Below are 57671 nucleotides of genomic sequence, written 5' to 3' on the forward strand. Positions count from 1 at the left end.
TTGCGGACAGCGAGCAAATCTTGGCGATCCAGAAGCAGGTCAAGCAGGTGCATCTCGACGAAGCGGTAGCCGCTTATCTGGTCGCTGTCGCCCGTCTGACGCGCGAGCATGGCTCGATCTATCTCGGCGCCAGCCCGCGGGCGACACTTGCGCTCGTGCAGGCCTCCAAAGCGCTTGCATTAATTCAGGAGCGGGACTATGTCATCCCGGACGATATTAAATTTTTGGTGCCGTACGTGCTCGGCCACCGCATTTTGCTGACGGCCGAAGCCCGGATGGAGGGGGCTACGGTGCAATCCGTCCTGCAATCGGTTGTGCAGCAGGTGAAAGTGCCGGTGCGTTGGGAGAAGTGAGCATGATGAAACCTTCCTTCGCTCACAGGCTTCCGTCCCGGCTACGGTTCAGCCGCAAATTTTGGGCGGTGGCGACGGCTTTTGCCGGAAGTCTCGGCTTCTTGCTGTTTCAGGGCGGCAAGCTCGCTTTAATGCTGTTCGTGATGATGACGATTTTGAGCGTTTATTTGCTGCTGGGGCAGTGGAGCGGCATTAAGCGGACCCAAGGGGTACGCACGCTGTCCGGCGGCGATTACGGCTCTCTGCTGCCGGCGGGCAGCTCGCTTGGGATAACGATTCAACTGCAAATTCCGGGCATATGGCCGATCCCCTATTTGTTTATCAAGGATCGCTTGTACCATAAAAGCGGGCGCGAGCTGACGTTTGAAGCAACGGTCGTTCCCGACTGGCGGCGGCGCGCGGAATGGGAATACCGGACTCCGGCGATGCGCCGGGGCCGCTATACGTTCGGACAGACGGAATGCGTGACGGAAGACGTCTTCGGCTTGTTCGAGCACAAGGGCAGTCTGGAGCTGCCCCAGAGCATCGCCGTGCTGCCGCAGACCGTGCCGATCCGGGAATGGCAGCAGTACAACCAAATGATCAAAGGAACGAGCCATCACTCGTCCACGACCCGGGCTGTCCGGGAGACGACGCAGATCAACGGGGTTCGCGAATATATTTACGGAGACCGCCTATCCCGCATTCACTGGAATGCGACCGCCAAGACCGGCACTTGGAAATCGAAGGAATTCGAGCGCGAATCGCTGCCCAAATCGTACTTGATACTCGACAGGGCGGGGCAAGCCTACGGGGACCCCGATCAGTTCGAATTGGCCGTATCCGTAGCCGCATCCTTGTTTCAGTACGGCTCGGAACGGGGGCTTGCGCTCGGGCTTGTTTCCACAGGCGCAGACGACGTCTATTTTGAACCCAAGACCGGGCAAACGCTGTATCAGGCGGCGCAGCAGCATTTCATCGATGTGGAGGCCGACGGCGCCCATGACATCCGCCATGTGCTCAAAACGAAAGTGCATCAACTGGTCCCCGGCAGCTTCGTGACGCTGATCAGCCCGATGTCAGGCGAACCGATGCTGCAGGTGCTGGCCTGGCTGAAGCAGCAGCAGATGAATCCTTGCCACCTCTGGATCGGCGCCGCCCGCGGCAAAGAGGGCTGGGTCAAGGATTTGCATGCCCGGGGCATTCCCTGCTATGCCGTAAGGCAGCTGTCGGAGCTGCCCGGACTGTTGGGAGGTCGGAAGGGATGAAGCAGCAGCGAATGTGGCTTAAGCGTCTGCTGTGGGACGAATGGCCGCACCGCTTGTCGGTGTTGTTGTCCGGTTTGATTTTGCTCCAGTTCGTGTACTGGTTCGCCAAAGAAGACGGCTTCTGGCTCCCGGAGACGGTCGCCATCGTGAAGTTGACGCTTCTGGCGGTCTTTGCGTTCGAGCATTTGACACGGCTGCATTGGATCGTGCGAGGTATTTTGCAGCTTGTCTCCATCGTGGTCATCAACGTGCTCGTGCTGGAGCAATTTGAAGTGATCGCGCCGATGAAGGCGTCCAGCTTTGTGGGCTCGAAGCTGTTCTTGAACCTGTACGAGCTTACGCCGTATTTGTGGTTCGGCATGGGCGCCTGGGTCGTTTACGTGACGCTCATTTGGTGGGTGGAAGTCAAGTGGCGGGTATACATTCTGCTGGTGGTCAGCGTGCTTGCGCTCTGCATCCGCGATTCGTTCTCGTCCATCTATCTGTGGCCGCAAGTGGCCGCGATCGTCGGCTGCGGGCTGCTGCTCCTTATTCTCAATCATTTCGCGCAGCTGCGGCGCAAAGATCCGACCGCTTGGCGGCATTTAGCGGAATATCCGGCTTCCATCGCCATGACGGTCGCCTCGTTGATCGGGGTGACGGTGCTTGCCGGATCGCTCATGCCCGAGGTCGGACCGATGCTGACCGACCCGTATACCGCTTGGCGCGCATCCCGGGGAGAGCCGATGGCTTTCACCACAGGCAAAGGTGTTACCGTCCCCCCCAGCGAAGCGATGGATTCCTCGTCGGGCTACAGCCGGAGCGATGCGAATCTGGGAGGCGGCTTCCGGTTCGACTATACACCGGTTATGAGGGTAGAAACGGATCACCGCGCTTATTGGCGGGGCGAGACGCGTTCGCACTATACCGGCAAAGGCTGGGAGGAAAGCGACAGTGAGCGGCGCGGTCCGTGGAACGCGGTCAGGCCCGAGGCTCCGCTTCCGGCGGACGCCCGGTTGACCGGCTCCAAGGCGAAGACGGTGGAGGTGAAGCAAACCGTCACGCTGATGTCGGAGCAGCAGTATCCCGTATTGTTCGGAGCCTACTCCATCCAGAAAGTGATGGGGCTGAACGGCGCCAAAAACGGCTTCGACCCGCTGCAATGGTCGGCTCCGCAATCCGAGATCCGCTACAGCGAGCGCCAGCCGTACCCGCAAACGTATACGATCGTGTCGCAAATGCCGGTTGTTAACGAAGAAGCGCTGCGGAAGCTGCCTCTTGTGCCGCCGAAGCAGGATATGGCGGAATTCGTCCAGCTGCCGAGCAGCGTGCCGGAACGGGTCCGCAAGCTGGCTGCGGATCTGACAAAGGATGCGGCCAGTCCGTACGACAAAGCGAAGAAGCTGGAGCAATACTTGCAGACGAGCTTTCCGTATACGAACAAACCCGACATCAGCAGGGGCCAGAGCCGCGATTTTGTCGACCGGTTCCTGTTTGAAATTAAAGAAGGTTATTGCGATTATTACTCTACCGCGATGGTGGTGTTGTCCCGCTCGATTGGGCTGCCGGCGCGCTGGGTCAAAGGCTATGCGTCGGGGACGCCGGATTTTCAGCAGACGGAGCTGCAAGGCTTCGCCCCCCACGAGCTGCTGATGGACCCGGATGGCGGCGGGGTCTATACGGTACGTAACTCCGACGCCCACTCCTGGGTCGAGGTCTATTTCGATGGCTACGGATGGATTCCGTTCGAGCCGACGGCAGGCTTCGCGATGCCGCGCGCCGTACTGCTGGAAGAAACGTCCGCTTCGCCGGTAGAGCCGCAGCCTGCTCCGAAGCCGGAGACGATGCCGGCAGAACCTGCCGTTGAAACGCATCATGTGACCGCGTGGAGCATTGCCGCTGCTGTGATCGTCGTTGCCGCATTCCTCGCCTGGAAGTTGCAGGTGGTCGAGTTGTTGAAGGAACGCGCTCGTCGCCGCCGGGCTTCGCTGCTGAAGCAGAAGGTTATCGTGGAATGCGAACGGCTGCTGCGCATTTTCCGGCGCAACGGGTATGTGCGGGAGGAGCACGAGACGCTGCGCGAAGCGGTGCGCCGCTGGTCTCGTCAGAGCCGGTGGATGAGTGAAGAGCTGGAGGCAGTGCTTCACGTATTCGAGAAGGCGAAGTACGGAAAAGCGGAGATCACCGAGGAAGACTGGAAGAAAACGAACCAAATCGTCGAACGGTTGCGTTCGCAGATGTAAATGTAAATGATCGGCAGACCGCGCCTTTGCGGAGGGCGGTTTGCTTTTTTTGTTCGCTATTTTGCAACAAAATGGACAGTTATGGTATAGTTTGACGTATACAGCCTAATGTCTTTCGAGGTGAATTCTTTGCTGAAAAAGCTAATTCCGCGTCAACAAGTCAACACGATATTTGACATAGATCTTCAAGCGTTATGGGAGCAGGGATACCGCGGCATCATAACGGACTTGGACAATACGCTGGTAGGAGCCAAAGCGCCTCTTGCCACGCCGGAGTTGCTGGATTGGTTGAAAGTCGTGGGGCAAATCGGCTTTCAGGTCGTCATTGTGTCGAACAACCAGCGGAACCGGGTTACCAAGTTCGCCGAGCCGCTGTCCCTGCCTTTCATTTATCGTGCCCGTAAGCCGACAAGCGCAGCGTTCCGGAGAGCCATGAGCATCATGAATTTGCGGGCGCAGCAGACGGTAGTCATCGGGGATCAGATGCTGACCGACGTGCTGGGAGGCAACCGGATGGGGCTTTATACCATCCTCGTCAAGCCGATTTCTCTTGCGGACGAGGGCTTTTTTACGAAGGTAAACCGAAGGATCGAGAAGGCCGCATTAACTATAATGAAAAGGTAGGGAACGTATGACGGCCCACAATCAACATTCCGAAACCAACCGCTGTGCGGGCTGCGGCGTAGCGCTCCAAACGGAGCAGCCGGACCAGCTCGGCTATGTCCCGGCTCAAGCGCTTGCGCGCACGCCGATCATTTGCCAGCGATGTTTCCGCATCAAGAATTACAATGAAGCTTCGGGCATTACGCTCAATCAGGACGATTTTTTGCGGCTGCTCACCCATGTGGGGGGAACGGACTCGCTGGTCGTGAACATTGTCGATATTTTCGATTTCGAGGGCAGTATGATTTCCGGTCTAGCGCGGTTTGTCGGCACCAACCCGGTCATCCTGGTCGTGAACAAAATCGATCTGCTTCCCAAAGTGACGAATTACAACCGGATCGTGAACTGGGTGCAGAGACAGGCGAAGGAAGCGGGACTTCGGGTCGTGGAAGTCGTCCTGTGCTCAGCGAAAAAAAATATGGGCTTCGAGCGGGTTATCGAAGCGTTGGAGCTGCACCGCAAAGGGCGCGACATCTATGTCGTCGGGGCGACGAACGTCGGCAAATCGACGCTCATCAACCGGCTTATTCGCGATTACAGCGATTTGGACGCCGAGCTGACGGTGTCGCAATATCCGGGTACGACGCTTGATCTCGTGCGCATTCCGCTGGACGACGGCGCCTCGATCATCGATACGCCGGGCATCGTGTACAAGCATCGTCTGACGGAGCTCGTCAGCAAGAAAGATTTGATGAAGGTGATGCCGGACAGGCCGATCAAGCCGCTGGTGTTCCAATTGAACGATCAACAGACGATCTTCTTCGGCAGCTTGGCGCGCTTCGATTTCGTACAGGGCGAACGGCAATCGTTCACGTTCTACGTTTCCAACGCGCTCCAGGCCCATCGGACGAAGCTGGATCGGGCGGACGAGCTGTACGAGGAGCACCGGGGCGTGCTTCTGTCGCCGCCAAGCCTGGTAGAGCTGGAGGAGTTACCCAAGCTGACCAAGCATCCGATCCGCATTCCGAAGAATGCGAATCTGGACGTCTCGGTCTCGGGCCTCGGCTGGATCAAAGTAAACGGCACTGCCGGAGCGGATCTGGTCATCCACGTGCCGAAAGGCGTGAAAGTCGCGGTTCGGGAATCGGTCATCTAGCGGGGAGCGGGAGGAACGGACGAGAATGAGCAAGCATAAACTGGACAGCCACACGATTTTGTACGGAGTGTTCGGCGATCCGATCCGGCATTCCAAATCGCCGATCATGCTGAACAGGGCATTCGAAGCGGCGGGAATCAATGCGGCGTACGGAGCGTTTCACATCCTGCCCGGCACGCTGAAGGACGCGGTGGCCGGCATCCGGGCGCTGCAATTCCGCGGGGTCAATGTGACGATTCCGCACAAGGTCGAGGTCATGTCCTATTTGGACGAAATCGACGAAGGAGCCCGCGCCATCGGAGCGGTGAATACTATCGTTAACGAAGGCGGCCGGCTGATCGGCTACAATACGGACGGCATCGGGTATATGCGTTCGCTCCGCGAAGAGACGGGCATCTCGCTGAAGGGTCGCAAGGTGCTTATGATCGGCGCAGGGGGAGCGGCGCGCGGCGTCGGCTACGCGCTGGCCCGCGAAGGAGCGGAGCACATCTACATCGCGAACCGCACGAAGGAGAAGGCGCTCGACCTCGCTTCGTCGATGAGCGAATTCGGGAGCGTATCCGGGCACGGCCTGGACGAGATTCCGAAGCTGGCCGGAGAGGCCGCTCTGATCGTCAACAACACGCTGCTCGGCATGCATCCGAACGTGGACGAAGTTCCGATGGACATCTCATTAATTCGCCCCGAGACGGTCGTCAGTGATCTGGTGTACAACCCGCTGATCACCCGTTTCCTGCGCGAAGCCCGCGATCAGCGCGGCGCTGTCATTCACAGCGGCCTCGGCATGTTCATATATCAAGGCGCGTACGCCTTCGAATATTGGACCGGCCAGCCTGCTCCAATCGCCGCCATGCGCGAAGTGGTGGAACAATCTTTTATGGAGTCGGTGCAGTAGAATTTTTGAAGAACTTGGAAGAACGCCTGCGTTTCGGTTAGGCACGGATTTGGCAAGGGTTTACTTTGCGGGTTTTGGGTTTGTTGGGGTTTTAGAAAGCGTCCAGGGCGCTTCATGACAAGGTCATGAGCCCCTGACGCCCCGGTTTGCGCCTTGCGCCGAACAAGAGCTTCATGACAGCGTCATGAGGCGGCTCCTTCCCCTCAGTCCAACAAAAACCGCACGACGCAACACAGCGCACCCCGGGCATACGTATGGAGAGAACGCCGCATGCGAGCGTGTCCCGAAGGGACGAAAGCGTTCCTGCGCGAACGTCCCTTCAACGCCGGCCCCGCAGCAGGCACGCCCCTTTCGGGTGTCCAGAGGGCGCAGCCCTTTGGGGTCCTCCCTACTAGGGAGGATTTAGGAGGGTATCCACTTGAGGAGGATCAATAACAACTATGTTAACAGGCAAACAAAAACGGTATTTGCGCTCGATGGCGCATCATCTGAACCCGATTTTTCAGGTCGGCAAAGGAGGCGTAAACGATCATCTGATCCGACACATCAGCGAGGCGCTGGAAGTCCGCGAGCTGATCAAAGTGACTGTGCTTAACAACTGTATGGAGGACCGGAGCGAAGTGGCCGAGCAGTTGGCGCAGGGTGCCGGCGCGGAGCTGGTTCAAGTGATCGGCAAAATCATCGTGCTCTACAAGGAATCCCGCGAGCATAAGACGATCGAGCTCCCGGTTTAAGCTTACGGCGGTAGAAGTGGCATTTCAGCTAAAAAAAGGGGGATGCCGGATGAAGGTTGGTCTGATGGGCGGCACCTTCGATCCCGTTCATATCGGGCATTTGATTGCCGCCCAAAGCGTCTGCGAGAGGCTGGAACTCGACGAGGTATGGTTTATGCCGACGAACGTGCCTCCGCATAAAGAACAGGCGCCCGGGGCTTCCCCGCGGCAGCGGCTGGAGATGGTCGAGCTGGCCGTCGAAGGGCACCCGCACTTCCGGGCTTCGGATATGGAGCTGCGCAAAGGCGGCGTATCGTACAGCATCGAGACGGTAACGATGCTTCGGGCGCAGCATCCCGGTTATCGGTTTACTTATATTATCGGGGCCGATATGGTCCGATATTTGCCGAAGTGGTATAAGATCGACGAGCTAGCCCGACTGGTTACTTTCGCCGGACTGCAGCGGCCGGGCTACGAAACGGGCTACGAGGGGCTACCCGATGCCATTCGGCAGGCGGTGAAGCTTGTACCGATGCCGCAAATCGAGCTGTCGTCCACGTTAATCCGGCAGCGTCGGGCTTCGGGACGGTCGGTGCGTTACATGGTCCCGGACCGGGTAAATCATTATATCGAGGTGAACCGTTTGTATGAAGCGTGAGGAAATGATCGAATCAGTTCGCTCCCAGATGCCGGAGAAGCGCTGGAACCATACGCTTGGCGTCATGGAAACGGCGGTGCGGCTGGCGGAGCGCTATGGGTCGGACCCGGCCAAAGCCGAGCTGGCGGCCATTCTCCACGATGTCTGCAAATATTGGCGCGTGGACGAGCAAGCGCGCATCATCCGCGAGAACGGTCTGCCTCAGGATTTGCTCGATTATGACAAAGAGCTGTGGCATGCCCATGCGGGCGCTTGGATCGCCCGGGAGCAGTACGGCGTAAGCGACGAGGAAGTGCTGAATGCGATCCGTTATCACACCTCGGGGCGGGCGCGAATGACACTGCTGGACAAGGTCGTTTGTCTGGCGGATTACATGGAGCCGGGTCGGGATTTTCCGGGCGTGCATAATATTCGCCAAAACGCCGAACATAGTTTAGAGAAGGCACTTATAACCGGATTTGACGGAACGATCCGTTTTTTATTGGATAAAGGCAAGCGAATTTATCCGCTGACCTTCGAAGCTCGCAACGGACTGATCCGGGAGCTGGAGGAGCGGGGAGAAACGGTATGATTCATTTACAGGAGGAAACGATATGACCATTCAACCGGATGAGCTTATGCAGCTTGTGGTCGATGCGGCCGAAGACAAGAAAGCGATGGACGTAACGGCATTGAATCTGCGCGGGATTTCTTTGATCGCGGATTATTTTGTGATTTGCCACGGTAATTCCGAAACGCAGGTGCAAGCGATCGCGACCGAGATTAAAAAGCGTTCGGAAGAGCGCGGCGCACGAATTCGCGGCCTCGAAGGCATGGACACGGCCCGTTGGGTGCTTGTCGACTTGGGCGACGTCGTCGTTCACGTGTTTCACCGCGACGATCGCGAATATTATAACATCGAGCGGCTGTGGTCCGACGCGAAAGTGGTCGAACGGGTATGAGGCTGGAAGCCGGAACGATCCGACGCTTGGACGTGGCGAGGGAAGTGTCGCCGCACGGTTATTTTTTGACGGACGGCACACAGGACGTGCTGCTCCATTACAGCGAAGCCGCCGGGGAAGTGAAGCCGGGAGAGCAGGTTGAGGTATTCCTGTTCCACGACACCGAGGACAGGCTGGCGGCGACGATGCGCAAGCCGCTCGTGACGCTCGGAGAAGTCGCGCTTCTCGAAGTGGTCGACACTCATCCGCGCTTCGGCTGCTTTCTCGAAATGGGGCTCGGACGTCATTTGCTGCTTCCTTTTAAAGAGCTTCCTGAGCTTAAGGAGCTGCGTCCCGAAGTCGGAGACCGCGTGTTCGTCGTACTCGCGCACGACCGCCAAGGACGGCTTGTAGCCAAAGTCGCCGGAGAAGACCGGCTCAAACGGCTGTGCTTTGATGCTCCGGCAACCTGGCGCAACGCTTGGGTCGATGCCCGCGTCTACAAGCCGCTGCAAATGGGATCGTTCGTCGTCTGCGACGGCGGCGTGGTCGGCTTCGGCGTCATCGGCTTCATTCATGCGTCCGAGAGAAGCCGGCTGCTGCGTCTCGGTGAACAGGTGAAGGTGCGCGTCACGTTTGTGCGCGAGGACGGCAACGTCAACTGCTCGATGCGCGAGCGTAAGGAAGTCGGACGCGACACCGATTCGGAGAAGCTGCTGGCTTTCCTTAAAGAGCGCCCGAATCAGGCGATGCCGTATTCGGACGAAACCCCGGCCGATTTGATCAGTCAGCGGTTCGGCATGAGCAAGTCCGCCTTCAAGCGCGGCATCGGCAAGCTGATGAAGGAAGGCCTGGTTTATCAGGAAGGCAGCTGGACCTATTTGAAAAAAGAAGCGGCATCGCAGCCGGCATCCGAATGAAGGTCGTTCGGAGCCGGCCTTTGTCTGTTCGGTGAAGGAGGAGCAAGCCGTGGCTTACGAACAATTTTCGTATCTATACGACCGGCTGATGGAGGATATGCCATACGACGATTGGCTCCGCTTTGCGCAGAAATGCTGGGATAAGTTTGGCACGCCTAGAAGCGTGGTCGATTTGGGCTGCGGCACCGGAAGCATAGCCGTCCCGCTGGCGCAGCTCGGCTACGAGGTCGTCGGCATCGATCTGTCGGAGGATATGCTGTCCATGGCCAGTCAAAAAGCGGAAAACGCCCAGCGGAGCAAGCCTTTTCCTGCGGGCGGAAGCGTGATGTGGCTTCAGCAGGACATGCGCGAATGGGAGCTTGGCCGTCAGATGGACGCGGTCATCTCGTTTTGCGATTGCTTGAACTATTTGCTGGAGGAAGAAGACATCGAGCGGACCTTCAAGCAAGTATACGACGGGCTTGCTCCGGGCGGCGTATTCGTGTTCGACATGCACACGCAGAGCCAGCTTCAGAACTACGCGGAATCGCAGCCGTTTTTCCTGAACGATGACGACGTCGCCTACATCTGGACCTGCGATTTCGATCCGGGCCGCTGCGAAATCGAGCATGAGTTGACATTGTTCGTGCGGGAAGGGGACACATGGGCGGAAGGGTCTGACGACGCCATTACCGAGCGGTATCACCGGATCGAGGAGCTGCATGTGCAGCGGGCGTATCCGCTCGATTGGGTGCAGGAGCGGCTTCGTGCGGCCGGATTTTCCGAGACAGCATGCTATGCCGACTTTTCGTTCGAAGCGCCGACGGACGATACGCAGCGAGCGTTTTTTGTGGCTGTGAAGCCGCGGGACTGAGCTTGAAGTGGGATAAACGGACGCGGACGCATCTCGTTAACGCGTTAAATGGATAATCAGTTGCAGCAGGCACAGGATCATCCCCCATAGCGGGAGCGACAGCATTACCCCGTTGACGAATCCTTTCATACGGCTCATCCTCCGAAGCTTTGAATAGAAAACTTTTATTACAAAGTATGGCCAAGTTGTGGAGGATGTAACCGGGACAGGCCCGTTGCGATTGGCCCGGCGGCATTTATCCCGCAGCTTCGGGAAAATCAGGGGCCCGGCTTGACACGGAGGAATCGTTTTTCATATAATGAAACCTAATTGGAGCATATATGCAAAAGGCCGTGACAAGAACTAGTAACTGCAGCGCTTTCTTTCAGAGAGCCGGTGGCGGGTGGGAACCGGTAGAAGCGGGCAGCGAACTCATCTTCGAGCCGTTAGGCCAAAAGACCGCAACCGAGCGCAAGCTTCGCCGGTCACAGCCGCAAACGTCCCCCGCGTTAAGGGGAGAGTGGACCCGGGCAAAGCATGCCTGAGTCAACTAGGGTGGTACCACGGGAAATAAGCCTCTCGTCCCTAGCGTTGCGCTAGCGATGAGGGCTTTTTTGTTTGAATCGAAGGAGGTCTACACAATATGGCACAGGAAACTAGAGAACAGCAAGGGTACAACCCCTTGGCGATTGAACCGAAATGGCAGCAATATTGGGAGAAAAACAAAACGTTCAAGGTGCTGGACGACGAGAGCAAGCCGAAGTTTTACGCGCTTGACATGTTTCCGTATCCTTCCGGAGCAGGACTTCACGTCGGGCACCCGGAAGGCTATACGGCGACGGATATCGTATCCCGCTATAAACGGCTGCGCGGCTATAACGTTCTGCATCCGATGGGATGGGACGCCTTCGGCTTGCCGGCGGAGCAGCATGCACTCGATACGGGACAGCATCCGCGCGACATTACGTTCCGCAATATCGATAATTTCCGCAGACAGGTCAAGTCGCTCGGCTTCTCTTACGATTGGGACCGCGAATTCAGCACGACCGATCCCGAATATTATAAATGGACGCAATGGATTTTCGTTCAACTGTATAAAAAGGGTCTTGCCTACGTGGACGAAGTGCCGGTCAACTGGTGTCCGGCGCTCGGAACGGTGCTGGCCAACGAAGAAGTCATCGACGGCTTGAGCGAGCGCGGCGGCCATCCGGTCATCCGCAAGCCGATGCGCCAATGGGTGCTCAAAATCACCGAGTATGCGGAGCGCCTGCTGGAGGATCTTGAGGAGCTCGACTGGTCCGAAAGCATCAAGGATATGCAGCGCAACTGGATCGGCAAGTCTACGGGCGCCGAAGTGACGTTTGCCATCGACGGACATGGAAACGATAGCCTGAAGGTATTCACGACCCGTCCGGATACGCTGTTCGGAGCCACCTATTGCGTATTGGCGCCCGAGCATGAGCTCGTAGCCCGTATTACGACGCCGGAGCAAGCTCAAGCGGTGCAAGACTATCAGGAACGTGCGGCCCGCAAAAGCGACTTGGAGCGCACCGATCTTGCGAAGGAAAAAACAGGCGTCTTTACCGGCGCCTATGCGGTCAATCCGGTCAACGGCAGCAAGGTGCCGATCTGGATCGCCGACTATGTGCTGGCCGGATACGGAACAGGCGCGATCATGGCGGTGCCGGGGCACGACCCGCGCGACTGGGAGTTCGCGAAGCAGTTCGACCTTCCGATTGTGGAAGTGGTGCAGGGCGGCGATGTAAACAAGGAAGCGTACGCCGGCGACGGCGCGCACGTCAACTCCGAGTTCCTGAACGGCTTGAATAACGAGCAAGCCATCGTGCGAATGATTGAGCACCTCGAAGCCAACGGCAAAGGCCAAGGCAAAGTCACCTATCGTCTCCGCGACTGGCTGTTCAGCCGCCAACGTTACTGGGGCGAGCCGATTCCGATCCTCCATCTGGAGGACGGTACGATGAAAACCGTACCGGAAGATCAGCTGCCGCTGCTGTTGCCGGAGGTGGACGAAATCAAGCCTTCCGGGACCGGCGAATCGCCGCTTGCCAATGTGACGGATTGGGTGAATACGGTAGATCCGGAGACCGGCCTCAAAGCGCGCCGCGAGACGAACACGATGCCGCAATGGGCGGGAAGCTGCTGGTACTACCTGCGCTTTATCGATCCGAAGAACAAGGACGAGATCTGCTCCAAGGAGCTGCAGCGCAGATGGCTGCCGGTTGACCTGTACATCGGAGGCGCGGAGCATGCTGTGCTTCACCTGCTGTATGCCCGTTTCTGGCACAAAGTATTGTACGACCTCGGCGTTGTAGAAACGAAGGAGCCTTTCTACAAGCTGGTTAACCAAGGAATGATTCTCGGTGAGAATATGGAGAAAATGAGCAAATCGCGCGGCAACGTCATCAACCCGGACGAAATCGTCGGCGAATACGGCGCGGATACGCTGCGCATGTACGAGATGTTCATGGGGCCGCTGGAAGCGACGAAGCCTTGGAATACGAACGGCGTAGAGGGCACATTCCGCTTCCTGAGCCGCGTATGGCGCTTGTTCGTCGGCGAAGACGGAGGGTTGAGTGCGAAAATTACCGAAGATCGCGATGCGGGCAGCGAAGCGTTCAAACGGACCTGGCACCGCACGATTAAGAAAGTCACCGAAGACTACGATGCGCTGCGCTTCAATACGGCAATCAGCCAACTGATGATCTTCGTCAACGAAGCGTACAAGACGGACCGTCTGCCGAAAGCGGCGATGGAAAACTTCGTGCAAATGCTGTCTCCGATCGCGCCGCACTTGGCGGAAGAGCTGTGGGAGAAGCTCGGTCATTCCGGTACCGTTGCTTATGAGGCATGGCCTGTATACGACGAAGCGTGGACAGTCGACAACGAAGTGGAAATCGTCATCCAAGTGAACGGCAAAATCGCCGACCGCGCCACGATCGCGGCGGATGCCGACGAAGCGACAATGCAGGAGCTGGCGCTTGGCTTGGATAAAGTCAAAGAAGCTATGGCGGGTAAAACCGTCCGCAAGGTGATTGCCGTCAAAGGCAAGCTTGTCAATATCGTCGTAGGGTAAGAAGCGGCGTCGGGCAAACAAAAAACCGCACTCCGGAATCGGAGCACGGCGGTTCATATCGGAAAAGGACGTGAAAGCATCGCGTTCTGTTCGGCCTACGGGCTGAAAAACCGGGCTTTCACCTTTTCCACATCTTCATCGTATTTAGCGTGAGTTGTGCGGATCAGGTCGTCAAAGACCCCGCACAACTCTTTTTGCATTATGCGGAGACCTTCCGCGGTAATGCCGCCGGGAACGGACACCCGCTGCTGCAGGGAAGCGGGCGTAAAGCCTCCAGTGGTTAGCAGCCTGCCGGTGCCGAGCGTCATCTCGGCCGCAAGCTGCGTAGCCTCCGTCTCGGAGATGCCGGTGGCGGCAACGGCGGCCTCGACGAATTTTTGCACGAAAAAGGCCAGAAACGCCGGGCCGCAGCTTGTAATGTCCGAAGAAACACGCGTATGCTCCTCGCGGATGCGGATAGGGGCGCTAATGTGGGAGAGCAGCAGCTCCAGCCGCGACTGATCCTCGTCGGTCATCCGCTCTCCGTAAATGCACAGTGTCGCGCCACTGAGCACATAGTTGGTAATGCTTGGAATGACCTTGGCGATTTTACAGGGAAGCAGTGTTTCCAGATGACGAATTTGCACCGGGCTTGTAATGGAGACAACGACCGTTTCAGGAGCGACAACATCCCGGATATCATCGATGACCGCTTTAAATTCCATAGGCTTGACGCATAGAAAAAGAAGCTGGGCCCCTGATGCAGCTTCCTTATTAGAACGGGCTGTTTGCAGGCCCGGGTAGCTTTCCGCTAACTGTTCCGCTTTGCGGGCGGTGCGATTGGTCACAACAAGATGCTCCGGGCTGACTGCGCCGGATTGAATGAACGCTTCGATGAGAATACTGCCCATGCTGCCTGTTCCGATAAATCCGATTTGCATGACCATCCCCCCTGATTGGATTGCAGCCTTTTTCATGTATATGAGACAGATCGTAAAACCATGCATTCGATTTTTCGATCAAGATTCGATCAAGATTCGATGCAGAAACGAGGTGGAGCAATGCCCCATTTTTCGGAAAAAGCTTTGGTTCGTCTTGCCGGCCTGGTGCTCGTCGCTGGCATTATCATTGTACTGCTGCTATGGCGTCCTTGGACCTCTGAGGGGATACCGGCGGGCTTTAAGGCGGCGGACGAAGAAATGAGAAAATTGCTTCAGGAGCAGAACGAAGCAAGACAGGCGAATGGGCTTCCGGGCGAGGCGAAGGCAGCGAAGGATGAAAAGAACCCTGCGGCGGAGCCGAAAGAGAACACGGTCGCGGAGAAGGCTTCCGCAGAGTCAGCGTCCAAGCCTACCGCGGTGGGTAGTCCACCGGAAGAAGCTTCCGCCGTCGGGGCGGCTTCCGATTCGGCGAAGGCCGCTGCCGGGAAGCCGGCGGAGAGCGCTTCGGGCAAAATCAATTTGAACACGGCTACCGCCAAACAGCTGGACGAGCTCCCGGGAATCGGGGCCAGCCGGGCGCAAGCGATCGTCGAGCTTCGCAAGAAGCTGGGCGGTTCGTTCAAATCCGTGGACCAGCTGCTGGAAGTGAAGGGAATCGGCGAAAAAATGCTGCAAAAAATAAAGCCTCTCGTCACGTTGGAGCCTTGAATCGGCCAGGCTGTGCAATTATGTCTTGAATGTTTTGCGGAGAAAGCTTTCGTTTTGCTGCGGAATGTGCGAAAATAGGTACGATTATCCATCATTTCTGTTGATTATAAGGAGGATGCAGTATGTCAGATGAGCGCAAGCTTTCTTTGGAAACGTTGGCCGTTCACGCAGGACAGGAGATTGACCCAACGACGATGTCCCGAGCAGTTCCTTTGTACCAGACGACGTCCTATGGATTTCGCGATACGGATCACGCCGCCGATTTATTCGCTCTCAAAGAGTTCGGTAACATCTATACGCGCATTATGAATCCGACGACCGACGTGTTCGAAAAACGCGTTGCTGCGCTCGAAGGCGGAGCTGCGGCTCTGGCGACGGCATCCGGCCAAGCGGCCATCACATACTCGATCCTTAACATTGCCGGAGCGGGCGACGAGATCGTCTCATCGTCCACCTTGTACGGCGGTACTTACAATCTTTTTGCAAATACACTGGCGAAACTCGGCATTAAAGTGCATTTCGTTGATGCGAGCGGTCCGGAAAATTTCCGGAAAGCTATTACGCCTAAGACGAAAGCCGTGTTCGCGGAAGCGATCGGCAATCCTAAGGGCGACGTGCTCGATATTGCTGCCGTAGCGGCTATTGCGCATGAGAACGGCATTCCGTTGATTATCGACAATACGTTCCCGAGCCCGTATCTTTGCCGTCCGATCGAACACGGAGCGGACATTGTCGTTCACTCCGCGACCAAATTTATCGGCGGGCACGGCACCTCGATCGGGGGCATTATCGTCGACGGCGGCCGTTTCGATTGGAAAGCCAGCGGCAAATTTGCCGGTTTGACCGATCCGGACCCGAGCTACCACGGAGTCGTCTATACCGACGCCGTCGGGCCGATCGCTTATATTATCAAGGCACGCGTGCAGCTTCTGCGCGACATGGGCGCTTCGATCTCGCCGTTCAACGCGTTCCTCCTGCTGCAAGGGCTCGAAACGCTTCATCTTCGCATGGAGCGTCACAGCTTCAATGCGCAGAAGGTTGCCGAATTCCTGGAAAAGCACGAAGCTGTGGATTGGGTAAGCTACTCGGGTCTTCCGAGCCATTCGTCGCATGAGCTGGCGAAAAAATATTTGCCTAAAGGCCAGGGCGCGATCATGACGTTCAGCATCAAAGGCGGTGTGGAAGCAGGGCGCAAAGTGATCAATGCGGTAAAGCTGTTCTCCCATTTGGCGAACGTCGGCGATTCGAAGTCGCTCATCATCCATCCGGCCAGCACAACGCATCAGCAGCTTAGCGAGCAGGAGCAGGCGGCGGCGGGCGTAACGCCGGGGATGATTCGTCTGTCCATCGGCACGGAAGCGATCGACGACATTATTTATGATTTGGATCAAGCGATCCAAGCAAGCCAGAAATAGAGCCGTAAAACAAAGGAGCTTGAATCAGCATGATGGCACGTAAAGATTGGGATACGTATTTTATGGATATCGCCTATATGGCTTCCACCCGCTCCCAATGCAGCCGAAGGCACGTTGGAGCCGTCCTGGTGCAGGGGAAGAAGCTGCTCGGCACGGCGTACAACGGTGCTCCGATGGGCGTGCCGGATTGCTCGGAAGCGGGCTGCATGCTCGTGGAAGAGTACGAATTGGTCGCATCGGACGGCAAGGAGCAGGTGGTCAAGAAGCAGCGCTGCATCCGGACGATCCATGCAGAGCAAAACCTGCTGCTGTTTACAGACCGCGAAGACCGCGAAGGGTCTGTTGTTTATGTGACCGACCAGCCGTGCTGGACGTGCGCAAATATGCTTGCGAACAGCGGCGTGTCGGAAATCGTGTTCCACCGGCCGTATCCGAAAGATAACGACAAGGTGCGAGCATTGATGGAGCAGCGCGGAATGACGTTCCGGCAGCTTGAAAACTACGATCCGCCGGCCGGAACGGTCAGCGAAGTGAAAAATTAGAACGATCCAAAGCTTAGGAGGAAGAACCTCTTTTGGGGCGTGCGTCAGGCATGCGCCCGGAAGAGGTTCTTTTTTTGTTGCTGGAAGGAGGAGCGGATGGCTCAAAGACCGATCGTAGCGTTTGCGGTATGTTGGGGGATAGGCTATGCCATTGCTGTGATCGTGCGGCTGCCATGGATGAATCTGTGGCTGGCTATGGCTGCAGGAATGCTGTATTGCGCCGCGATGATCATGAGGCCAAAGGGGACCGTTTGGCTCCGTAGTCTGTTGATCGTCGCGGCTGCAGCGGGCGTATACGGCGACCATGATGCCCGAAACCGGAGCTTGGTCGAATTACAGACCGAAGAAGTAAGCAGCGTGCATTTTCAAGGGAGGATCGTGACGCCGGTTTCGGTAGATGGGGACCGCGTTTCCTTTCAAGCGGAAGCCGAGTCCATAGCGATTCCTGAGAATGGTGTACCGGAAAATGGCGGCAAAGGCGAGCGGATGCAATTTTCGATCCGTTTGCTTGCCCGGGAGGAGCAGGAGACGGCCAGACGTTGGGAGCGGGGCGACCGGATCGTGCTGGACGGAACGCTGCGCCGCCCGGCGGAAGCGCGTAACTTTGGCGGCTTCGATTACCGGAACTACTTGCGGCTGCAGCATATTCATTGGCAGATGACGGCAAAAGGGACAGCAGGACTCGTCGTGACGCCACCGGAATCGGGGGAATGGGGCGGATGGCTTGCCATGCGCAGCATCGACCGCTTTCGGGACCGGCTGGCGGGGCAGGTAGACCAATTGTTTCCTCCGGATCAAAGCGGCTTTATGAAAGGCATGCTGATCGGCCTGACGGATGAGATCGAACCGCAGCAATTCGAGCGGTTTTCCCGGCTGGGCTTGACCCATATTATCGCGATCTCCGGCTTGAATGTCGCTATTTTTCTGGCATGCTTGATCTGGCTGCTGCGCCGCTTCGGACTGACAAGGGAAACGTATCTGCTTACGGCACTTGCGCTCATGCCGCTGTATATCGTCGTCACCGGGGCTTCGCCTTCAATCGTCCGCGCCGGCCTGATGGCGATGATTGGCTTGTATGCCGCTTATCGGAACCGGCTCAAGGACGGGCTCCACATCGCGCTGATCGCGGGAGTTGGCATGCTCGTCTGGAATCCGTATTATTTGCTGGACGTCAGCTTCCAACTGTCGTTTCTGGTGACGCTCGGCCTCATTCTCGGCGTTCCGCAAATGAACAAGCTGCTACCAGTAAAGCATGTGAAGCTGAGAGACGCGCTTTCGATTACCCTAGTCGCACAGCTGATCTCGTTTCCGCTGTCGATTTATTATTTCAACCAATTTTCCCTAATGTCGTTTGTTGCCAATTTTGCGCTGGTTCCCGCATTTAGTGCATGGGTGATGCCGGGCGGAACGGCGGCCATGCTGATTGGATTCGTCTGGGGGACCGGAGCGGGCTGGCTTGGGTGGCTGATTGCCAAGACGAACGAGCTTCTGTTTTACGTGGTGGAACAAGCCAGCAAGCCGGATGCGGTTCAAACGATTTGGCCGACCCCTTCGCCGGTATGGATATTGGCTTATTACGGGCTATTGTGCGCGGTGCTTGTGCTGCTGCAGCCGTTCGCGGCCAAGGACGAAGGGGGTGCCCCGGAGCCGATGCTTTACGGGGTGAAAACGAATAAACTGCCGTTCCTAAACCGGCAAAAGATGAACCGTTACGTCCTGCTGCCCGCCAGTTTGCTCGGCTTTGCGGGACTTCTCTGGTACGGCTACGATCCCGAACGCGGAACAGCGGAGGGACGCGTGCAGTTTTTGGATGTGGGACAGGGGGACAGTATCTTGATCCAGACGCTGCCGGGAGGCCATACGATCTTGGTGGACGGGGGCGGAACGGTTTCCTTCCGCAAACCGGGAGATGCGTGGAAGGAGCGGAGAGACCCTTATGAAGTGGGCCGGAAAATGCTCGTGCCGCTGCTCAAAAAACGCGGCGTGCAGCAAATCGACGAGCTTATTCTGACGCATCAGGATGCCGATCATTTCGGCGGCTTGCAGGCGGTGCTTGAGCACATTCCGGTGCGGCGGTTTTTGTTCAACGGGACGTTGAAGCCGCTGCCGGCCGTGAAAAAGCTGTTTCAAACCGCACTGGAGAAAGGAACGGAGCTGGTCGAGGTCGAGGCGGGGGATACGCTGCAAGTCGACGCCAGCACGGTTCTTCATTTTTTGTATCCGCTGCCGGAGGGAGAGCGGGAGGGCGTGCGTGTGGAGCAGGATCAAAACCCGAGCTCCGTCGTGTTTTTAATGGAGATGGCGGGCACCCGCTGGCTGTTCACAGGCGACATCGGACAGGCCGAGGAGCGAAAGCTGCTTGACCGCTGGTCTTCGGTATCACGAGGATTCGCTCAAGAAGAGGCGCTGGCTCCTGTCGCTCGTGAAGCAGCGTCGTCAGTTGGGGCGGCCGCACAGATGTTTGTAGCCTATAAACCCGTCGATGTGCTGAAGGTTGCTCATCATGGCAGCAAATCGTCTACAGCCGAAGAGTGGCTGAACGCTTGGCAGCCGAAGCACGCGGTCATCTCCGCTGGGGCGAACAACATTTACGGGCATCCGAACCGGCAGGTGCTTGAGCGGCTGACGTCGCACGGCATAAGCGTGCAGCGGACGGACAGGGACGGGGAGGTGCAGATGACCGTGCGGGGCGGAAAGATTTATACGCGAACGAAGCTCCGGCCTTAAAGGTATGGCGGTAACAGGAACAGGGGCGCCTACTGCACCCCATAATGCAGAGAAAGCCGCCTGGTCCATGCGATGATGGGCCAAGCGGCTGTTACGAAGCGGAAATTAGGTAAAAATTAACAGTTTGTGTTAAGATGCAGCATTCACCGAAGTAACGGTGCGGGAGCGCCTGCGGATATAAGCATACACGGTCAGGACGACGATCAGCTCCGAAAGCGGGATGGCGAGCCAAATGCCGGTCGTTCCCATGACATGGGGCAGGGTAAACAGGAGGGCGACCATGATCAACATTTCGCGCGCAATGGTAATCCAAGTCGCCATTTTGACTTGATCGGTCGATTGAAAGTACGTCATCATGACAAAGTTGACGCCCATGAAGAGATAGCCGATGAAAAACAAACGAATGCCGGAAGCGGCCAGCTCCTGAACCTCCCGGGTAAATGAACCGAACAAGGAGACGATGCCGTCGGCCGTAAGCAAACCGATCAGAAACACGCCCAACCCGATGCTGATCGACGTTTTCACGGCGATGCGGACCGTTTCCCGCTCCCGGGCATGCTGCTTCGCACCCCGATAGTAGCTGATCAACGGCTGAATGCCGGATCCCATGCCAATGAACAGCATCAGCACCACGCTGTGCACGTAATTCAGGATGGAGAAGGCCGATACGCCTAACGTGCCCGCCCACCGGACCATAGCCATATTGTAGCCAGCCGTAAATACGGCGATACCCAATTCTGCGACGAAGCTCGGAAAGCCGATCGTGAACGTGCTTTTGGCCAGCTTCCACGACAACCGCAGCTTGACGAAGCGGAGCGTGCTGTCCTTGCGCAGAAAATGCGTGAACAGCACGCACGCCCCGATGGCCGATGCGCCGATCAGCGCCCATGCGGACCCGGCTACGCCGAAGTCGAGGACAAACAACAGCACGTAATTTAGCCCGATATTGCAAACGGCTGTCACGAGCAGCGAAATCATCGCCAGATTCGGATTGGCATCGTTGCGGACAAAGATGCTGAATGCATTTTGCACGGTGACGACAAAGCCGAAGCTCAGCAGCACGGTCATAAATTCCATCGCGTAAGGCATCGTTTCGTTATTGGCTCCGAGAAACACCGCCAGCTTTTCACGGAATAAATAAGCGATCCCCGCCAGCAAGAGCGTCAAGCTGAAAATGAGCGTAAGCGAATGAGTAAAAATCGAGCGTGCCTGTTCCGCATTTTTGGCGCCTAACGATCTGGAATACAATGCCGCGCCGCCGATGCCAACCCACAGCGATATGGCAAAATAAATCGAAAATACTGGAAAGGCGACATTGACCCCCGCCAATGCCACCTCGCCGAGCCGCTGCCCGACGAAAATGCCGTCAATCACGACGTTAATGGACATCATAAACATACCGACAACCGACGGAACCAAATAACGGACGAATACTTTGCTTACGGAATCCGATTCCAGAGCTGTCAGCTTGCTGTTTTCAAGTTGCATCATACACCTCTAACGATCTTCTTTAAGTATTCCTTTCCATAATAGGGAAAAGGTTGTTTCGGCCGCATGGATAAAATAATCCGGGCTGCCGAATATCAGTTTGGCGGTCAAGCCTTCGTAAATCGTATGCACGGCGAGCGCGCCTTCCTTCGGATGGACCTGCGTGGTCGAATCGAGCTGAAAAGCAAGCTCCAGCAGATGAAGCAAATGATGCGAATACAATTCGTACATAGTAATGCATAGTTCCTGCAGTGGCTCGGGAGGCATGAACGCCATCAGAAACATCAGCTTCACATTCCGGTTGGTTGCGTATCGATCTTCCATCTCTTTAACGAAGGTGCGCAGCAGCGCCTGCAGCGGCTCTCCCTTATGCTCGTGAAAAAACGTGGTCAAGTAGGCAATTTCCTGCTTCGTTGCGTCCTCGTGGATTTCCACGACCAAATCTTTCTTGTTCTCAAAATGAGCGTACATCGACTGCTTTTTAATCCCTACCTCTTGGGCAATGTCCGCCAGCTTCGTGCCTTCGTAACCGTATTGCAGCAGATGCCCTATGGCGGCTTTCTTGATCTCTTCTCTTCGGCTCATCGTACCCACCTTGGCTTTATGACTCATTTACCTTACCTTGGTCAGGTAAACATATCGGTAATATTATCACATAATCAGCTGTTTTCAAACAGGAAACTTACTGCAGTCAGTTCATTATAAAAAACAAGTCTTGAAACTCGGTCCAGAGTTTGCTATATTTTTTGTTTGTGGGGCTTCTGCTTTTAACGGCCAGAGCCACCGCGGGTGGGTGAGGGTTAACTAGAACCGAGGATCGGTTATGATATTTTCGCAGCGATTTAAAGCTAGCTTGTTGGTACTGACCGGCGCTGCATCGTACGGGATACTGTCCACTTGCGTCAAGCTGGCGTATAAGGACGGCTTTTCGCCTGCCGAAGTGACGGGTAGCCAAGTGATGTTCGGCTTTGTGGCTTTGTGGCTTCTGAGCATCCGTTGCTGGGGTTACATGAAGAAGATGCCGAGGATCGTCTTTCTGAAGCTGCTCGGCAGCGGGGTGTTTACGGGGCTTACCGGCGTGTTTTACTACTACGCCCTGCAAACGTTGAGCGCATCGTTCGCGGTGCTGCTGCTGTTCCAGTTCACTTGGATGGGGCTGCTCGCGGATTGGCTGCTGCAAAAAAAAGCGCCCAACCGTTTTCAGCTCATCGGCGTTGTCATCGTGCTGGCCGGCACGCTGTTCGCCTCCGGCTTTCTCGAAGGCAGCGTGCCTCAGCTCAGCTGGACCGGTATCGGTCTCGGGTTGCTTGCGGCCGCAAGCTATACGCTGACTGTCTATTTCAGCGGCAGGGTTGCGACAGACGTGCCTGCGATTTTGCGCAGCTCGTGGATGCTGACGGGAGCGGTCATCGTCGTGTCGCTTATTTATCCGCCGACGTTTCTGTGGAGCGGCGCGCTGACGAACGGCTTGTGGGGATGGGCGATCATTCTCAGCCTGTTCGGCATGATCCTTCCGCCATACTTGTATACCAAGGGTGCCCCGCACCTCAGTACCGGCGTAGCCTCCATCATCGGGGCGATCGAGCTGCCCGTCGTCATTGTGTGCTCCAGCCTGCTGCTTCATGAGCGGACCGGCTTGCTCCAGTGGCTCGGCATCGGACTTATTTTTGCCGGCATCGTTGTATCCGAATGGAGAAGCAAGAACGCGAGCCAAAGCGAACGGCAGCAACGATTTGATGTAAATTAAAAAGAGGCATTCTTCCGAGTAGACGTGAATCTGCTTGGAAGAAGCCTCTTTTTTGTATGCCAGGGTACGATTTTTATTCTTTCCTGTATTGACTTAGCCGCTGCAGGGTACCGGCTGCTTCGCTCATCAATTCGCCGATCAGCTTGCTTGCGGATCGAGACCTATTCAAGCGCAGCGCTTGCCCGGCCCAGAGCGACATATACTGCGGGTTATTTTCGTTCGTCGCGGCCTTGCGAATGTCTTGCGTTAATTTATTTTGGATAGGGTACTCGGGAATGGGGCCCGAATATTGCTTCATATCCGAAATAAATTCATTTTTGATCCCACGGGCCGCTTTTCCCGAAAAAGCGACGGTCACCGTCGTATCCTCTTCACCGCTTTGAAGGATGGCCCGCTTATGCTGCTCGTGGGCGCCGCTTTCGTCGCAGGTCAGAAAAGCGGTACCCATCTGTACGCCGGAAGCGCCCAGCGCCAGGCTGGCGACGATTCCGCTGCCATCCATAATGCCTCCAGAGGCGATAACGGGAGTGCGGACTTGGGCGACGATTTGAGGCACAAGCGCCATCGTTCCGACCAGTCCGTCCTCGTAACGGCCAAGGAACGTGCCGCGGTGTCCGCCGGCTTCACTGCCCTGGGCGACGATAAGGTCGATCCCCGCCGCTTCAAGCGCCAGCGCTTCGCGAACCGTGGTCGCGGTCCCGATGAGTTTAATGCCTTCGCTTTTCAGCTTGCCGATGTGCTCCGGCGAAGGAATGCCGAAGGTAAAGCTGAACACAGGCACACGTTCGTCCAGAATGACTTGAAGCTGCTCTTCGAATGTTTCTTGAAACTTAGCGGGCATAGTCCCCGGCGCAAGCTTAAACCGTTCCCGGTAACGGTTTAACCACTCGTTCATGCACGCTGCGGTCTCGCCAGGCGGACCGAACGATTCAGGGGTAAACAAATTGACGGCGAAAGGGCGCTCCGTCAGACGGCGGACGTCCTTGATGGCGCGTTTGATTTGTTCCGGCGAGAGATATCCGGCCCCAACCGTCCCCAGACCGCCGGCTTCCGACACGGCGGCTACGAGCTCTGGCGTCGTCGGCCCCCCGGCCATGCCGGCTTGTATGATGGGATAGGTACATCCGACGAGTTCTGTCATCGGGGTAGAAAACATGGTACAGCACTCCTTCCAATACTATGACGGCATATCCAAACCAGCTATGTTTTCATCATAAGCAATCCGCTTCATCAAGTAAAATCGCAATAGCAGATACCCTACATCTTAATCTAAGATGGCTGGCTGGGGCCGCGCGGCACAAGGAAGCGGTTTTTGATCTCATGGAGAAACACCTTGTAGGCTTGCGTCAAATAGGCGTCTTTCCGGCGAATAAATACCGTTTGAACCTGTCCGTACCGCTCTGGGATCGGAAAGGATCGGACGAGGCTTTCCTTGGTATTGCTACGCACGATCGATTCGGGAAGCAGCGAGACGCCAAGTCCGGCGGCAACGCAGCCGATAATCGTTTCCAAGGTGCCGAACTCCATAACTTTGACGGGCATGACGCCTTCCTCTTGAAGCCAGCCAAGCAGCTTGGCCCGGTAGGAGCAGCCGGAACGAAATACGAGAACGGTACGGCCCGTCAATTCCTTGGGAAAATCAAGACGCGGATGCAATGCGTCCGTGACAAGGACAAGCTCTTCCTCGAAGACGGAATCCTGCATCAGCTCCGGATGTTCCACGGGTCCCATGACAAACGCTCCGTCCAAGCTGTAATCGAGCACCGCCTGAATCAATTGCTGCGACGGTCCCGTCACGAAAGACAAATCGACCTCCGGGCACATCCGGTGATAGTCTGCAAGCAGGTGGGGGAGCCGCACGGCGGCGGTCGTTTCCATCGACCCGATCGACAACGGCCCGGTCGGCGTCGACGCATCTTGAACCGCTTTGCGCGCCTCTTCCAATAAACGCAGTACTTTGTCGGCGTACTCAAGCAGCGTTTTGCCGGCAGAAGTCAGCGTAATGCCCCGGTTATGCCGGTAAAAGAGCGGGGCGCCAAGCTCTTTTTCGAGCTGCTTGATTTTCGTGGTGACGTTGGATTGCGCGTAATTTAGCAGCTGCGCGGCTTTGGAGACGCTGCCGCTCCGCGCGGCGGCTTGAAATACTTGAAGAGCTGCGGTATCCAGCGGCATGATCGGTGCCTCCTTTGGTATATGAAAAAATGATACATAATATCAAAATCATTTTATTTACATGATATCAGGTTGCATCTATGATAGACAAGACAATAACGTTTTGTTGAACGAGACAGCGGAGGGATCAGGATGAACGAGCAAAAAAAGCGTTCGCTATTATTGGTCGGCGGGGGAATCGCTTCTCTTTTTATCGCAATGGGGGTCGGGCGGTTCGCATATACGCCGATTCTTCCGCTGATGCTGAAGCAGCAGCTGTTTTCCGAGGCGGGCGCCGGTGCGCTGGCGTCGTCGAATTATGCGGGTTATTTGGCCGGTGCGATTATGACTGCTTTGAAGGCTCGGAAGGAGAGCAGATTGAGCCGGCTGAAGCTGGCGCTTATCGTCAGCGTGGCGACGACGGCATGGATGGGGATCGCGGACAGCTATGCGCTTTGGTTCGTGCTGCGCTTCGTCTCCGGCTTCGCAAGCGCCGTAATCTTCGTTTACGTGTCCGGATTGGTCATGGACGGCTTGGCGGGGCTGTCGAAGCCTCATCATGCGGTGGGGCTCTTTTACAGTGGCGTCGGCCTCGGCATAACCTCGACCGGCTTTGCGGTCCCTTGGCTGCATGAGCAGTACGGCTGGCGCGGCACGTGGCTTGGCATGGCGCTTATATGCGCCGTTTTGCTGGCGCTGGCGTGGACGAAGCTTCGGGAACCGGCGGGTTCAGCGGCGGCCGGGGCCCGCGTAGGTTCATCCGTCCCCGAGGACCGCGGTTCGCTGACAAGCTTCAAAATACGGCTGCTGATCGTCTACGGACTGGAAGGGCTCGGCTACATCGTGACCGGTACGTTTCTGGTCGCTTACGTGCAGCAGCTTCCGGCGATGCAGTCTTTTTCAGCCTGGAGCTGGATTTTGACCGGTGCGACGGCCGTTCCTTCCTGCTGGCTGTGGTCCCTGCTCGCGGGCCGGGTCGGCAGCAGGGCGGCTTTATTCGCGGCCATGGCGCTCCAAGCGGTCGGGATCGCGCTTCCCGTCATTTATCCGGCCTGGCCGGGCGTACTTGCGGGGGCCGTGTTGTTCGGCTTTACGTTCATGGGCGTCACGACGCTGACTATTTCGTGGACGCGGCAGCGGATGCCGGCCGATTCCGGAACATTTGTCGGCGTCCTCACCGCCGTTTACGGCACCGGGCAGGTGGCCGGTCCGATCGCCGCAGGCTGGATGGTGTCGGGCAGCGGGCACTACCAAGGGGCGTTAATCGGCGCAGCCTCGATCGTGTGCGCCGGGGCGCTCGCTACGATTTTTCCGGCCGGACGTAAGGGGAAGGGCGCTTTAACAAAGACGGCCCGAACATCGGCAGTCAAACGGTGAAATAGACCGCGGGCAAGGCAACGCGTTTGCTTTATACTTGAACTCATCATCGGATTCTCAGCGAATCCCCGAGTACGAGACTCTTAACGGGTATCGTCAGCCGGGAGCCGCGGGGAATCCGATCTTTTTTGCCACGAAACAAAAAAGCCCCGTACACGTATAATTGAACGACATGAGTCGGGTGTTCAATCCTGACAAATTCTATATACCTTGAAGTCAAAATTTGATATGCTGATAGAGTTGTGTTCCGGGTGCAACATTTTGCCCGACGCACTCGTTTATAAGGTTGCAAGAGAGGGGGATCCCAGTGGTAGCGCCTGAAGTTATCAAGGCTGCCCAGTCGGGCGATCGCGACGCTCTAATTACCCTATTGCGCGAAATTGAAAATCACGTCTACCGTACCGCTTATTACATTTTAAACAATGAGCAGGATGCGATGGACGCCGCTCAGGAAGCGTTAATCCGAATTTATACGAAGATCAACTCCTACGAAGAAAAGGCTCAATTTAAAACGTGGGTGCAGCGCATCGTGACCAACTTGTGCATCGATAAATTCCGCCGGGCCAAGCCTACGGTTTCGATCGAGCAGCACGATTTGAGCTTTACCGACCATAAAACGGTGGAAGACGAAGTGATGTCTACGTATATCGCTCAGGACATCCGAGATGCAATCGACAAGCTCCCCGAGCACCATCGGTCCGTCGTGGTGCTTCGATACTTGCAGGATTTTTCCTACAATGAAATAGCGGAATCGCTCGACTTGCCGATCAACACGGTGAAATCTTATTTGTTCCGGGCAAGACAGCAGCTCCAAACCATCCTGAGGGAGTACAAAAAGCCAAGCGGCGACGCGGTTCGAGGGTAAGCGGCGCAGCATGAAGAGGATATACGAATCGTTACGGAAAGGTAGTGTACGGGGATGATGTGTCAAGAGGTGATCGAACTGATGCAGAGATACCTGGACCGGGATCTCGATGAAACGGAGTACAGCCGGATGCTTCAGCATCTGCAGCAGTGTCCGGATTGCACGGAATTGTTCGAACGTCTTGTTAATTTATCGAACGAGCTGGAGAGCTTGCCCAAGGTAACGCCGCCATTCAGCCTGGTCGATGCCATATTGCCGAAGCTGGAGCAGCTTGAAGCGGCAGGAGCCGTACCGGATGCCGCTTACGCCGCTTCCGACAAAATAGAGCGCGAGACGGAAGCGTTGCGGGCGAAGATCGTCGACGCTCCGGCGGACGAACGTCCGACCTGGGGAAGCTGGCGCAAAAATGTGCGGGAATGGATTTCTTTCCCCGTGTTCGGCGGCGTCGTGGCGGCCGGGCTCGTGTTCGGATTTTTCCTGTTCCAGCACCAGTCGAAACCTGATGGGGACGCGGGAAGATTGCTGCTCTCGATGACGGATAAGAAATTGGAAAATGCTGCGGCCAGTCAAGCGACCGATACGGCGAAAAGCCAGCCAGCGGCGCAGGCGGGGGGCAAGGCGGATAAATCTCTTCCCTCAGGCGTCTCCGATAACAAAGCGGTGTCCGAGGAGCACAAGCCCCAAGCTTCGTCGGCAGGAAGCGGCGACGCCAACAAGGAAGCTGCTGTCCAATCGAGAAGCTCCGATGCAGCGGATGCGGACCGGAGCGCAAGTCAGACTGCCGTACCCCGACAGCAGACGTCTGGAAGCGGGGACAAGACGGCGGAACCGGAGCATCCCGTTCAGGAGCAGCTGCCGAAGGCTCCGGCCGAGAGACGCGATAATGCAGCGGTGCCTTCTCAGCAGCCCGCGTCTCCTCCGGAACAGGAAAAAGGGATTCCGTCCGGAGACCGTGGCGGTCAACAGACGGTAGCTCCGAAGAACGGCGGTGGCGAGCAAGCCAAGGGCTTCATCGCCTCTGATCCAACCCAGCCTTCGGAAGAAGAAGCGGCTACCTCCGAGTCGGCCAACGCGGGCGGTGCCGAAGCGATGGATCAGCCGACGTTGGAAGGCTCCGCTCAAGGCGGCTCGCCTATGGGCATTGCCGCGAAGCCGGACTCAAAGCCTGCAGTTCACGAGCTTGCATCCTCGGACGGGAAGTATAAGGCATCGGTCCGGGAAGAGCAAATTGTTATTTTTGACAAAGACGGCAAGGAGCTGTACGCGTCCGGCTACAATTGGAAGGGGGCGGATCGCATCGAACTTGTGGAATGGTCTGGTGACGGGAAGTTGACGTACCGGGTCAACATGTCCGACCAGTCCAAGACGTTCGTCATCGACCTCAAAGCCAAGAACGAAACGGAAGTCAAATCGAGCAAGCCGTAACCGAAAACGGGTTTCAACAAGTTCATGAAAGTTTAACATATTGGTAAAGAGAACTGTTGCACCCCACGGCGTACATTCACGTATATATACAATAGATTAAGTCGGAAGACGATTCACGTCGTATGACCATCTGTGGGCCGGTTTCTAGAGCTTGCCTGGCAGATGTTTATATAGATGCGTTTCGGGCAAAGGGATTAGGTCGGGCCTTAGGGCTTTGACGTAATCCCTTTGTTGTTGGTATCATGAAGGACGTAAAGCAGAGCGGGAAGGAACGGTGGGCGGCACGATGGATTACAAAACGGCGATGAAGCACATCAGCAAGGGGCAGTTTAAGCCCGTATACATAGCCTATGGGGCGGAAAGCTATCTGATTCAGGAGCTGATCGCCCGGTTGACGGACAAGCTGATCGAGCCGGAGCATAAAGCGTTTGCCGTATCGCGGTACGATCTGACGGAAACACCGGTCGACGCCGTCATCGAGGAGGCGGAGACGCTGCCTTTTATGGTGCCGAGCAAGCTGGTCGTGGCGACGAATGCGTTGTTTCTGACAGGCGCCAAGGAAAGCGGCAAAGTGGAGCATTCGCTCGAACGGCTCGCGGACTATTTGAAAGCCCCGGCGGATTTCTCCATTATCGTCTTTACGGTCGAGGCGGACAAGCTGGACGAGCGCAAAAAGATCGTCAAGGCGCTGAAGGAAGCCGATGCGCTTGTTCCGTGCGCCATGCTGTCTGCGGACGAACTGACGGGGTGGGTTAATCAGGAAGCCGGAAAAGCCGGTTTTTCGTTCGGTCCCGGGGTCGCGGAGCAGCTCATTCTGTACACGGGCACCAGTCTTCAGGCGCTCGTCAAGGAAGTGGAGAAATGCGCCCTCTACGTCGGTCAGGGAGGAACGCTGCAAGCCCAAGATTTGGAGCAGCTCGTCACGAGAAGCATCGAGCAGAACATTTTCCTGCTGATTGAGCATATCGTTCAGGTTAAGCTGGATCAGGCGTTTACGATGCTGAGCGAGCTTATCCGCCGCAAGGAGGAGCCGATCAAAATTGTGATGCTGATTGCCCGGCAGTTCCGCATTATGTTCCAAGTGAAGGATTTGATGCAGCAGGGCTATTCGCAGCAGCAAATCGCCGGCCAGCTCGGGCTGCATCCGTACGGCGTGAAAGTTGCGGCCGGTCAGGCGAACAAGTTCGAATTGAAGCAGCTTGCGGACATTTTGCGGCAGCTTGCGGATCTCGATTACCGGATGAAGAGCGGGAAAATCGACAAGGTGCTAGGCTTGGAAATGTTTCTGCTGCGGCTGGCGTCCTAAGGATACAAGAAAAGAGCATGATCGTTCCGGGAAGGGGCGGCCATGCTCTTGTTGTGTTTACTTTACAAAGCTCAAGTCCTTGTTATCGTATAATCGTATAACTTTATGTTGATAGAATTGCAGCTTGGATTCAAAGCTTGCTCGGTTGCTTTCAAAATCCCGCGTCCATTTATACATCAACTTTAACATCGTAAGATCCGAGTGATAATGGCACGTTTCAATCCCCAGTTGTTGTTTAAGAAACCGGGTAAATATTCGGATTTTGCGTTTCCACAGCGGCGTATCGAGAAAAATAATGGTGTCCGCCATATCAAATAAACATTGATACGATTCCCGGTCCGTTCCTTCGAATATCCAAGCTCCGCTTTTATCAATCTCCCTAATAACCTCGACTTGCTCATCCGCTGTACGTTTATACCGCCCGGCTGGCGTTTGAAGATGAACGATACCATCTAGCTCATACCAAGGAACATTCATCTTCTGGGATAACCGCTTCGCCAAGGTCGTCTTGCCGCTAGCTACGATTCCAACGATGAGAACCTTCTTCATACGAGCAGCTCCTTCATGTAAATAAAAAAGACCGACAGGACGAATGGCCTGAAGGTCTTTCTTTATCGCATGTATGTTGTTGACAACGGGTACGAAGACAAGGCCTCGTACCTGCTGCAACGCCGCTTAAGTACCTTACGATTGAGCGGAAAGAGCATTAAGTCTTTTCGCGAGACGGGACTTTTTGCGGGCAGCGGCATTTTTATGGATTAATCCTTTGGTCACTGCTTTGTCCAACTTTTTGCTGGCAGCGATCAGAGCGGCTTTAGCCGTTTCCACGTTGGTGCCTGCGATTGCAGTTTCAGCTGTTTTTACAGCCGTGCGGAGCGCGGATTTGTGCGAAGCGTTGCGAAGACGGCGCTTCTCGCTTACTTTCACGCGTTTAATCGCGGATTTAATGTTTGGCATGACGTTCACCTCCTACCACAACTTGCAAAAAAACATAGGTCATGTTTTGTTGACAACTCTTAATATTCTAACATGGGCAATATGAAAATGCAATAGAAACGCCGGACCGAGCCTGTAAAACTTTTGCATAACGGAATTGGCTTTTTCACACAATAACTTGGCGAGCCAGAATGAAAGGAGACGAGAGCATGGGATTGGATTTGAGCGCTTACTCCGTGCGGACGGATCTGGCCCTTGAGGCGCACGATTTGGCATCGGCCGGCGGCATGACGATACCGGGCATTGAGCGGACGCAGTACGAGGAGGAAGGCGTCCGGGTCAGCGTGATCGATATTACTTCCCAGGAGGGCTCCCAGGCGGTGGGGAAGCTCCCGGGTCATTATATAACCTTGGACGTGCCGGCCCTGCGTCAAAAAGACAGCGACCTGCAGGACCGGGTAGCCACAATATTCGCGCAGGAGTTCGAGAAATTTTTGCATAAGCTGAATATTGGGCCGAAGGCGAGCGTGTTGATCATCGGACTCGGCAACTGGAACGTGACCCCCGATGCGCTGGGACCGATGGTCGTGGAGAATGTTATGGTGACCCGCCATTATTTCGAGCTGATGCCGGATCAGGTCAGCCCGGGCTATCGTCCGGTGAGTTCCGTGGCGCCTGGCGTGCTTGGGACGACCGGGATCGAAACGAGCCAGATCGTGCAGGGAATCGTGGAGCAGGCGAAGCCCGATCTGGTCATCGCCATTGATGCGCTGGCATCCCGTTCACTCGAACGCGTCAACACGACGATTCAGATCGCGGACACGGGCATTCATCCCGGGTCGGGCATCGGCAACAAGCGCAGAGGCTTGACGCTGGATACGCTTGGGGTGCCCGTTATCGCCATCGGCGTGCCGACCGTCGTCTATGCGTCGACGATCGTGAACAATGCGTTCGATATGATGCATAACCATTTCCGCAAGCAGACGACGAACACCGGACATATTCTCGGTCTTCTCGACAATATGCAGGAGCAGGAGCGGCTGCAGCTGGTGAAGGAAGTGCTGAATCCGCTCGGCCACGATCTGCTCGTCACCCCGAAGGAGATCGATCAGTTCATCGAAGACATCGCCAATATTATTGCCAGCGGGTTGAATGCCGCGCTGCATGAGGCGGTCGATACGAGCAACGTGTCCGCATATACGCATTAAGCCGAACGAACGTCCGGGAACGGCAGGATGACGATCCTCCGCCCCGGGCGTTTTTGATTGCGCCGGTAAATTTGCTCATGCTCTATGATTTTCAGGTTCTATCTTCTAGCGCGGCTTCATAGAGTTGGTAATAGAGAAGCGGACATACTTCCCGGCGGCAAAAAGTGCCGGGGGTGCCTGCTCAGCCGAAGATGCACCAGAAGCCGAACAAGGAGGAATGGAACATGAAGTGGCCGGCCGTAACCGTCAATTTAAGCAGGTACCGGAAAATGGGACAAGCCATCGGCATGTACACTAGGACGTTTACCATCCTGATGACAGGATGTCTGTTGTTTTTTATAGCCATCGGATTGCTGGGGTATGTGCATTCGACCGTCTCTAACCCTTCCCCTTCCACGTCGATGAAGGGACTGGCGGCATCCGTCTCCAGCCGTTTCTTCATGGATATGATGGGGATGGAGGTGCCGGGCCTGCAGCAGGACCGCAAGTCGTTTACATTTTCGCAATCGAACGTGTCAGGCTTCCTGTTCTCGCTGTTTACCGATCTGAACCCGAAAGATCCGAAAACGTTTGTTTCTCGCGAGGTGCCCGGGCTGTCGCAGGAGCGCTCCGTGCTGCTGAGCGGCGCCGACGGCTTCGTCATCGATTCTCCCGAGGACTACGGCCCCAAATCCGACGTGTTCCAGCGCGGAGATCTGGGAGAAGCGGGCTCGATCACGGCCAATCCCAGAGCGAAATCGGTCGACGACGGAAAAGTGCAGGGTCCGGCTATCCCGCTGCCTGCGGCCGAAGGACCGAGAATGGCCGGCAAAAACGTCGCTTTCATCTATCAATCGCACAATCAGGAATCGTATTTGCCGGAGCTGCCCGGCGTCAGAGATCCGGACAAGGCGTACGACCCAAAACGGAACGTAACGCTGGTCGGGCTGCGGCTCGCCCAAATGCTGGAAAAGGAAGGGATCGGCGCCGTGCATTCCGATAAAAACTATCCGGCCATCGAAAAAAGCTTCAACTACTATTATTCCTACAAATATTCGTTCAAAACGCTGGAAGAGGCCGTATCCGGTCACCCGGACCTAAAATTTTATTTTGACATTCACCGCGACTCGCAGCGCCGCGACAAGACGACGGCGACGATCAACGGAAAAAACTATGCGCAAATCTACTTTATCATCGGCGGCAAAAATCCCAATTGGAAGCAAAACTACGAGTTCGCCGAACAGATCGACCGCGTGCTCGAAGCGAAGTATCCCGGTCTCTCCAAAGGCATTCATGCCAAAAACGGCGAGGGCAACGGCGTCTACAATCAGACCTTCTCCCCGAACAGCGTGCTGATCGAAGTCGGCGGCGTGGACAACAGCCTGGAGGAATGCTACCGCACCGTGGATGCGCTGGCCAAAGCGGTTTCCGAAGTGATCCTGAATGCGGAGAAGGTCGATGCGCCGGTTACAGACGGGAAAGACGGGAAACAGTAACGGCCCGTACCGAACCCCCGGCAAGAAAGAGAGGAGCGCGCGGTGAGAGGAAATGCGTTCGTCAAAGTCGGCGCCGTAGGATTGGCGATGGCCTTCTGCATCTTTTTCGGAGTCGCGCTTGCCACGCAGGGAACCGAGCGGATTCATGGCCCGCTGACTAAACCGCAGGCCGGAGCCGGAGAGGCGAAGCAGCATGCGTATACCGCTGCGCCAGCAGGGAAGCCGGGCGCCGGAGCGCATGCAGCGGGGCCGGAGCCCAAGCCGCATGCGCAGCGACCTGCGGAGGCCAAAGCGAAGCCGGCGATGCCGGAAGATCCGGCTGCGAACACGAGCATCAACCGTGTCGGGAACAAGACGGGAGAGCTGCTGCAGATTGCGGCGTATCACGGCATCCGTCTCGTCGTTTCCATATTTGAAGCGATCAGTCCATAAGTGCCGTCTTCGGGAACGGGACGGAGATGGAAGTTTAGGGGTGTCCATTGCTGCCCGCCGTCACAACTGCTATAATTAGAAGTATTGTAAATTTGCAGGTTAGTGAGGGTAAAGCTGCCGATGGATATCCAAGCCAGACAAAAGAAAATAAGAAATTTTTGTATCATCGCCCATATCGACCACGGGAAATCGACGCTTGCAGACCGCATCCTCGAATATACCGGCGCACTTTCGTCGCGTGAAATGCAGGAGCAGGTGCTTGACCAGATGGATCTGGAGCGCGAGCGGGGCATCACGATTAAGCTGCAGGCGGTTCGCCTTAGCTACCGGGCCGACGACGGTGAAGAATATATATTGAATTTGATCGATACCCCGGGACACGTCGACTTTACGTACGAGGTTTCCCGCAGTCTTGCCGCCTGTGAAGGCGCGCTGCTCGTCGTGGACGCGGCGCAGGGGATTGAAGCGCAGACGCTTGCCAACGTTTACTTGGCGTTGGACAACAATCTGGAAATTTTGCCGGTCATCAACAAAATCGACCTTCCCAGCGCCGAGCCGGAACGGGTGAAGCAGGAAGTCGAGGATGTGATTGGACTTGACGCCAGCGATGCGGTGTTGGCTTCCGCCAAAGCCGGCATCGGAATCAAGGAGATTCTCGAACAGGTCGTACAGAAGGTTCCCGCACCGACGGGGAATCCGGACAACCCGCTCAAGGCGCTGATTTTCGACTCACACTACGATCCGTATAAGGGCGTTATTGTGTACGTCCGCGTCATCGACGGCTCGATCAAAGCGGGCTCGAAAATCAAATTCATGGCGACGGACAAAACGTTCGAGGTCATTGAGGTCGGCGCATTCAAGCCACGCATGGGCTCGGTTCCTTCGCTGGAGGTCGGCGATGTCGGCTTCATCGTCGCCGGGATCAAGAACGTCGGCGACACCCGGGTCGGGGATACGGTTACGGACGCCAAAAATCCGACGCCTGAGCCGCTGCCGGGTTACCGCAAGATCAACCCGATGGTATTCTGCGGACTGTATCCGATCGAAACGAGCGATTACAACGATCTACGCGAAGCGCTGGAGAAGCTGCAGCTGAACGACGCGTCGCTCAGCTTCGAGCCGGAGACGTCCACTGCGCTCGGGTTCGGCTTCCGCTGCGGATTTTTGGGGCTTCTCCACATGGAGATCATCCAGGAGCGGATCGAGCGCGAATTTAACATTCCGCTCATTACGACCGCACCGAGCGTGGTGTTCCGCGTGACGCAGACGAACGGCACCGTGCTGAATATCGAGAACCCGTCGCTGTTCCCGGAGCCGGGCAAAATCGACTTTGTCGAGGAGCCTTACGTCAAGGCGTCCGTCATCGTACCGAACGATTATGTCGGCGCCATCATGGAGCTTTGCCAATCCAAGCGTGGCGAATATATCAATATGGAATATCTCGACACAACCCGTGTGACACTCACTTACGATATTCCGCTGTCGGAGATCGTTTACGATTTCTTTGACCAATTGAAATCGAGCACCAAGGGCTACGCTTCGTTCGATTACGAACTGTCGGGCTACAAGAGCTCCAACTTGGTTAAAATGGACATTCTGCTGAACGGGGAGCAAGTGGACGCGCTTTCGTTCATCGTGCACCGCGACCGGGCGTTTCACCGCGGCCGCATCATTTGCGAGAAGCTGAAGGAGCTCATTCCGCGTCAAATGTTCGAGGTGCCGGTGCAGGCGGCGATCGGCCAGAAGGTCATTGCGCGCGAAACGGTGAAGGCGATGCGCAAGAACGTCCTCGCCAAATGTTACGGCGGCGACATTTCGCGGAAGCGGAAGCTGCTGGAGAAGCAGAAGGAAGGCAAAAAGCGCATGAAGCAGGTCGGCAGCGTGGAAGTGCCGCAGGAAGCGTTTATGGCCGTATTGAAGATCGACGATAACTAAGAAAAAAGCAGGCAGGTGCTTCGGAGTTCCGGACGCCTGCTTTTGCCATTAGGGGGAACCTAAATGCTGCAGCGAACCCAGACACCCCAAGCGGTGTATATTCATATCCCTTTTTGCACGAACAAATGTCACTATTGCGATTTCAACTCCTACGTGTTAAAAGGCCAGCCCGTCATGGATTACCTGGATGGGCTTGAGCGCGAGATGGAACGGACGGTCCAGGCAGTCCCGCCGGGGGAGATCGAGACGATCTTCGTCGGGGGTGGCACGCCGACGGTATTGACGCCGGAGCAGATGGAAGTGTTTTTGCGCCGCGTCCGCGCTTATTTCCCGGTCTGGTCGCCACAGTTGGAATTTACGATGGAAGCGAATCCGGGCACAACCGATCTGGAGAAGCTGCAAGCGATGAAAGAAGGGGGCGTCAACCGGATCAGCTTCGGGGTGCAGTCGTTCGACAACGGGCTGCTTGAAGGTATCGGGCGCATCCACAATACCGACGACGTGTACCGGAGCTTGGAGAACGCGCGGAAGGCCGGATTTACGAACCTTTCCATCGACCTGATGTTCGGCCTGCCGAAGCAGACCAAGGCGGTAATGGAAGCGACGTTGAAGGAAGCGCTCGCGCTGGACCTGCCGCACTACTCCATTTACAGCTTGAAGGTGGAAGAGAATACGCTATTCCACACGCTCTATGAGCGCGGACAGCTGCCGCTGCCCGAAGAGGATGAGGAAATCGGCATGTTTCTGCTGATTATGGAGCGGTTGCGTTCGGCCGGCTACGGGCAGTATGAAATCAGCAACTTCGCCAGACCCGGGTACGAAAGTAGGCATAACGCGATGTACTGGCGCAATCAGAGCTATTACGGCCTTGGCGCCGGAGCTCACGGCTACGTTCATGGTCAGCGGCACGTGAATATTAAAGGCGTCCAGCCTTATATTGACGCGACGCGCAGCGGGCTGCCGTTGCTGGAGAAGAGCGCGGTGGAAGTTCATGAAGCGATGGAAGATTTCATGATGGTTGGGCTGCGGATGCTCGGCGGCGTGCGTAAGGCGGATTTTAACGAGCAGTTCGGCATGGAGCTGGAAGACGTGTTCGGGCATGTGCTCCAGCGGCATTGCAGCCTCGGACTGCTGGAGGCGAGCGGCGGGGGATACAAGCTATCGGAGCGGGGCGTACTGCTTGGAAACGAAGTGTTCGGCGAATTTTTGGGAGCCGTAAAAAATACGTCAAAAATAGGTTGATCCTTTATACGTCTTGTTGTATATTTATTCATATCATTTTCTACATGAGATACTACTAGGCGATGGGTGGGAACCGCTATGACGACGACGTTGACCTGCAGACAAGCGACCGCGCAGGACATTGACACATTATACGACATTATTCAAGGCTATGCTGAAAAAGGAATTATGCTCCCGCGTACCAAGGAGACGCTGTCTGTGCAGCTCGATACGTTCGTCGTAGCGGAGATCGACGGCCAGCTTGTAGGCTGCGGTTCGCTCACAAGGCTCGGGCAGGATCTGGTCGAGATCCGGTCGCTCGGCGTTTCGGACGGATACAAAGGTCAAGGCATCGGCAAGGCGCTCGTTGGCTCGCTGCTGCACGAAGCGAAGCAGCAGGGCATCCCGAAAGTGATGGCCCTGACCTACGAGGTAGCATTCTTCGAAAGAAACGGTTTTACCGTTGTCGAGAAGGAGATCTTCCCCGAGAAGGTATGGCGCGACTGCATCCACTGCAAAAAGCAGCATTGCTGCGACGAAATCGCCGTCCTGAAACGGCTCGACTGACTTGACACAGACCCTATGGGTCTGTTATTTTTGTATTAGCTTAGCACTCACTAGCACGGAGTGCTAACGAAAGCGCAGTTTAGATGTTTGAAAAACAAGGCGAGCTAGGTATGCCTTGGTTTATTTCTTTTAATATATTTGTTTTTCGGCTGATATGTTTTTGACGGAGGAAAGAACTGCAGCCGGGGCTTATGCTTCCGAAGTCGTTTTCCTAAAGGAAAACGCTCGGTCTACGTGCCGCCTTTGAACTCGGGTTCTTACCGACAGGTAAGTTCAATTAGAACCCGAGTTCAACAGCGGCCGGAGGCTGCAGTTCTTTCACGGAGTCAATCCTCCATTCAGCCGAAAAAAAGCAAGGGGGGACTTGGTGTGCTAACCGAACGTCAACGTCATATTTTAAGCGCCATAGTCGATGATTACATCCGTTCTGCAGAGCCGGTCGGCTCCCGCAGCATATCCAAACGCGGCAATGTGGGATTCAGCCCCGCCACCATCCGTAACGAAATGTCCGACCTGGAGGAAATGGGCTTTCTGGAGCAGCCGCACACGTCGGCCGGCCGGATTCCTTCCCACAAGGGCTACCGATATTATGTCGATCATCTGATGCATTATAACCAGCTTCCTGTTCAGGATGTCGACATGCTCAAGCAGTTTTTTGCCGAAAAAATGCAGGAGATGGAACGTACCATCCAGCATGTGGCGCAAATTTTGTCTCAACTGACGAATTATACGTCCATCGTCATGGGACCGGAGATGCTGGGCACGACGATGAAGCATTTGCAGATCGTTCCGCTTAACGAGCGGACGGCTGTCGCGATCATCGTGACCAACACCGGACAGGTGGAGAACAAGACCGTCACGATTCCCGAAGGCGTTCCGATGTCGGAGATCGAGAAGTTCGTCAACGTGCTCAATGCCCGGCTCAAGAACGTGCCGCTGCTTCATTTCAAGTCGAAGCTGTACACGGAGATCGCCTCGGAGCTGAGCAGCTACGTCTCCGGTTACGAAGAGCTGCTGCTCATGCTGGATCATGTGATGGACCGCGGAGAGGAAGAACGGATATTCCTTGGCGGCACGACGAACATGCTGACGCAGCCCGAGTTCAAGGATGTCGATAAAGTGAAAAGCATTCTGGACCTGCTCGCCGAAGGACCGAAGCTGGTGCAGCTGTTTGACGGAACCGGCGAAACGGACGGGATACAGGTGCGGATCGGCAGCGAGAACAAGCTGGAAGCCGTGAACGATTGCAGTTTGATCACTGCTTCGTATTCGATGGACGGGCAGCTGCTCGGGACGATCGGCATCCTCGGACCGACACGGATGGATTACGGTAAAGTCATCAAGCTGCTCGATCATTTGACGAAAGATTTGAATCAGTTGATGGGGCGTTGGTACAAATGAGCCAAATCAAGCCGACAGGCCAAGAAGGCGAAGAGGCGTTTGCAACGCTGCGGAACAACGCGAATGCGATCCGCGCCATTTGCTCGGCGGTGGAAGGAACCCTCGGACCAAAAGGGCTCGATACGATGCTGGTCGGGACGCAAGGGGAAGTCGTCATTACGAATGACGGCGTGACCATTCTGGAAAAGATGGACGTCACCCATCCCGCCGCAAGATTGCTCATTCAAGTCGCCCGTTCCCAGCAGCATCAGGTTGGGGACGGTACGACGACGGCCACCGTGCTGGCGGGCGCATTGGTCGCCGAAGGCGTAGCGCAGGTCACGCGGGGCGTACCGGTGGCGAAGGTCGTCCGCGGGGTGCAGGACGGTGTGGCCGCGGCGTTGGAGTCGCTGGCCCGCCGGGCGCGCCCGTTGGAAGGAATGAGCGATCCGCTGCTGTACCGGATCGCGTACATTGCGGGGCGGGAGCACGCCGACCTCGCCAAGCTGATCGTCGAAGGGGCGAAGCGTCTCGGCCCAGCGAAGCTGCAGGAGCAACATTTCCGCTTCTCCGACGTCGTGATGTCGCACGGAAAAGCGGCGAATGAAGTATGGCCGGGTCTGTTGATTAACAAAAAGCCGGCCAATGCGCAGCTTGATTTTCCGCCGGATACGGCGCAGGTGCTGCTGTTCCAGGATGCGTTCGAGCCGGAGACGGTCGATGAGGAAGCGCTCATGACCGATGCGGGCTTCCACAAGCAGACGCAGCTGCGGGAGCAGTTCCGCGCGCTCTTGGAGAAGCTCGTCGAGTTACGCGTCGGCTTCGTGGCCTCGGAGAGGGCCGTCGATCCCGAGGCGGAGCAGTTCTGCACCGACCATGGGATCATGGTACTGCAGCGCCTGCCGCGCGCGGAGCTTCGCCGCATCGCCGAATACACCGGCGCGCGGCCGATCCGCCGCGGCGGACTGCGCAAGCCCGCTTCGGAGCTGGCGGGCTATCTCGGGTTCGCCGGGCACGTCGCTTACGACGAGCGGCTGGAAAGCGTGCGGATGGCCGAAGGCAAAGGCCGCACGCAAGTATCCATCGTCGTGGGCGCCAGCACGAGCGAGGTGGTCGGCGAGCGGCTGCGCATCGCCCGCGACGCCGCTTCAAGCGTGCAGGCCGCGCTGCGCGGCGGCTGCCTGCCCGGCGGCGGGACGGCCGAGATGGCCGTCGCCCATGAGCTTGACCGGCACCGCGAGACGGTACAGGGCATGGAAGGTTTCGGCATCGCCGCCGTCGCGCAGGCGCTGCGCAAGCCGCTGGCGCAAATCGTCGTAAACGCGGGCTACAACCCTCTAGAGAAGGTCGAAGAGGTGAAGGCGGCGCAGATCGCTTCCGGCAACGACGCGCTCGGCATCGACTGCGATACCGGAAGCGTCGCGGATATGATGGCCGCCGGCGTCGTCGACCCGGCGGAGGTGAAGCTGCATGCGCTGCAGGCTGCCGGCGAGGTAGCGTGCGCGGTGCTTCGCATCCACACGGTCATTAAGATGCGCCCACGCACGGAAGAGTAGGGCTCAAGCAACGCCGGGCGTTTCCCGGCCGCAAGGGATGGTTACAATAAGTAGAGATAGAGTGGCCGGACGGCCGATTCGGTTAAGGAGGTGACACAATTGAACGCGGAACAAAAAGAGCAAGCAAACGGACGCCCGGAGACGGACGTCGAAACCAACGAGCAAGAAGCCGGAGCTACATATGACGCCGGAGCATCGGCCGAAGGCGCTGCCGACACGGAACAGGCAACCGGCCAATCGGAGGCTCAGGAGGCAGTCTATCCGGAAGTGGAAGAACTCAAAAAACAAGCTGAGGAAAATCAACAGCGTTTTTTGAGGGCGCAAGCCGATTTTGACAACTTCAGACGCCGTACGCAAAAGGAAAAAGAAGAATTTGCCAAATACGCTTCGTTCAAGCTGATCGAGCAGCTGCTTCCAGTGGTCGACAACTTCGACCGGGCGCTTGCCGCCAGCAAGGGCAGCAGCGATTACGAAGCATTGACGAAAGGGATCGATATGATTTTCCGGCAGCTGGAGCAAGTGCTGACGAGCGAAGGCTTGCAAAAGATGGAAGCGGTCGGTCAACCTTTCAATCCCGAGTACCATCAAGCCATCATGCAGGTGGAATCCGATGAGTACGAGGAAGGCATCGTCGTGGAAGAAGTGCAAGCGGGCTACCTGCTGAAAGACAAAGTCATCCGACCTGCCATGGTCAAAGTGAGCTCATAAAGCATAAATTATGAACGCGATAAGCGTATACCCATACAATGCACAGCGAAATTAAGGAGGCTAACCCTCATGAGTAAAGTAATCGGTATCGACCTTGGGACGACCAACTCCTGCGTAGCCGTCATGGAGGGCGGCGAGGCCGTCGTTATCCCGAACCCGGAAGGCAACCGTACGACGCCTTCCGTCGTAGGCTTCAAGAAAGACGGCGAGCGCGTCGTCGGCGAAACGGCGAAACGCCAAGCCATTACGAACCCTGACCGTACGGTCATCTCCATCAAGCGTCATATGGGGACGAACCATAAAGAAGTAATCGACGGCAAAGAGTACACGCCGCAAGAAATTTCGGCGATCATTCTGCAAAAGCTGAAAGCCGATGCGGAAGCTTACCTTGGCCAGCCGGTCACGCAAGCCGTTATTACTGTTCCAGCCTATTTCAATGACAGCCAACGCCAAGCGACGAAGGACGCAGGTAAAATTGCGGGCCTCGAAGTGCTTCGGATCGTGAACGAGCCGACGGCAGCCGCTCTTGCGTACGGGATGGAGAAAAGCGAAGACCAAACGATTCTCGTATACGACCTTGGCGGCGGTACGTTCGACGTCTCCATTCTGGAGCTTGGCGACGGCTTCTTCGAAGTTAAAGCGACCAGCGGGGACAACCGTCTGGGCGGCGACGATTTCGACCAAGTCATCATCGATCACCTCGTGGCCGAGTTCAAAAAAGAACAAGGCATCGATTTGAGCAAAGATAAAGCGGCGGTTCAACGTCTGAAAGACGCAGCCGAAAAAGCGAAAAAAGAGCTGTCCGGCGTTCTGACGACGACGATCTCCCTGCCGTTTATTACGGTTGTGGACGGCGTTCCACAGCACTTGGAGATGAACCTGACCCGCGCCAAATTCGAAGAGCTTTCCGCCGAGCTGGTGGAAAGAACGATGGGGCCGACCCGTCAAGCTCTGAGCGATGCGGGCCTTAGCGCGAACCAAATCGACAAAATCGTATTGGTCGGCGGTTCCACGCGGATTCCGGCCGTTCAAGAAGCCGTTAAACGGCTGACGGGCAAAGAGCCGCACAAAGGCGTTAACCCGGACGAAGTTGTCGCACTCGGTGCTGCCGTTCAAGCGGGCGTACTGACGGGAGACGTTAAAGACGTCGTACTGCTCGACGTCACTCCGCTGTCCTTAGGGATCGAAACCGCAGGCGGCGTATTTACGAAAATGATCGACCGCAACACGACGATTCCGACAACGAAATCGCAAGTGTTCTCCACTTACGCGGACAACCAGCCGAGCGTGGAAATCCACGTTCTGCAAGGGGAGCGCGCGATGGCGGCCGACAACAAAACGCTGGGCCGCTTCATCCTGGGCGAAATTCCGCTCGCGCCGCGCGGCGTGCCGCAAATCGAAGTTACGTTCGACATCGATGCCAACGGTATCGTTAACGTAAGCGCACTGGATAAAGGCACCGGCAAAAGCCAAAAAATTACGATTACGTCTTCCAGCGGTTTGTCTGAAGAGGAAATCGACCGCATGATGAAAGACGCGGAATCGAATGCCGACGAAGACCGCAAGCGTAAGGATCTTGTTGAAGCCCGCAACCAGGCGGATCAGCTCGTCTATTCCGTTGACAAAACGATTAAAGATCTGGGCGACAAAGTCGACCAAGCTGAAATCGACAAAGCGAATGCGGCGAAAGACAAAGTGAAAAAAGCGCTTGAAGGCAACAACCTTGACGAGATCAAAGCAGCGACCGAGGAGCTGACGCAAGTCGTTCAGCAGCTTTCCACGAAGCTGTATGAGCAAGCGGCGCAGCAGGCTCAAGCGGCAGGCGGCGCAGACGCCGAAGGTGCGCAAGGTGCAGCTAAAGGCAAAGACAACGTGGTAGACGCGGATTACGAAGTGGTCGACGAGAACAAGAAGTAATAACCCTTGCGGTTAGCAGGAAGTCAAAGCCGGCATTCGGCTTTGACTTTCCGTTTGTCGCCCGGGGAGTGGGAGTGGAACGATGAGTAAACGCGATTACTATGAAGTGCTTGGAGTAGGCAAGGACGCTTCCCAAGAGGATATCAAGAAAGCTTACCGCAAGCTCGCCCGCCAATACCACCCGGACGTGAACAAGGCGGACGATGCCGAGTCCAAGTTCAAAGAAGCGAAGGAAGCATACGACGTACTGAGCGACGATCAGAAGAAAGCGCAGTACGACCGCTTCGGCCATGTCGACCCGAATCAGGGCATGGGCGGCGGCTTTAACGGTGCGGACTTCGGCGGCTTTGGCGATATCTTCGATATGTTCTTCGGCGGCGGCCAGCGGCGCAACCCGAACGCCCCGCAGCGGGGCGGCGACCTGCAATATACGCTGACCATCGAATTCAAGGAAGCGGTATTCGGCAAAAAGACCGACATTCACATTCCTCGCACGGAAACGTGCGATACGTGTCAAGGCAGCGGGGCGAAGCCGGGAACGAAGCCAGAAACGTGCGGCGTCTGTCACGGGTCCGGGCAGCAGGAGGTCGTGCAAAATACGGCCTTCGGGCGAATCGTCAACCGCCGGGTGTGCTCCGCTTGTCAAGGACAGGGAAGAATTATCAAAGACAAGTGCGGAACGTGCCATGGCTCGGGGAAAGTCAAGAAGCAGCGTACAATCAGCCTGAACATTCCGGCAGGCGTGGATGACGGCGCGCAGCTTCGCGTGACGGGAGAGGGCGAAGCCGGGACGCGGGGCGGCCCTCCGGGAGACCTGTACGTCGTGATTCGCGTCAAATCGCATGAATTTTTCGAGCGGGAAGGCGACGATATTTACTGCGAAGTGCCTCTGACGTTCGCGCAAGCGGCGCTTGGGGACGAGATCGAAATTCCGACGCTGACGGAGAAGGTGAAGCTGAAAATTCCGGCCGGCACGCAGACGGATACGTATTTCCGTCTGAAAGGCAAAGGCGTTCCGCGGCTTCGCGGTTACGGTCAAGGCGATCAGCACGTGAAGGTGGTCGTCGTGACGCCGACCAACATGAACGACGAGCAGCGTGAGCTGCTGCGCGAATTCGCGCGGCTCAGCGGCGAGCATACGCACGAGCAAAACCAATCGATTTTCGAGCGGATGAAAAAGGCATTTTTAGGCGATTAAGTGGGTCAAGAGGCATACAAAAGCACGGCGGCGATTTTTCGCTGCGGTGCTTTTTTGCATATTTTCCGTTTGATTGGCGGATAATACAAAAGGTGGTTATCCAAACCGTATAGACTACGTGAAGGAGGAAACTGACATGAGCGAAAATGAACGTCAGGCCAATCAAGCGAATCGGCAGCTTCCCATCGCCACGAACGAAGACGTCGAATTTACTTCCGAATTGGCGGATCAAGTGGACGTCGCAGCGCGCGAGCGTGCGGCAGATGCCGATGAGAGACAACAAGGGCAATCGTAGGGAAGCGGGGTAATTCTCATGGCTGAAAAAAGCATCTTGGCTTATTTCCAGTCCAGGCAGCAAGCAGAGAGCTGTGTGCCGAAGCTGAAAGCATTGCGTGCCGCCGATATTCAAATCGATCAATTCGGGGAGTATCCGGGGCATGGCGTGGAGGAGACGTTCAATCCTTTAAGCAACAGCGATTTCCCGGGATTGGCCTATTTAACGCTCGGCGGGTCCGGTATGAGTCAGGATGCGCGGATATTGACCGCCGTCGATGTGGATGCCAGCGGCATGGCCGACGGCAGCAGAGAGCTGTTGGCACCAGACCCGGAGGACATGACGCGCCGGGATATTCTGCTGACGGTCGTTCTTGATGAAGAGACCTACGACCAAGCGATGCGGGTCATTCGCGAGGCGGGCGGCAACATCTGAAGCCCGGCACGCGGGCATTCGCAGCCAGTGATAACGGTTCTTTGCATGTCCGACATGCGGGGAACCGTTTTTCGCATGCGGCCGTGCCGTTTTACCCGCGCCCGTAATTGTTGTATACTAGGACTTACGTGTGCTTGCAAAAGCAAAATATGGGAGGGAATACCCGGTGCGTTGGCATGAATTAACGGTACATACGACAGAAGAAGCAATCGAGATGATTTCGAATTTTATACACGAGTTTGGGGCTGGCGGGGTGTCGATCGAGGAGTCCGGGACGCTTAACAAAAAGAGGGATACGTCGCTCGGACAATGGTATGAGCTACCGCTGAACGATATTCCGGAAGGCCGGGCCGTCATTAAAGGCTACTTTGCCGAAGGAACCGACATGGAAGCGATTCTGGAGGAACTGAAGCGTTCCGTCGATCAGCTTGCGGAATACGATATCGATACCGGCAATCCCGTCTACGAATTGAAGGACGTGGACGACGAGGATTGGGCGAACGCATGGAAGCAGTACTTCAAGCCGCTGCGCGTGACGGACCGGCTGACGATTAAACCGACTTGGGAAGAATATACGCCGGAAGCGGACGAGCTGATTCTGGAGCTGGACCCCGGAATGGCCTTCGGCACGGGCACGCATGCGACGACGTCGCTTTGCCTGCGTACTCTGGAAAGGTTCGTGAAAGGCGGCGAAGACGTGATCGACGTCGGCACAGGCTCAGGCATTTTGGCCATTGCGGCCGCCAAGCTGGGCGCGAAGCACGTGCTGGCACTTGACCTCGATCCGGTGGCCGTATCCAGCGCGACGGAGAACGTGCATCTGAACGGGCTGGATCAGCAGATCACCGTGAAACTGAGCGACCTGCTGCAGGTGCTGAATGAGCACAAAGCGGAAGCAGCCGGAAGCGGAGCGCTCGGCGTAAAGCTGCCCGCGCAGGTCGTTGTGGCAAACATTTTGGCCGAAATTATACTGCTGTTCGTACAGGACGTGTACGAGGTGCTGGAGTCGGGCGGACGCTATATCGTATCCGGCGTTATCAAGAGCAAGCAGCAGGCGGTGGAAGAAGCGTTGACCGCGGCCGGCTTCGAATTGATTGAGCAAACCGAGGAGCAGGATTGGGTTGTGCTCGTTGCCAGAAAGCCGTAGGTGAGCCGACATGAGCTGGAATTTTTTCGCCTACCCGCTGGAGGAAATGCCGTTCGTTTTCCTTGTGCTGTTGATCGGCTTTACCGTGCATGAATTCGCGCACGCCTATTTTGCCGACCGGTTCGGTGATCCGACACCGCGGTCGATGGGGCGGCTCACGCTGAATCCGCGCGTGCACCTCGATCTGCTGGGAATGATCTTTTTTCTGGTCGTCGGCATCGGATGGGCGAAGCCGGTTCTGGTCAACCGCAGCCATTTCAAAAAGCCCCGGCTGATGGGCATTATCGTCTCGTTAGCCGGGCCGCTCAGCAACTTGGTGCTTGCTTTCGTAAGCTTAATCCTGTTCTACGCGCTGATCCGTATGGGCGCGTTAACCGGAACGTCGCAAGGGGTAAGCCTGGCGATTCAGCTGTTTTTCACCCGGATGGTCCTGATGAATATTTTCTTGTTCATCCTCAACCTGATTCCATTCCCTCCGCTGGACGGCTACCGCATTGTGGAGGATTTGCTGCCGCGCCGCATCATGATGAAGATCAAGCCTTACGAGCAGTGGCTGTTTTACGCGATTTTGCTGATGTTCTTTATCCCGCCAATCCAGCGCGTTACGCTGGGGCCGATCTTTGCCCTGCAGGGGCCCATTTTTGCAGCGTTCGATTCCATTGCGAAGCTGATGTTCGGGGTAGGCATCCGGATGTGATCGTTTCCGGTAATATTGGTTAATTTTTTTCGGAAACTAGCGTTTGGAGCGAAAAAAGTGTATGATGAAGGATGACCGTTTCTACGTCTCGTATAAGCGGTCAACCTATTTTTGTGGAAGCGAAGGATACGGAATGCAGCGATATTTCATTCATCCGGACGAATTTACGGATGCTGTGGTTACGATAACCGGGGACGATGCGCATCATTTGATTCGCGTGATGCGGGCGAAGCCGGGAGATACGTGTATTGTGAGCGACGGCGTAAGCCGGGAGGCGCTTGTGCGCATTCGTTCTTTGGAGGACCGGCAGGTGACGGCGGATATTGTGGACCGTCTGCCGATGGAGAACGAAGCGGCGGTTGACGTATGGATCGCTCAAAGCCTGCCCAAAGGGGACAAGATGGAGCTTGTCATCCAAAAAGGGACGGAAATCGGCGCGGTCCGTTTTTTGCCGTTCGTTTCGGAGCGTACGGTCGTACAATTGGACGGCAAAAAGGAAGGCAAGCGCTTGGAACGCTGGCAAAAAATTGCCAAAGAAGCGGCCGAGCAGGCCCACCGCAACCGCGTTCCCGTGGTCGAATCCGTACTCTCCTGGAAGGAGTTGCTGCGGACGGCTTCGGAGGCGGATGCCTCCTGGATCTGCTACGAGAAGCAGGATGCGCAGCAGCTGCGCCTGGCGATTCGGGAAGCGGTAACCAAGAGAAACGACCGAAGCGACGGAAGCCGCGTCAAGCTGATGCTTATCGTAGGACCCGAGGGCGGGTTCAGTGAGCGGGAAGTCTCGGAGGCGGAGGCGGCCGGCTGCGTGGCGGTTGGTTTGGGCAAACGAATACTACGGACGGAGACGGCCGCGATGGTCGGACTTACTTGCATTTTATACGAATCCGGAGAGATGGGGGGAGAACAATAAATGGCAACCGTCGCTTTTCATACGCTTGGATGCAAAGTCAACTTCTACGATACGGAAGCGATCTGGCAGCTGTTTAAACAGGAAGGCTACGAGCAGGTTGATTTCGAATCGACAGCCGATGTCTATGTCATCAATACCTGTACGGTGACCAATACGGGGGATAAAAAAAGCCGCCAGATGATTCGGCGCGCCATTCGCAGAAACCCGGAAGCGATCGTCGCGGTGACCGGCTGCTATGCGCAAACGTCGCCGGCCGAAATTATGGCGATTCCGGGCGTCGATCTGGTCATTGGAACGCAGGACCGGGACAAAATCATGCCTTACGTGAAACAGCTGGAGCAGGAGCGTCAACCGATCAACGCGGTGCGCAATATTATGAAAACACGCGCGTTCGAAGAGCTGGACGTGCCGGACTTTTCGGATCGTACGCGCGCTTTCCTGAAAATTCAGGAGGGCTGCAACAACTTCTGCACCTTCTGTATCATTCCGTGGTCACGCGGCCTTATGCGCAGCCGCGAGCCGCAAAGCGTGCTGAATCAAGCCCGCATGCTCGTCGACGCCGGTTATCAGGAGATCGTGCTGACGGGGATTCATACCGGCGGCTACGGGGAGGATATGGAAGATTACAGCCTCGCCAAGCTGCTGTGGGATCTGGACAAGGTCGACGGCCTGAAGCGGATTCGCATCAGCTCGATTGAGGCGAGCCAAATTACGGACGAAGTGCTTGAGGTGCTGCAAGCCTCGGACAAAATGTGCCGTCATCTGCACATTCCGCTGCAAGCTGGAGACGACGAAGTGCTCAAGCGGATGCGTCGGAAATATACGACGGAGCAATTTGCCCGCAAAATCGAGCACATCCACCGGATTATGCCGGGCGTCGCGATTACGACGGACGTTATCGTCGGTTTCCCGGGGGAGACGGACGAGATGTTCCACCGCGGCTACCAGTTTATGGAACAAATGAAATTTTCGGAAATGCACGTCTTCCCGTACTCCAAGCGGACCGGTACGCCGGCTGCGCGGATGGAGGATCAGATTGACGAGGAAATCAAAAACGCCCGTGTGCACGAGCTGATCGATTTGTCTGAGAGGATGCAGCTCAGCTACGCGGAGACGTTTGTCGGCCAAGTGTTAGAGGTCATTCCGGAGCGGGACTACAAGGGTCAGCCGGGAAGCGGCCTGCTCATGGGCTATTCGGACAATTACCTGCAGCTCGTGTTCGAAGGCAGCGAGGACTGGATCGGCCAAGTATGCCGGGTGAAGGTCACCGAAGCCGGAGTCAACGAGTGCCGCGGCCAGCTTGTCCGCGCCCCCGAAGCGGGAGCCGTGCACCTGCCGTCCAGAGCGACGGGCACGGGAGCTTCGGCCGAGACGATTCCGGGACAAGCGGCTAAAGCGATCGTATAAGCTGAAAAACGAAGGATTTCATTCGACGATAGGCAGGCGCGTCTTCCTGCGGCATCCGTGATTCAAGCCGCCGGTAAGACCGCTTGCGTCCGCCGGGTGAAGTCCTTTCGATTTCCAATAGGAAAGGGTGATGTCGATGAAGGAAATTTCGGCAGGTGGCGTGGTGTTTCGCAAAATCGGAAACGACGTGCAGGTGCAAATGATCCAGGACCGGTACGGCAAAATTACGCTGCCGAAAGGCAAGATGGAAGCCGGGGAAACGATAGAGCAAACGGCGCTGCGTGAAATTCTCGAAGAAACGGGAATTACGGGAACCATCGTGCGTCCGCTGGAGACGATCACGTACCAATTCGCCATGAACGGCGGGGTCATCGACAAAGAGGTCCACTATTTTCTGGTGGAAGCGACTGGAGGCACCTTGCAGGCGCAGGTCGAGGAAATTCGCGGCGTCGAATGGCTTCATCCACTGGAGGCATGGCATCAGCAAACGCATTCTGGATACGGAAACAACGATTCGGTTTTGCAAAAGGCGCTGAATGCACTGGGCTACGAAGTGAACGGACAATGACCGGATTTGACCTGACACGGGGGCTCAGCGGCACCTCGTCGTACTAAACATTGGGAGGACTTCGGCCATGGCTGTTGTCGTATTGCAGAAAAAAAGAAAAAAACGATTGGAAGAAGGCCACCCATGGGTGTACCGTTCGGAAATCGAACGCGTGGAAGGTGAAGCACCGCCAGGAGGGCTCGTATCCGTACATACGCACGCCGGTCAATATTTGGCGACCGGGTATTATAATCCGGCTTCGCAATTAACCGTGCGGATTGTTTCCTACGAACCGATGGAAGAAATGACGCACGCCTACTTTGTCCGCCGGATTCAAGAATGCAAGGAGCACCGGGAACGGTTTTTGCCGAACGCAGGGGCGTACCGGCTCGTTTACGGGGAGTCGGATTTCCTGCCGGGACTGATCGTGGACAAGTTTGAGGACGTGCTGGTGGTACAGATTTTGACGCTCGGCATGGAGCAAGTGCGCGAGGCGGTCGTCTCCGCGTTGGTCGAGGTAATGCGGCCGGCCGGCATTTACGAGCGCAGCGACGTCTCCGTGCGGCAGCTCGAAGGCCTGGAGCAGCGTACCGGCGTGCTATACGGCGAATGCCCGCAGCATGTCACGATCCGCGAGAACGGGATCGTTCTGGAAGTGGATATTGCACAGGGGCAGAAGACCGGTTATTTTTTCGACCAGAGGGAAAACCGGGCCGCTTTGGAACCGCTCATGAAGGGCTGGGGCCGACGGGGCGGCATTGAGCTGCAAGAGCGGGTGCTGGACGACGGGACGGTCAAGCGCGTGCCGGTCAACCGGAACGGCAGCGAAGTGACGTTTCCTTATTGGGACGGCGCGACGGTGCTGGAATGCTTCTCGCATACCGGCAGCTTTACGCTTCATGCGTGCCAATTCGGCGCCAAAAAAGTGACGTGCCTCGACATTTCCGAGCATGCTATCGAAACGGCCAAGCGGAACGTGGAACTGAATGGCTTTGGCGACCGGGTAGAGTTCGTCGTTGCCGACGCATTCGATTACTTGCGCGAGCAGGCTCGCGGCTTGGATCTTCGGCAGGAGCGGGGAAAAGCGGGCGAGCGAAAGGTCGATACATCCTTGCCACTTGCCGCGAAAGGCAGAACGTGGGACGTGGTCATTTTGGACCCGCCGGCCTTCGCCAAATCGCGGAGCGCGGTCGAAGGCGCTTGCCGCGGCTACAAGGATATTAACCTGCACGGCATGAAGCTGGTAAACGAAGGCGGGTACTTGGTGACGGCGAGCTGCTCCTACCATATGAAGCCGGAGCTGTTCCTCGAAACGATCCATGCGGCCGCCCACGATGCGGGCAAAACGCTGCGTCTGATCGAATTCCGCAATGCCGGCAAGGACCATCCCCGTATTCTCGGGGTAGACGAAGGCAACTATTTGAAGTTCGCTATTTTTGAGGTTCGAAGCAAACGATAACAGAATCAGCAAGGAACAAGCCTTAGTTCGGTGCGCAGCCGCACTAAGGTTTTTTGATTCCTTGTAGATAGATTTGACGGCGGTGAGGCCGTTGTATTATGATCCTTGCGGTAGCTTCTTCATAAGATGATTTCGGAGGTGCAGATTTGATGAATTCGAACATGTCGTTAACCGAGGCGATTCGCGGCCGGAGAAGCGTAGGGCGCGTCAAGAGCGATTCGATCGCACGGGAAGTGATCGAGCAGCTACTGGAAGCGGGCAACTGGGCGCCAAGCCACCATGCGACCGAGCCATGGCGCTTTTATGTGATGACCGGCGGCGGCCGGCAAGCGTTGGCCGCCGCGTATGCGGATATTGCAGCCGAAGGCATGTCCGGGCAAGAGCTGGAGGAGCTGCGGGCGAAGCAGGCGGCCAAGGCGTTCCGTGCGCCGGTGGTGATCGCCGTCGCCGTATCTCCGTCCACGGCGAAAGGGGTCAGCCGCATCGAGGAGTTTGCCGCAGCGCACGCCGCCGTGCAAAATATGCTGCTGATGGCGCATGCGCTCGGACTCGGGACGATCTGGCGGACCGGGGAGCCGGCCTATCATCCGCGGATGAAGCAGGCGTTCGGTCTCGGCGAAGCCGATGCCATTGTAGGACTGGTGTACATCGGCATTCCGGAGACGACGCCATCCGAAGGCAAGCGCCGTCCGGCTGCGGACAAAACGGTATGGATGACCGGCGAAGCCGACAGCAAGCTGTGACTTGCTCCCCATGCCGTCGCAGGGGCTATTCCGAATCCGTCTGACTCCGGGCTTTGACGGAACGAGCGTATTCGGAAGGGCTCATGCCGGCCGATTTTTTGAACGCTTTGGAAAAATAATGCGGCCCGCTGAAGCCGAGCATCGCGGCAATTTCGGAAAAGTTGTACGTCTTCTCCCGAATCAGCGATTTGGCCCGACCGATCTTTAATTGATTGTAATAAGACATAACGGACAGCCCGGTTTGGCGCTTGAATTGTTCTTTCAGCCGGGTTTTGGCCACATGCAGCGCCTCGCTGATTTCTCCGAGCGATACGTTTCCTTCCACATGCTCCTCCAAGTAGCCAATGACCCTTCGGGCCAACGCTTCGTTATCCTTTTCCCTTGCCGTAAACGAAAGCGGCTTGCTCATCTCCGCATGTCCCAGTCTGCGCAGAAGGCGGATCAGAAACGTCTGCAAATACAGCTGGATCAGCTGCTCGCTTCCGGCAGGCGCGTCCTGTCGCCGCTTGAGCGGGTACCGAAACGGGAATTCGAACGCATGCTTTCCCTCCTTGACGAGCTCCGCCAGAAGATTTCGCTCGGTATCCTCCAAGTGGACAATTTGCCGCGCAAACCGTTTCATCGCTTCAGACCGGCAGTCGAACGTCAGGACGATAATGTTCGGAGCGGTGCCTTCACAGGCGTAAAAGCTGTGAAATTCGTCGGGCTCATGAAACACGACCATCCCCTGACGAAGCCGATGCTGTGTCGTGCCCGCTGTCACCTCCACCTCGCCCTTGTCGACATAAACCAATTCCCAGAAATCGTGCTGCTCGCCCGGGAAAACATAATTTTTGGCAAATTCGAAATAGTACATTGTGATGATGTTGTCGATGACAATCGTTTGCTTTAAGCGCGTTCGTTGATAGCTCATCTGGTCCTTCGTCTCCTGCTTCGTTCTTACCTCCATCATACCTTGGCTCCGGGCTTCTGAAAAGCGTCACCGGCTGATGCGGGACGGGCTCATTTTGCAAAAAATGCGGCTTCGAAGACAAAGCCACGGTCGCTCCGGCTTTCTATAATGGGGGGAGAGAACCTAACCCATTACATACGGAATGCTTGGAGGAGGAGTCAGACATGAGATTGGCTGTCATTGGCTATGGAGCGAGAATACGCGGGGTGTTGAAATATGTGCGGCAGGCCAACCCCGAATGCAAGGTTACGGCGGTTGTCGACGTCCGCAAGGACAAGGCGCTGAGCGGTACGGAAGGTTCGGGCGATATCCGGCTGTTCGAGACGCCCGAGGAGATGCTTGAGCAGGAGAAGCCGGACGGCGTTCTGATCGGCACCCGCTGCTCCTTGCATACGGAAATGGCCCTGAAGGTGCTTCCGAGCGGAATACCGCTTTATCTCGAAAAACCGGTCGCGACGACGATGGAGGATGCGCTGCGCTTGAAGCGCGGCTTCGAGACCTGTCCGTCGCCGGTCATCGTCTCTTTCCCGCTGCGCGTCACATCGATCGTGAAGCTGGTGAAGGAAATTATCGATTCCGGCAAAATCGGGACGGTCGAGCATGTCCAAGCGGTCAACAACGTTCCGTACGGCGGCGTCTATTTTCACAATTGGTACCGGGACGAGAACGAAACGGGGGGCCTCTTTTTGCAAAAGGCAACCCACGATTTCGACTATATTAACCATGTGCTCGGGCTTCGTCCGGTCAGCGTCTGCGCGATGACGTCCAAGCAAATTTTCAAGGGCACGAAGCCTGCGGGGCTTCGGTGCGTCGAATGCGGTGAAAACAAAACGTGCGCCGAGAGCACGGTCGGCACGCCGATGGAGCAGGAATGGCCTTACTGCGCCTTTGCCGAAGATACGGGCAACGAAGACTCGGGTAGCGCGTTGATCCGCTACGAGACCGGGATGCATGTGTCGTACTCGCAAAACTTTTTCGCCCGGCAAAAAGCAGGCTCCCGCGGCGCGCGGTTCCTCGGCTACAAGGGGACGGTTGAGTTCGACTTTACGACCGGCATAGTCAAGGTATTCATGCATCACACGCCGCGGGTGGAAACGTACGAGATCGACGCGGCGGAAGACCATTTTGGCGGCGACGCGGCGATTGCGGAAAATTACGTCAATATGATCCGCGGCACCGAGGAGTCGATCAGCACGCTCGACGACGGTTTGCTTAGCGCGCTCCTTTGCCTGAAAGCGCGGGAGTCGGCGCTCACCGGCACGTTCCAGACGGTCGACTGGACATAGCGGACTAAAGGGCTTCGCCGGATTGTTCCGGAGGCAGCCGTTTCAGCAGCTGCTTGCGGGCCCGATTGACGGCTCTGCGCACCGCCGGCGACACATCCTGCTCCAGCTTGGCGAAGCCGGGCGCGAGCAGGTCCCAATGCTCAGCCGCTGCGGCTGAGGCATACATATTCGTCGCGTGGATGCGGACCGCCTCCTTAGCGCTGGCGATCCATACGCCGAGCAGCCGAGCAGCCGTTTCCTGCGGATACGAAGCGAGAAGCCCCTCACCGAGCGTGAGCGGGCTTTTTGCTTTTCCGGCTGAGACTGGGGCGCCCGACATTAGCAGCTCGGTCAAATCCAGCAGCGGCCGGCTCCATGCCGGGTTGAGGGTTTTGGCCGCGATCCGGACGGAGTGGGCGATGGCAGCGATCTCATGCGGCAGAGGCGAGGCGGACCATGCGGCCAGCTGCGGATAAAACGCGTGAAACTGCTTAACCAGCAGCGTTCCGCAGGCCTCGCCCGTCCAGCGACGGACGGTGGCGTGCGGGCTTCCGGCCAAGAAGCGCAGTTGTTCGGCCGTCTCGTCGGGAGCGGCCGTGTAATGGCCGGATAATAGAAAGACGGCAAGCTCCTGAGCCGTTTCGTCCCCGGATTGCGCAAGTCCGGAAGCCAGGCGGACGAGTCGCTTCGGATCGGGCAGCGCGGCTTCGATCACTTGCAGCGCTTGGTGCTTGACGGCGCGCGCCTGTTTATCGGGCAGCGTGCCGAGGACCGGGCCCAGAGCGGCCGTTAAGGCGGAAGCCGAGCCGCGGGAGGCGGCGTCCGCCGCATCGCGCTTCCAGTCTTGTTCGGCAAGCGGCATCATATCAAAACTCCTCCGTTTCAAACATTACGTTGTTATATCTTCCCACAATATTACCAAACATACGTTCTAGGGGCAAGGCATTTGTTATGGCGCAAGACGGAGCTGATCCGAAATCCGACACTCTCCCGGCAGAGGAGGAGAGCAATTCGTAGTTTACAGACAAACGGGATAGAGGTATATTATTTTTGAACACATGAATACTTGTATACAAGTACACAATATTTATCGAGGTGATAATGATGAAGCTAGGGATGATCGGACTGGGGAAAATGGGGTTTAACCTCGTGCAAAATTTACTTCAGCAGCAGCATGAGGTAGTGGTGTACGACGTCAATCCCGAACCGGGAAAGAAATTGCAAGAACGCGGCGCAGAGCTTTCCGCTTCCGTCAACGAGCTGGTTGAGAAGCTGGAAGCTCCCCGCATCGTCTGGATTATGGTTCCGGCCGGTCCGATTGTGGATCAGGTGATCGACACAGTTAGTCCGCTGCTGGAGCAAGGAGATATCGTGATTGACGGCGGGAACTCCCACTACAAGCAATCGGTGGCCCGGGCCGATAAGCTGAAGGAGCGGGGTATCCATTTTTTCGACGTGGGAACATCGGGAGGCACGGAGGGCGCGGCCCATGGCGGCTGCTTCATGATCGGCGGCGACCAAGACGCGTTTGCAGCCATTGAGCCGCTGTTTCAAGGCATCGCGGTCGACAAAGGCTATCTGTATGCCGGTGGCCACGGCAGCGGGCATTTTCTCAAAATGGTCCATAACGGCATTGAGTATGGCATGATGCAATCGATTGCAGAAGGCTTCGAAATTTTATCCAAAAGCCAATTCGATTTCAATTACGAAGAAGTTGCGCGGGTGTGGGCGAACGGTTCGGTGATTCGAGGGTGGCTGATGGAGCTGACCCAAAACGCGTTTTCCAAAGATCCCAAGCTGGACGGGATTCGTGGAATCATGAAAAGCTCCGGAGAAGGAAAATGGACAGTTCAGACGGCGCTCGATATGGAAATTAGCACGCCTGTCATCGCGTTGTCCCTGCTGATGCGATACCGCTCTATGGAAGACGATACGTTCCACGGCAAGGTGGTGGCCGCTCTGCGCAATGAATTCGGCGGTCATGAAGTCGTAAGAAATTCGTAAGACCGATTTTCCTGATGGATTCGTTTCGTAACTATGTGATAAAATCTAGAAATACTTGTTTACGTTACCTTATCGCAGTTATTGAAAACGGTCTGTATGGGAGAGTTGTTCATGCGTTATCCTGCTGCATGGTTGCAAGGGTTGTCTTTGGGAGAAAGTATGGCTTGCGAATTAAGATTGCAAATTATCGCCGGGAACATTAAGCCGAGCGAAGTCATATCGGAAAATAAGGTGGCCGCGGAATTCGGAACAAGCCGGTCGCCGGTCAGGGAAGCGTTGAAAACGTTGTCAAACGAAGGGCTCATTTGTCTGGAAAGAATGGGCGCCGTCGTGAACGGTCTGAGCTCACAGGATGTCGAAGAGCTGTATGACGTCCGGTTTTTGATCGAGAGCTTCGCGCAGCAGCGGTTGGCCGAAGGAAATCATGAGGCGCTGCTCGACAATTTGAAACGGAACATCGACAAGATGGAATTGGCGATGAAGCATCGTGATATCGAGGAATTTTCGTATCTGGACTTTTCCTTTCACGAATCGATCGTTGTGGAGGCCAAGCATGCAAGGATCTTGCATTTGTGGAAAAGCATCCGCCAAATCGTACTGACCGTCATGTACCTTACGACGGCGGAGGTATTCTCCAAGGGCCAGGACAAACTGAGGTCCGTCATCGATAAGCACCGGTCGATTGTCGCCGGGCTCGAATCGAAGGACGTCACCGTCATTCAATCCGTCGTTCAGCAATATTTTGCGGACTCGCATAAAACGCTTCATAGCAGGTTTCCTTAAAGGGCGCTGCTATGCGGCTTTTCACTGCCCACACTTGTCGACAAGTATACATGTATAAATTCATTGCCGTGCTATAAATTGGGCATACTCTGGATACCGAACCATGCTCACATGAATAATAAGGAGAGCTGCTTATGAACAGTATTTTTGGTCTTGATCACAACTTGACCTTGATCATTTGGGCGTTACTTGCCATTGTTTTTCTTGTCGTTCTGATCGCCAGATTCAAAT

55 protein-coding genes and 1 other annotated feature (2 of these 56 only partly in view) are annotated in these 57671 nt (G+C 56.3%); of the genes, 46 read left to right on the forward strand and 9 right to left on the reverse strand.

What is annotated here, in order from left to right; all coding sequences use genetic code 11:
- The 13 genes from QMG93_RS17830 to leuS all read left to right on the forward strand — a co-directional run.
- Positions 1 to 353, forward strand: the final stretch of a protein-coding gene (locus QMG93_RS17830) for an AAA family ATPase (protein ID WP_281938729.1). Its footprint begins 607 nt before the window's first position; the window shows 353 of its 960 coding nt (coding positions 608–960); its start codon lies beyond the left edge, outside the window; it ends in the stop codon at positions 351 to 353.
- A gap of 2 nt (positions 354 to 355) precedes the next feature.
- Positions 356 to 1600, forward strand: coding sequence for a DUF58 domain-containing protein (locus tag QMG93_RS17835; RefSeq protein ID WP_281938731.1), 1245 nt, complete (start codon positions 356 to 358; stop codon positions 1598 to 1600).
- Positions 1597 to 3822: a DUF3488 and DUF4129 domain-containing transglutaminase family protein gene (locus QMG93_RS17840; protein WP_281938733.1), complete on the forward strand. Its 2226-nt coding sequence runs from the start codon at positions 1597 to 1599 to the stop codon at positions 3820 to 3822. The genes QMG93_RS17835 and QMG93_RS17840 overlap by 4 nt, the downstream gene beginning before the upstream one ends.
- Positions 3823 to 3930: 108 nt before the next feature.
- Positions 3931 to 4446, forward strand: coding sequence for a YqeG family HAD IIIA-type phosphatase (locus QMG93_RS17845; RefSeq protein ID WP_331488643.1), 516 nt, complete (start codon positions 3931 to 3933; stop codon positions 4444 to 4446).
- A 7-nt stretch (positions 4447 to 4453) separates the two neighbouring features.
- Positions 4454 to 5581, forward strand: a complete 1128-nt coding sequence (yqeH, locus tag QMG93_RS17850) for a ribosome biogenesis GTPase YqeH (protein ID WP_281938736.1) — start codon at positions 4454 to 4456, stop codon at positions 5579 to 5581.
- 25 nt (positions 5582 to 5606) lie between these two features.
- The gene (locus QMG93_RS17855) at positions 5607 to 6476 is read left to right on the forward strand and encodes a shikimate dehydrogenase (RefSeq protein WP_281938739.1); all 870 of its coding nucleotides are present in this window, start codon (positions 5607 to 5609) and stop codon (positions 6474 to 6476) included.
- Positions 6477 to 6916: 440 nt separating this feature from the next.
- Positions 6917 to 7210, forward strand: a complete 294-nt coding sequence (gene yhbY, locus QMG93_RS17860) for a ribosome assembly RNA-binding protein YhbY (RefSeq protein WP_216796622.1) — start codon at positions 6917 to 6919, stop codon at positions 7208 to 7210.
- Positions 7211 to 7259: 49 nt separating this feature from the next.
- Entirely contained in the window at positions 7260 to 7847 is a 588-nt protein-coding gene (locus tag QMG93_RS17865) for a nicotinate-nucleotide adenylyltransferase (protein ID WP_281938742.1), read from the forward strand.
- A complete protein-coding gene (gene yqeK / locus QMG93_RS17870) occupies positions 7837 to 8418 on the forward strand; it encodes a bis(5'-nucleosyl)-tetraphosphatase (symmetrical) YqeK (protein WP_281938744.1) in 582 nt (193 codons plus the stop codon). Before QMG93_RS17865 ends, yqeK begins: the two co-directional genes overlap by 11 nt.
- A gap of 22 nt (positions 8419 to 8440) precedes the next feature.
- Entirely contained in the window at positions 8441 to 8788 is a 348-nt protein-coding gene (rsfS, locus tag QMG93_RS17875) for a ribosome silencing factor (RefSeq protein WP_054973706.1), read from the forward strand.
- A complete protein-coding gene (locus QMG93_RS17880) occupies positions 8785 to 9687 on the forward strand; it encodes a S1 RNA-binding domain-containing protein (protein ID WP_281938747.1) in 903 nt (300 codons plus the stop codon). The genes rsfS and QMG93_RS17880 overlap by 4 nt, the downstream gene beginning before the upstream one ends.
- A 49-nt stretch (positions 9688 to 9736) precedes the next feature.
- Positions 9737 to 10540: a class I SAM-dependent DNA methyltransferase gene (locus QMG93_RS17885; protein WP_281938749.1), complete on the forward strand. Its 804-nt coding sequence runs from the start codon at positions 9737 to 9739 to the stop codon at positions 10538 to 10540.
- A 323-nt stretch (positions 10541 to 10863) separates the two neighbouring features.
- Positions 10864 to 11109 (forward strand) — a binding site (T-box leader).
- 53 nt (positions 11110 to 11162) lie between these two features.
- A complete protein-coding gene (gene leuS, locus QMG93_RS17890; protein ID WP_281938751.1) occupies positions 11163 to 13613 on the forward strand; it encodes a leucine--tRNA ligase in 2451 nt (816 codons plus the stop codon).
- Between the two features lie 95 nt (positions 13614 to 13708).
- On the opposite strand, the gene comER is transcribed toward leuS, so the two are convergent.
- Positions 13709 to 14533, reverse strand: a complete 825-nt coding sequence (gene comER, locus QMG93_RS17895) for a late competence protein ComER (RefSeq protein ID WP_281938752.1) — start codon at positions 14531 to 14533, stop codon at positions 13709 to 13711.
- A 120-nt stretch (positions 14534 to 14653) separates the two neighbouring features.
- Between comER and QMG93_RS17900 the strand changes: the two genes are divergently transcribed.
- The 4 genes from QMG93_RS17900 to QMG93_RS17915 all read left to right on the forward strand — a co-directional run bounded on the left by QMG93_RS17900 (position 14654) and on the right by QMG93_RS17915 (position 19925).
- Positions 14654 to 15241, forward strand: a complete 588-nt coding sequence (locus QMG93_RS17900) for a ComEA family DNA-binding protein (RefSeq protein WP_281938754.1) — start codon at positions 14654 to 14656, stop codon at positions 15239 to 15241.
- Between the two features lie 122 nt (positions 15242 to 15363).
- Entirely contained in the window at positions 15364 to 16656 is a 1293-nt protein-coding gene (locus QMG93_RS17905) for a homocysteine synthase (RefSeq protein ID WP_281938757.1), read from the forward strand.
- Between the two features lie 29 nt (positions 16657 to 16685).
- The gene (locus QMG93_RS17910; protein ID WP_281938759.1) at positions 16686 to 17198 is read left to right on the forward strand and encodes a deoxycytidylate deaminase; all 513 of its coding nucleotides are present in this window, start codon (positions 16686 to 16688) and stop codon (positions 17196 to 17198) included.
- A gap of 96 nt (positions 17199 to 17294) precedes the next feature.
- Positions 17295 to 19925, forward strand: coding sequence for a DNA internalization-related competence protein ComEC/Rec2 (locus QMG93_RS17915; RefSeq protein WP_281938761.1), 2631 nt, complete (start codon positions 17295 to 17297; stop codon positions 19923 to 19925).
- A gap of 129 nt (positions 19926 to 20054) precedes the next feature.
- Here QMG93_RS17915 and QMG93_RS17920 read toward each other — a convergent pair whose 3' ends face one another.
- A complete protein-coding gene (locus tag QMG93_RS17920; protein ID WP_281938763.1) occupies positions 20055 to 21416 on the reverse strand; it encodes an MATE family efflux transporter in 1362 nt (453 codons plus the stop codon).
- Positions 21417 to 21422: 6 nt separating this feature from the next.
- Complete coding sequence (locus QMG93_RS17925; RefSeq protein ID WP_281938765.1) at positions 21423 to 21998, reverse strand: TetR/AcrR family transcriptional regulator; 576 nt, start codon at positions 21996 to 21998, stop codon at positions 21423 to 21425.
- Positions 21999 to 22236: 238 nt separating this feature from the next.
- On the opposite strand from QMG93_RS17925, the gene QMG93_RS17930 reads away from it, so the two are divergent.
- Positions 22237 to 23160: an EamA family transporter gene (locus tag QMG93_RS17930; RefSeq protein ID WP_281938767.1), complete on the forward strand. Its 924-nt coding sequence runs from the start codon at positions 22237 to 22239 to the stop codon at positions 23158 to 23160.
- Between the two features lie 73 nt (positions 23161 to 23233).
- Here the strand turns inward: QMG93_RS17930 and QMG93_RS17935 are convergent, their stop codons facing one another.
- A complete protein-coding gene (locus QMG93_RS17935; protein WP_281938769.1) occupies positions 23234 to 24316 on the reverse strand; it encodes an NAD(P)H-dependent flavin oxidoreductase in 1083 nt (360 codons plus the stop codon).
- A gap of 113 nt (positions 24317 to 24429) precedes the next feature.
- Complete coding sequence (locus tag QMG93_RS17940; protein ID WP_281938844.1) at positions 24430 to 25326, reverse strand: LysR family transcriptional regulator; 897 nt, start codon at positions 25324 to 25326, stop codon at positions 24430 to 24432.
- A gap of 138 nt (positions 25327 to 25464) precedes the next feature.
- On the opposite strand from QMG93_RS17940, the gene QMG93_RS17945 reads away from it, so the two are divergent.
- The 4 genes from QMG93_RS17945 to holA all read left to right on the forward strand — a co-directional run bounded on the left by QMG93_RS17945 (position 25465) and on the right by holA (position 30284).
- A complete protein-coding gene (locus tag QMG93_RS17945; protein WP_281938771.1) occupies positions 25465 to 26688 on the forward strand; it encodes a YbfB/YjiJ family MFS transporter in 1224 nt (407 codons plus the stop codon).
- A gap of 307 nt (positions 26689 to 26995) precedes the next feature.
- Positions 26996 to 27553 carry an RNA polymerase sigma factor gene (locus QMG93_RS17950; RefSeq protein ID WP_036677069.1) on the forward strand — a complete coding sequence of 186 codons (558 nt, stop codon included), beginning with the start codon at positions 26996 to 26998 and terminating at the stop codon, positions 27551 to 27553.
- Positions 27554 to 27607: 54 nt separating this feature from the next.
- Entirely contained in the window at positions 27608 to 28978 is a 1371-nt protein-coding gene (locus tag QMG93_RS17955; RefSeq protein ID WP_281938773.1) for a zf-HC2 domain-containing protein, read from the forward strand.
- Between the two features lie 286 nt (positions 28979 to 29264).
- Positions 29265 to 30284, forward strand: a complete 1020-nt coding sequence (holA, locus tag QMG93_RS17960; protein ID WP_281938775.1) for a DNA polymerase III subunit delta — start codon at positions 29265 to 29267, stop codon at positions 30282 to 30284.
- A 57-nt stretch (positions 30285 to 30341) separates the two neighbouring features.
- Here holA and QMG93_RS17965 read toward each other — a convergent pair whose 3' ends face one another.
- Entirely contained in the window at positions 30342 to 30833 is a 492-nt protein-coding gene (locus tag QMG93_RS17965; RefSeq protein ID WP_281938777.1) for a hypothetical protein, read from the reverse strand.
- Positions 30834 to 30968: 135 nt separating this feature from the next.
- Positions 30969 to 31241, reverse strand: coding sequence for a 30S ribosomal protein S20 (gene rpsT / locus QMG93_RS17970; protein WP_010495603.1), 273 nt, complete (start codon positions 31239 to 31241; stop codon positions 30969 to 30971).
- A 188-nt stretch (positions 31242 to 31429) separates the two neighbouring features.
- Between rpsT and gpr the strand changes: the two genes are divergently transcribed.
- The 20 genes from gpr (at position 31430) to QMG93_RS18070 (ending at position 52436) form a co-directional block, all read left to right on the forward strand.
- Positions 31430 to 32428, forward strand: a complete 999-nt coding sequence (gene gpr / locus QMG93_RS17975; RefSeq protein ID WP_253412754.1) for a GPR endopeptidase — start codon at positions 31430 to 31432, stop codon at positions 32426 to 32428.
- 224 nt (positions 32429 to 32652) lie between these two features.
- Positions 32653 to 33903 (forward strand): stage II sporulation protein P, encoded by a 1251-nt coding sequence (spoIIP, locus tag QMG93_RS17980; protein ID WP_281938781.1) that lies wholly within the window; start codon positions 32653 to 32655, stop codon positions 33901 to 33903.
- 42 nt (positions 33904 to 33945) lie between these two features.
- On the forward strand, positions 33946 to 34335 hold the full coding sequence (locus QMG93_RS17985; RefSeq protein ID WP_281938783.1) for a hypothetical protein: 390 nt from the start codon (positions 33946 to 33948) through the stop codon (positions 34333 to 34335).
- 120 nt (positions 34336 to 34455) lie between these two features.
- The gene (gene lepA, locus QMG93_RS17990; RefSeq protein ID WP_281938785.1) at positions 34456 to 36270 is read left to right on the forward strand and encodes a translation elongation factor 4; all 1815 of its coding nucleotides are present in this window, start codon (positions 34456 to 34458) and stop codon (positions 36268 to 36270) included.
- Between the two features lie 63 nt (positions 36271 to 36333).
- Entirely contained in the window at positions 36334 to 37512 is a 1179-nt protein-coding gene (gene hemW, locus QMG93_RS17995; protein ID WP_281938787.1) for a radical SAM family heme chaperone HemW, read from the forward strand.
- A 78-nt stretch (positions 37513 to 37590) separates the two neighbouring features.
- The gene (locus tag QMG93_RS18000) at positions 37591 to 38058 is read left to right on the forward strand and encodes an N-acetyltransferase (RefSeq protein ID WP_054976870.1); all 468 of its coding nucleotides are present in this window, start codon (positions 37591 to 37593) and stop codon (positions 38056 to 38058) included.
- Positions 38059 to 38427: 369 nt separating this feature from the next.
- Entirely contained in the window at positions 38428 to 39459 is a 1032-nt protein-coding gene (gene hrcA, locus QMG93_RS18005; RefSeq protein WP_010495616.1) for a heat-inducible transcriptional repressor HrcA, read from the forward strand.
- Positions 39456 to 40994 carry a TCP-1/cpn60 chaperonin family protein gene (locus QMG93_RS18010; RefSeq protein WP_281938790.1) on the forward strand — a complete coding sequence of 513 codons (1539 nt, stop codon included), beginning with the start codon at positions 39456 to 39458 and terminating at the stop codon, positions 40992 to 40994. The genes hrcA and QMG93_RS18010 overlap by 4 nt, the downstream gene beginning before the upstream one ends.
- 99 nt (positions 40995 to 41093) lie before the next feature.
- Positions 41094 to 41702: a nucleotide exchange factor GrpE gene (gene grpE / locus QMG93_RS18015; RefSeq protein ID WP_281938791.1), complete on the forward strand. Its 609-nt coding sequence runs from the start codon at positions 41094 to 41096 to the stop codon at positions 41700 to 41702.
- Between the two features lie 69 nt (positions 41703 to 41771).
- Entirely contained in the window at positions 41772 to 43619 is a 1848-nt protein-coding gene (gene dnaK, locus QMG93_RS18020) for a molecular chaperone DnaK (RefSeq protein WP_281938793.1), read from the forward strand.
- An 82-nt stretch (positions 43620 to 43701) separates the two neighbouring features.
- On the forward strand, positions 43702 to 44817 hold the full coding sequence (gene dnaJ, locus QMG93_RS18025) for a molecular chaperone DnaJ (protein WP_063184783.1): 1116 nt from the start codon (positions 43702 to 43704) through the stop codon (positions 44815 to 44817).
- A 136-nt stretch (positions 44818 to 44953) separates the two neighbouring features.
- Positions 44954 to 45112, forward strand: coding sequence for a YfhD family protein (locus tag QMG93_RS18030; RefSeq protein ID WP_281938796.1), 159 nt, complete (start codon positions 44954 to 44956; stop codon positions 45110 to 45112).
- Positions 45113 to 45130: 18 nt separating this feature from the next.
- Positions 45131 to 45526 (forward strand): hypothetical protein, encoded by a 396-nt coding sequence (locus QMG93_RS18035; RefSeq protein WP_281938798.1) that lies wholly within the window; start codon positions 45131 to 45133, stop codon positions 45524 to 45526.
- Positions 45527 to 45692: 166 nt separating this feature from the next.
- Entirely contained in the window at positions 45693 to 46673 is a 981-nt protein-coding gene (prmA, locus tag QMG93_RS18040) for a 50S ribosomal protein L11 methyltransferase (RefSeq protein ID WP_281938800.1), read from the forward strand.
- 10 nt (positions 46674 to 46683) lie between these two features.
- Positions 46684 to 47370, forward strand: a complete 687-nt coding sequence (locus tag QMG93_RS18045; protein WP_281938802.1) for a site-2 protease family protein — start codon at positions 46684 to 46686, stop codon at positions 47368 to 47370.
- A 133-nt stretch (positions 47371 to 47503) separates the two neighbouring features.
- Complete coding sequence (locus QMG93_RS18050) at positions 47504 to 48280, forward strand: 16S rRNA (uracil(1498)-N(3))-methyltransferase (RefSeq protein ID WP_281938803.1); 777 nt, start codon at positions 47504 to 47506, stop codon at positions 48278 to 48280.
- Positions 48281 to 49687, forward strand: coding sequence for a tRNA (N(6)-L-threonylcarbamoyladenosine(37)-C(2))-methylthiotransferase MtaB (gene mtaB / locus QMG93_RS18055; protein ID WP_281938805.1), 1407 nt, complete (start codon positions 48281 to 48283; stop codon positions 49685 to 49687).
- 136 nt (positions 49688 to 49823) lie between these two features.
- Positions 49824 to 50255 (forward strand): NUDIX hydrolase, encoded by a 432-nt coding sequence (locus tag QMG93_RS18060; protein WP_025851299.1) that lies wholly within the window; start codon positions 49824 to 49826, stop codon positions 50253 to 50255.
- A 67-nt stretch (positions 50256 to 50322) separates the two neighbouring features.
- Positions 50323 to 51693: a class I SAM-dependent rRNA methyltransferase gene (locus QMG93_RS18065; RefSeq protein ID WP_281938809.1), complete on the forward strand. Its 1371-nt coding sequence runs from the start codon at positions 50323 to 50325 to the stop codon at positions 51691 to 51693.
- Between the two features lie 149 nt (positions 51694 to 51842).
- Positions 51843 to 52436: a nitroreductase gene (locus QMG93_RS18070; protein ID WP_281938812.1), complete on the forward strand. Its 594-nt coding sequence runs from the start codon at positions 51843 to 51845 to the stop codon at positions 52434 to 52436.
- A 25-nt stretch (positions 52437 to 52461) separates the two neighbouring features.
- Here the strand turns inward: QMG93_RS18070 and QMG93_RS18075 are convergent, their stop codons facing one another.
- On the reverse strand, positions 52462 to 53388 hold the full coding sequence (locus QMG93_RS18075; protein WP_281938813.1) for a helix-turn-helix domain-containing protein: 927 nt from the start codon (positions 53386 to 53388) through the stop codon (positions 52462 to 52464).
- Between the two features lie 164 nt (positions 53389 to 53552).
- Here QMG93_RS18075 and QMG93_RS18080 point away from each other — a divergent pair, with 164 nt between their 5' ends.
- On the forward strand, positions 53553 to 54674 hold the full coding sequence (locus QMG93_RS18080; RefSeq protein ID WP_281938815.1) for a Gfo/Idh/MocA family protein: 1122 nt from the start codon (positions 53553 to 53555) through the stop codon (positions 54672 to 54674).
- Between the two features lie 4 nt (positions 54675 to 54678).
- Here the strand turns inward: QMG93_RS18080 and QMG93_RS18085 are convergent, their stop codons facing one another.
- The gene (locus QMG93_RS18085; RefSeq protein ID WP_281938817.1) at positions 54679 to 55518 is read right to left on the reverse strand and encodes a hypothetical protein; all 840 of its coding nucleotides are present in this window, start codon (positions 55516 to 55518) and stop codon (positions 54679 to 54681) included.
- A gap of 239 nt (positions 55519 to 55757) precedes the next feature.
- On the opposite strand from QMG93_RS18085, the gene gnd reads away from it, so the two are divergent.
- The 3 genes from gnd to QMG93_RS18100 all read left to right on the forward strand — a co-directional run.
- Positions 55758 to 56657, forward strand: a complete 900-nt coding sequence (gene gnd, locus QMG93_RS18090; RefSeq protein WP_281938845.1) for a phosphogluconate dehydrogenase (NAD(+)-dependent, decarboxylating) — start codon at positions 55758 to 55760, stop codon at positions 56655 to 56657.
- Positions 56658 to 56768: 111 nt separating this feature from the next.
- Positions 56769 to 57440, forward strand: coding sequence for a GntR family transcriptional regulator (locus QMG93_RS18095; RefSeq protein ID WP_281938819.1), 672 nt, complete (start codon positions 56769 to 56771; stop codon positions 57438 to 57440).
- A gap of 134 nt (positions 57441 to 57574) precedes the next feature.
- On the forward strand, positions 57575 to 57671 hold the 5' portion of the coding sequence (locus QMG93_RS18100; protein ID WP_281938820.1) for a GntP family permease. 1265 nt of this gene lie beyond the right edge of the window; 97 of the gene's 1362 nt are visible here — the first part of the coding sequence; it begins with the start codon at positions 57575 to 57577; its stop codon lies off the right edge, out of view.

Origin of the sequence: Paenibacillus tyrphae (genome assembly GCF_027925525.1) — a bacterium.
In the GTDB taxonomy this organism is placed as follows: domain Bacteria; phylum Bacillota; class Bacilli; order Paenibacillales; family NBRC-103111; genus Paenibacillus_G; species Paenibacillus_G tyrfis_B.

Coding starts and splice junctions, on each gene's coding strand:
- QMG93_RS17835 (WP_281938731.1), top strand. CDS start 356: ATGATGAAACCTTCCTTCGCTCACAGGCTTCCGTCCCGGCTACGGTTC.
- QMG93_RS17840 (WP_281938733.1), top strand. CDS start 1,597: ATGAAGCAGCAGCGAATGTGGCTTAAGCGTCTGCTGTGGGACGAATGG.
- QMG93_RS17845 (WP_331488643.1), top strand. CDS start 3,931: ATGTCTTTCGAGGTGAATTCTTTGCTGAAAAAGCTAATTCCGCGTCAA.
- yqeH (WP_281938736.1), top strand. CDS start 4,454: ATGACGGCCCACAATCAACATTCCGAAACCAACCGCTGTGCGGGCTGC.
- QMG93_RS17855 (WP_281938739.1), top strand. CDS start 5,607: ATGAGCAAGCATAAACTGGACAGCCACACGATTTTGTACGGAGTGTTC.
- yhbY (WP_216796622.1), top strand. CDS start 6,917: ATGTTAACAGGCAAACAAAAACGGTATTTGCGCTCGATGGCGCATCAT.
- QMG93_RS17865 (WP_281938742.1), top strand. CDS start 7,260: ATGAAGGTTGGTCTGATGGGCGGCACCTTCGATCCCGTTCATATCGGG.
- yqeK (WP_281938744.1), top strand. CDS start 7,837: ATGAAGCGTGAGGAAATGATCGAATCAGTTCGCTCCCAGATGCCGGAG.
- rsfS (WP_054973706.1), top strand. CDS start 8,441: ATGACCATTCAACCGGATGAGCTTATGCAGCTTGTGGTCGATGCGGCC.
- QMG93_RS17880 (WP_281938747.1), top strand. CDS start 8,785: ATGAGGCTGGAAGCCGGAACGATCCGACGCTTGGACGTGGCGAGGGAA.
- leuS (WP_281938751.1), top strand. CDS start 11,163: ATGGCACAGGAAACTAGAGAACAGCAAGGGTACAACCCCTTGGCGATT.
- comER (WP_281938752.1), bottom strand. CDS start 14,533: ATGCAAATCGGATTTATCGGAACAGGCAGCATGGGCAGTATTCTCATC.
- QMG93_RS17900 (WP_281938754.1), top strand. CDS start 14,654: ATGCCCCATTTTTCGGAAAAAGCTTTGGTTCGTCTTGCCGGCCTGGTG.
- QMG93_RS17905 (WP_281938757.1), top strand. CDS start 15,364: ATGTCAGATGAGCGCAAGCTTTCTTTGGAAACGTTGGCCGTTCACGCA.
- QMG93_RS17910 (WP_281938759.1), top strand. CDS start 16,686: ATGATGGCACGTAAAGATTGGGATACGTATTTTATGGATATCGCCTAT.
- QMG93_RS17915 (WP_281938761.1), top strand. CDS start 17,295: ATGGCTCAAAGACCGATCGTAGCGTTTGCGGTATGTTGGGGGATAGGC.
- QMG93_RS17920 (WP_281938763.1), bottom strand. CDS start 21,416: ATGATGCAACTTGAAAACAGCAAGCTGACAGCTCTGGAATCGGATTCC.
- QMG93_RS17925 (WP_281938765.1), bottom strand. CDS start 21,998: ATGAGCCGAAGAGAAGAGATCAAGAAAGCCGCCATAGGGCATCTGCTG.
- QMG93_RS17930 (WP_281938767.1), top strand. CDS start 22,237: ATGATATTTTCGCAGCGATTTAAAGCTAGCTTGTTGGTACTGACCGGC.
- QMG93_RS17935 (WP_281938769.1), bottom strand. CDS start 24,316: ATGTTTTCTACCCCGATGACAGAACTCGTCGGATGTACCTATCCCATC.
- QMG93_RS17945 (WP_281938771.1), top strand. CDS start 25,465: ATGAACGAGCAAAAAAAGCGTTCGCTATTATTGGTCGGCGGGGGAATC.
- QMG93_RS17955 (WP_281938773.1), top strand. CDS start 27,608: ATGATGTGTCAAGAGGTGATCGAACTGATGCAGAGATACCTGGACCGG.
- holA (WP_281938775.1), top strand. CDS start 29,265: ATGGATTACAAAACGGCGATGAAGCACATCAGCAAGGGGCAGTTTAAG.
- QMG93_RS17965 (WP_281938777.1), bottom strand. CDS start 30,833: ATGAAGAAGGTTCTCATCGTTGGAATCGTAGCTAGCGGCAAGACGACC.
- rpsT (WP_010495603.1), bottom strand. CDS start 31,241: ATGCCAAACATTAAATCCGCGATTAAACGCGTGAAAGTAAGCGAGAAG.
- gpr (WP_253412754.1), top strand. CDS start 31,430: ATGGGATTGGATTTGAGCGCTTACTCCGTGCGGACGGATCTGGCCCTT.
- spoIIP (WP_281938781.1), top strand. CDS start 32,653: ATGAAGTGGCCGGCCGTAACCGTCAATTTAAGCAGGTACCGGAAAATG.
- lepA (WP_281938785.1), top strand. CDS start 34,456: ATGGATATCCAAGCCAGACAAAAGAAAATAAGAAATTTTTGTATCATC.
- hemW (WP_281938787.1), top strand. CDS start 36,334: ATGCTGCAGCGAACCCAGACACCCCAAGCGGTGTATATTCATATCCCT.
- QMG93_RS18000 (WP_054976870.1), top strand. CDS start 37,591: ATGACGACGACGTTGACCTGCAGACAAGCGACCGCGCAGGACATTGAC.
- QMG93_RS18010 (WP_281938790.1), top strand. CDS start 39,456: ATGAGCCAAATCAAGCCGACAGGCCAAGAAGGCGAAGAGGCGTTTGCA.
- dnaK (WP_281938793.1), top strand. CDS start 41,772: ATGAGTAAAGTAATCGGTATCGACCTTGGGACGACCAACTCCTGCGTA.
- dnaJ (WP_063184783.1), top strand. CDS start 43,702: ATGAGTAAACGCGATTACTATGAAGTGCTTGGAGTAGGCAAGGACGCT.
- QMG93_RS18030 (WP_281938796.1), top strand. CDS start 44,954: ATGAGCGAAAATGAACGTCAGGCCAATCAAGCGAATCGGCAGCTTCCC.
- QMG93_RS18035 (WP_281938798.1), top strand. CDS start 45,131: ATGGCTGAAAAAAGCATCTTGGCTTATTTCCAGTCCAGGCAGCAAGCA.
- QMG93_RS18045 (WP_281938802.1), top strand. CDS start 46,684: ATGAGCTGGAATTTTTTCGCCTACCCGCTGGAGGAAATGCCGTTCGTT.
- QMG93_RS18050 (WP_281938803.1), top strand. CDS start 47,504: ATGCAGCGATATTTCATTCATCCGGACGAATTTACGGATGCTGTGGTT.
- mtaB (WP_281938805.1), top strand. CDS start 48,281: ATGGCAACCGTCGCTTTTCATACGCTTGGATGCAAAGTCAACTTCTAC.
- QMG93_RS18060 (WP_025851299.1), top strand. CDS start 49,824: ATGAAGGAAATTTCGGCAGGTGGCGTGGTGTTTCGCAAAATCGGAAAC.
- QMG93_RS18065 (WP_281938809.1), top strand. CDS start 50,323: ATGGCTGTTGTCGTATTGCAGAAAAAAAGAAAAAAACGATTGGAAGAA.
- QMG93_RS18070 (WP_281938812.1), top strand. CDS start 51,843: ATGAATTCGAACATGTCGTTAACCGAGGCGATTCGCGGCCGGAGAAGC.
- QMG93_RS18075 (WP_281938813.1), bottom strand. CDS start 53,388: ATGATGGAGGTAAGAACGAAGCAGGAGACGAAGGACCAGATGAGCTAT.
- QMG93_RS18080 (WP_281938815.1), top strand. CDS start 53,553: ATGAGATTGGCTGTCATTGGCTATGGAGCGAGAATACGCGGGGTGTTG.
- QMG93_RS18085 (WP_281938817.1), bottom strand. CDS start 55,518: ATGATGCCGCTTGCCGAACAAGACTGGAAGCGCGATGCGGCGGACGCC.
- gnd (WP_281938845.1), top strand. CDS start 55,758: ATGAAGCTAGGGATGATCGGACTGGGGAAAATGGGGTTTAACCTCGTG.
- QMG93_RS18095 (WP_281938819.1), top strand. CDS start 56,769: ATGCGTTATCCTGCTGCATGGTTGCAAGGGTTGTCTTTGGGAGAAAGT.